This window comes from Caballeronia sp. LZ029, from assembly GCF_031451275.1.
Lineage (GTDB): Bacteria > Pseudomonadota > Gammaproteobacteria > Burkholderiales > Burkholderiaceae > Caballeronia > Caballeronia jiangsuensis.
The window spans coordinates 1228462-1286132 of record NZ_JARUXO010000001.1 but is presented as its reverse complement, the minus strand read 5'-3'; the positions used below and the strand labels follow the sequence as shown (position 1 = coordinate 1286132).

The window sequence follows — 57671 nt, the reverse complement described above, 5'->3', positions numbered from 1 at the left end:
CAGCAGATCCGCAAATTCGCGCTTCACTTCGCCGAGAATCCGCACGCCGAGGCCCGGCCCCGGGAACGGATGGCGATACACCATCGCGTGCGGCAAACCGAGCTTCACGCCGAGCTCGCGCACTTCGTCCTTGAAGAGTTCGCGCAACGGTTCGAGCAGCTTGAGATTAAGCGTCTCCGGCAAGCCGCCGACATTGTGGTGGCTCTTGATGGTGTGCGCGCCCTTCTTGCCCTTGCCCGCCGACTCGATCACGTCCGGATAGATCGTGCCCTGCGCAAGCCACTTGGCATCCGTGAGCTTGTCCGATTCCTTGTGGAACACTTCGACGAACTCCGCGCCGATGATCTTGCGCTTCGCTTCCGGATCGGTCACGCCCGCGAGCTTCTGCAGGAATTCCGCACTCGCGTCGACGTGAATCACTTTCACGCCGAGATGATCCGCGAATGTCGACATCACCTGCTCCGCCTCGTTCTGACGCAGCAAGCCATGATCGACGAACACGCACGTCAACTGGTCGCCGATCGCGCGATGCAAGAGCGCCGCCGCCACCGACGAATCGACGCCGCCCGACAAACCGAGAATCACGTGCTCACTGCCGACCTGCGCGCGGATCTTCTCCACCGCCTCGTCGATGTAATGGCCCATCTCCCAGTCCGCCTGCGCGCCGCACAGTTCCAGCACGAAACGATCGAGCATCGCGCGGCCCTGCACCGTGTGCGTGACTTCCGGATGCCATTGCAGGCCGTAGAAGCGGCGATCGTCGTCGGCCATCGCGGCGATCGGGCACGACGGCGTCGAGGCCATCAGCCTGAAGCCCGCCGGCAAGTCGACCACCTTGTCGCCGTGGCTCATCCACACCTTGAGCATCGACTCGTCCTTGCCGCTCTTGAAGTCCTCGATACCTTCCAGAAAACCCGTGTGATTCAGCGCCTGTACTTCCGCATAGCCGAATTCGCGCACGTTGCCCAGTTCGACCTTGCCGCCGAGCTGATCGGCCATCGTCTGCATGCCGTAACAGATGCCGAGCACCGGCACGCCGAGATCGAAGACGATCTGCGGAGCGCGCGGCGACTTCGCCTCGGTGACGGAGTTCGGGCCGCCCGACAGGATGATGCCCTTCGGAGCGAATTCGCGGATGAAAGTCTCATCGACGTCGTACGGATGGATCTCCGAGTAGACATGCGACTCGCGGATGCGCCGTGCGATCAGCTGGGTGACTTGGGAGCCGAAATCGAGAATCAGGATTTTGTCGTGCATGGCTGCGGCCAAAGGCTAAGTGAACGAATAATGTCTGTGCGGCCGGGATGCGACTTCGCGCGGCCCGCCTGCAAATAAATCGACGGCCGGCGCATTGGCCGACCGTGCTTGTCCCGCGTGTTTCCGATGCAGCGCTCGCGTGGCTTGCGGCATGCGCTTCGCGCCCTCAACGTGGTGCGTGGCTCGCGTCGGGCGCGAGCGGATCGGCTCTTCGGCCCGTCGCCGGATCGATCTCGCCGCTGATCACAGGCTCGATGCGCTTGCCGGTGACCGGATCGATCGCGCGGCCCGTCACCGGATCGAGCGTGCCGCCCGTGACGGGATCGACGGCGCCGTCCGGATGCGCCCGCACTGCGGCGGATGAGATCGGCGAAGCCGGATCGAGCGGACGCCCGGATGAATCGATCGTACGACCCGAAACCGGATCGATGGCCGTCGCTTGCGGCGCGCGCGCCGCCGGACGGACCGCGGTATCGATCGGCTCAACGCGCGCCGAAGGCACGGTGGCGCTCGTGCGAACATCCTCGCGCTTTTGCGCCGCCTTCTTCTCCGCCCGCTGGGCGGACACAGCGCCGGCCAACGCCGCGCGCTCGCGTCGCCGCACCGCCGACGACAGCCTCACGCTGCCCAAACCGAGCACGAGCAGCACGGCGCCGACCACCGCCGCGCTGATCTGCCCGAAGCCATCGACCTGCGGCGCGTGCAGCCCGAGCAACCAGACCAGCACCACGACGCCCGAGAGCCACTGCACGTGACCCGAGACGCGAGCGGCCCGGGCCGTCAACGCGCCGTCGACGGAAGCATGAAACGCGAGCCACGACAGCCCGATAAGCGCGATCCCGAGCAGTTGCCCGGCGAACACCGGCTGCACGCGGATCGAATCCAGTTGCAGCGCGCCGTACAAGCCGGCCCAGGGCGTCAGCAGAAACAGCAGGCCGAACGCCAGAAAAATCAGGGCATTGACGACGAGCACGACCCGCAGCAACGGTTTCATGATCGCTCCGCTCGATTAATCGACGTGGTAGTTGGGTGCTTCCTTCGTGATCTGCACGTCGTGCACATGCGACTCGCGCATGCCGGCCGCCGTGATCTGCACGAATTCCGCCTTCTCGTGCATTTCGTTGATCGTGCGGCAACCGCAATAGCCCATGCTCGCGCGCACACCGCCGACGATCTGGAACAGGATGGCGTTGACCGAGCCCTTGTAGGCCACACGGCCTTCGATGCCTTCCGGCACGAGCTTGTCGATGTTCGCCGAGTTGTCCTGGAAGTAGCGGTCCGCCGCGCCGTCCTTCATCGCGCCGACCGAGCCCATGCCACGGTACGACTTGTATTGACGGCCCTGATACAGGAACACGTCGCCCGGCGATTCTTCCGTGCCCGCGAGCATGCTGCCCATCATGACGACGTTCGCGCCTGCCGCAAGCGCCTTCGAGACGTCGCCCGAGAAGCGCACGCCGCCGTCGGCGACGACCGGCACGCCGGTGCCGCGCAGCGCTTCGGAGACGTTGGCGATCGCCGTGATCTGCGGCACGCCGACACCCGCGACGATCCGCGTCGTGCAGATCGAGCCCGGGCCGATACCGACCTTCACCGCGTCCGCGCCGTATTCGACGAGCGATTTCGCCGCCGCCGCCGTCGCGATATTGCCGCCGATGACCTGCACGTGCGGGTAATTCTGCTTCACCCAGCGCACGCGCTCCAGCACGCCCTGGCTGTGGCCGTGCGCGGTATCGACGACGATCACGTCGACGCCCGCCTGCGCCAGCAGGTCGACGCGCTCTTCATTGTCCGCACCGACGCCCACCGCCGCGCCCACACGCAGCTTGCCGTCTTCGTCCTTGCAGGCGTCCGGATTTTCCGTCTGCTTGGTGATGTCTTTCACGGTCATCAGGCCGCGCAGTTCGAACGCATCGTTGACGACCAGCACGCGTTCCAGGCGATGGCCGTGCATCAGCGCTTTCGCTTCGGCGAGCGAGGTGCCTTCCTTGACCGTCACGAGACGCTCGCGCGGCGTCATGATGTTGCGCACCGGCTCATCGAGACGTTCTTCGAAACGCAGGTCGCGATTCGTGACGATGCCGATGAGCTGCGCGCCCTCGACCACCGGGAAGCCCGAAATGCCGTGCTGCTGCGTCAGCGCGATGACATCGCGCACGCGCATCTGCGGCGGCACCGTGATCGGATCGCGCACGACGCCCGACTCGAAGCGCTTCACTTTCGCGACTTCGCGGGCCTGTTCCTTGGCAGTGAGATTCTTGTGAACGATGCCGATGCCGCCCATCTGCGCCATCGCGATGGCGAGCCGGCCTTCGGTGACCGTGTCCATGGCGGCGGACACGAGAGGCATGTTCAGGGAAATATTGCGGGTCAGCTGTGATTTCAGGCTGGTGTCGCGCGGGAGAACGCTGGAAAACGCGGGCACGAGGAGCACGTCATCGAACGTGAGTGCTTTCTGGATCAGACGCATGGCAAATCCTATGGGCGCAAAAGCAGATTATACCGATAGTTCCCTGCATTTTCACTGCCCGAACAGCAGCTTAGGCCGTTCGGTCGCAAAATCCGGGCCGTCCGCGCCCGCGTGCCGGGCGCTCGCGCATGTGCAGTTTTCGACAAGACGGCCGCCCGCGGCCCAGGCTACCCTTCGTGCCGTCAGATGAAATAACGACAGGGAGTCGGGCAATGCAGCGCGGTGTGATGTACGGAATGGCAGCGGGAGCGATCTGGGGTTTCATCTTTCTCGCACCACGGCTCCTGCCGGATTTTTCACCGCTCGCGCTGAGCGTCGGACGCTATCTGATGTACGGCGCCGTGTCGCTCGCGGTCGCGCTGCCGTTCGCCCGCAGGCTCCTCGCCAAACTCACGCGCGCCGATTTCATCGCGCTCGTGAAGCTGGCGCTGGTCGGAAACCTGCTCTACTACATGCTGCTCGCGAGCGCGGTGCAACTAGTCGGCGTCGCGCCTTCGTCGCTGATCGTCGGGATTCTGCCCGTGACCGTCACGCTCGCCGGACGGCGCGACCACGGCGCAATCGATCTCAGGCGGCTCGTCGGGCCTTTGCTGCTCGTGCTGGCCGGCATCGCGTGCATCAACCTGGACGTGTTCAGCGACGTGGTGTCGTCGTCGGGCGGTAGCGAGCATGCCGCGAGCGTGCTCACGCGCCTGACCGGCCTCGCATGCGCACTCGGCGCGCTCGCGTCGTGGACGTGGTACGCGGTCGTCAACGCGCGCTATCTGCAGGCAAATCGACACTTCGACGGCAACGAGTGGTCCGTGCTGTGGGGCATCGTGACGGGCCTCTTGGGACTCGTGCTCGGCGCCGTCGTCTGGATGCTGCCCGCGGGCACGGTTCAGGCGAGCGTGTCGGCCGCGCGCTGGCACGTATTCTGGGTCGTGTGTTTCGCGCTGGCGACCGGCGGTTCGTGGCTCGGCAACATGCTGTGGAATGCGGCGGCGAAACGCCTGCCGCTCACGCTCGCAGGCCAGATGATCGTCTTCGAAACGCTCTTCGCGTTGCTCTACGCTTTCGTCTACGACGGCCGCTGGCCGCGTACGCCGGAAGTGCTCGCGATCGTGCTGTTGCTCGTGGGCGTGCTATGGTCGGTCAGGCAACACACGCTGGAGCCCTCGCCGGCGGGCGCGAAGGAAGCGCCCGCGCATTGACACGGCTCAGCGCGAATCCTTCGAGTGCCACTTGCGCCCTTCGATCGAACCAGCCTTGCGCGCCTTGTCGACGCGACGCTGGCGCGCGGCCTTCGGATCGACTTTCAGCGGCCGATAAATCTCCACGCGATCGAAGTCGGCGAGCGCCGCGTCGAGCGCCTTCACCTTGCCGAACACGCCGACCTTTTGCGTCGACAGATCGATATCGCGATGAACGAGCAGCACGCCGCTCGCGTCGATTGCATCGCGTACCGTCGCGCCCTCGCGCAGCTCGACGCGCTTCAGGAACGCGCCATCGGGCAAGCCGTAGCAGACGTCGATAAGCATCATCGCTTGCCGTAACGTTGATCCGCGCGCTTCACGAAGGAATCGACGAATGTGTTGGCGATATGGCTGAACACCGGCCCGATGAGTTTCTCCAGAATCACGTTGGAGAATTCGTAGTGCAGCGCGAATTCGATCTTGCACGCGTCCGCGCGCAGCGGCGTGAAGCGCCAGTAACCGGTGAACTTCTTGAAAGGGCCGCTCAGGAACTCCATATCGATGGTGGTCGGACGCTTCTGCGTGTTGCGCGTCGCGAAGTGCTGCTTGATGCCCTTGAAGCTGATGTCGATCTTCGCTTCCATGCCATTCTCGTCCTGGCGGCCGATTTCGACGCCGCCGCACCAGGGCAGGAAATTGGGGTAGTCGGCGACATCGGTGACGAGGTCGAACATTTCTTCCGCCGAATGGCGGATCAATACGGTTTTCTGGACGTCTGCCATATAGGGCGCAGCGGTGGCTGAATTGGGCTGCAACGCGCAAGAGAACACGGCCGGAGTTCGTCTGCCGGACGGCACGCTGCTAAAATCGTGATTTTAAACGAGTTGGGCACTTTCCATTCATGAGCATCATCGACAACAGAAAAGCCTTCTTCGATTACTTCGTCGAAGAGCGCTACGAGGCCGGTCTCGTGCTCGAAGGCTGGGAAGTCAAGGCGCTGCGCGCGGGCCGTGCGCAAATCAAGGAAGGCTATGTCGTGATCAAGCACGGCGAGCTCTTTCTGATCGGCACGCATATCAGCCCGCTGCCCGAGGCATCGAAGTTCGCCAATCTGGATCCGGTGCGCACGCGCAAACTGCTGCTGCATCGCGACCAGATCGACAAGCTCATCGGCAAGGTCGAGCAACGCGGACACACGCTCGTGCCGCTCAACTTCCATTACAAGGACGGCCGCGTGAAGTGCGAGATCGGGCTCGCGAAGGGCAAGAAGCTGCACGACAAGCGCGAGACTGAAAAGAAGCGCGACTGGGAACGCGAGCGCGGGCGCCTGATGCGCACGGCTTCGCGTTAAACGAATCGGGGCGCCTTGAGCGCCCCGTTTGCTTTGCCGCGCGTCAGCCCTTCTTGATGACGCCGCCGCCCTCGCCTCTCACGATGGTCAACGCCGACGCGATCATCGAACTCATATCGGACAGGTTGCCCGGCACGATCAGCGTGTTGCCCGTCTTCGCAATATTGCCGAACGCGCCGACATACTGCTCCGCGATCTTCAGGTTCACCGCTTCCATGCCACCTGTCGTCTGAATCGCCGTGCCGATTTTCTGAATAGCCTGCGCGTTCGCCTCGGCCACCGCGAGAATCGCCGATGCCTCGCCCTGCGCCTGATTGATCGCCGCCTGACGCTCGCCCTCGGACTTCTGGATCGCGGCCTCACGCGCGCCGGCGGCGAGATTGATCTGCTCCTGCTTGCGGCCTTCGGATGCCGCGATCAGCGCGCGCTTTTCGCGCTCTGCGGTGATCTGCGCCTGCATCGCGTGAAGGATTTCCTTCGGCGGCGTCAGGTCCTTGATCTCGTAGCGCAGCACTTTCACGCCCCAGTTCGACGCGGCTTCATCGAGCGCATTCACGATGCTCTGGTTGATGAAGTCGCGCTCCTCGAATGTCTTGTCGAGCTCCAGCTTGCCGATGACCGAACGCAAGGTCGTCTGCGACAACTGCGTGATCGCGAACACGAAGTTGCTCGATCCGTACGACGCCTTCATCGCGTCCGTCACCTGAAAGTACAGCACGCCGTCTACCTGCAACTGCGTGTTGTCGCGCGTGATGCACACCTGGCTCGGCACTTCGAGCGGAATCTCCTTCAGCATGTGCTTGTAGGCGATCCGATCGATGAACGGCAGCACGATGTTGAGACCCGGCGTGAGCGTCGCGTGATAGCGGCCGAATCGTTCCAGCACCCAAGCATGCTGTTGAGGAACGATCTTGACCGTGTTCACCACGATCACGATGGCGATGATGAGCACGATGAGCGCGAAATACATTGTGTGACTCCTTCTTATAGTGAGCGAGCGTGTCTAGCGTTTGGCCGCGACGATCAGCCGGTTCCCGTCCAGCGCCGTGATGCGGTAGTACCGCGCGCCTTCGGTTTCACCCGGCGCGAGTTCGACGTCCCACTGCGCGCCGCGATACATCGCGCGCGCGTGGCCATCGCGCCATTGATCCACTTCCAGCGTCGCACCGATATCGAGATTCACGGCCGCATCCCGCGATGCGTCGCGCCCCTTCCAGCTACCGAAACGCGAGCGCCGCAAAACCACGACGGCAATCAGCGCGATGACGGCCGCCGCGCCCATCTGCACATGCGGCAGCGCGCCGGACACATAAGCGATGCCGCCCGCGATCATGCCCAGCGCGATCATGAGCAGATAGAACGTGCCGGTGAACAGCTCCGCGACGATCAACGCGCCCGCCGCGACCCACCAAATCAGTCCACTCGTTACCATCGCCGGTCTCCAAACGAAAACACCCCGGAGAAGTCCGGGGTGTTTTTATAGCACGCTCGCGCCTTTCCGAAAGCAACCGGAAAGGCGCTGCTGACTTATTTTGACAAGGTCTTCGCCAGTTGCTGCCATGTCTCGATGATCGTGTCCGGATTCAGCGACATCGATTCGATGCCTTCCTTCGCGAGCCACTCCGCGAGATCCGGATGATCGGACGGCCCCTGTCCGCAGATGCCGACGTACTTGTTCAGCCGCAGACACGTTTCGATCGCGCGTTTGAGCATGAACAGCACCGCTTCGTCGCGCTCGTCGAAGTCCGCCGCGAGCAGTTCCATGCCCGAGTCGCGATCGAGGCCGAGCGTGAGCTGCGTCAGGTCGTTCGAGCCGATCGAGAAGCCGTCGAAGCGCTCCAGGAACTGTTCCGCGAGAATCGCGTTGGACGGCACCTCGCACATCATCACGAGCTTCAGATCGTTCTTGCCGCGCTCGAGACCGAACTTCTTCAGCAGTTCGATCACGCGATCCGCCTGGTTCAGCGTGCGCACGAACGGCACCATGATCTGCACGTTGTCCAGACCCATTTCCTCGCGCACCTTCTTCAGCGCGATGCACTCCATGTGGAACGCTTCGGCGAAGTCGTCCGCAATATAGCGCGACGCGCCGCGGAAACCGAGCATCGGGTTTTCTTCATCCGGCTCGTAGCGCGAACCGCCGATCAGCTTCTTGTACTCATTCGACTTGAAGTCCGACAGACGCACGATGACGGGCTTCGGATAGAACGCCGCCGCGATCGTGGCGATGCCTTCCGTCAGCTTGTCGACGTAGAACGCACGCGGCGACGCATGACCGCGCGCAACGCTTTCGACTGCCTTCTTCAGATCGGCATCGACGTTCGGGTACTCCAGAATCGCCTTCGGATGCACGCCGATGTTGTTGTTGATGATGAACTCGAGCCGCGCCAGGCCGACGCCCGCATTCGGCAGTTGCGCGAAGTCGAACGCGAGCTGCGGATTGCCGACGTTCATCATGATCTTGACCGGAATCTTCGGCAGCTCGCCGCGCTGCACTTCCGTGACTTCGGTTTCGAGCAGGCCGTCGTAGATCTTGCCTTCGTCGCCTTCCGCGCACGATACCGTGACGAGCGCGCCTTCCTTCAGCACGTCGGTGGCGTCGCCGCAGCCGACCACGGCCGGCACGCCCAGCTCACGCGCGATGATTGCCGCGTGGCACGTACGTCCGCCGCGGTTCGTCACGATGGCCGATGCGCGCTTCATCACCGGCTCCCAGTTCGGGTCGGTCATGTCGGCGACGAGCACGTCGCCCGGTTGCACGCGTTCCATTTCCGACGGATCGTGAATCACGCGCACGGGGCCCGCGCCGATCTTCTGACCGATCGCGCGGCCCGTCGCCAGCACGTTCGACTGACCCTTCAACTTGAAGCGCATCTCGGCCTTGCCGGACGCCTGGCTCTTCACCGTCTCAGGGCGCGCCTGCAGAATGAAGATCTTGCCGTCGCGGCCGTCCTTGCCCCACTCGATGTCCATCGGACGCTCGTAGTGTTTCTCGATGATCACCGCGTACTTCGCGAGTTCGATCACGTCTTCGTCGGTGATCGAGAAGCGGTTGCGCTGCTCGTGCGGCACGTCGACCGTCTTCACGCGGCCCGGCTCGCCCGGCTTCGTGAACTCCATCTTGATGAGCTTCGAGCCGATCGAGCGGCGGATGATCGGGTACTTGCCCTGTTCGAGCGTGGTCTTGAAGACGTGGAACTCGTCCGGATTCACCGCGCCCTGCACGACCGTCTCGCCGAGGCCGTAGCTCGACGTGATGAACACGGTTTCCTTGAAGCCCGATTCGGTGTCGATGGTGAACATCACGCCCGCCGCGCCGACGTCCGAGCGGACCATGCGCTGCACGCCCGCCGACAACGCGACTTCGGCATGCGTGAAGCCCTTGTGGACGCGATAGGAGATGGCGCGGTCGTTATAGAGCGACGCGAACACGTGCTTCATGCGATCGAGCACGTCCTCGACGCCGACCACGTTCAGATAGCTTTCCTGCTGACCCGCGAACGATGCATCCGGCAAGTCCTCGGCGGTCGCCGACGAGCGCACGGCGAACGAAAGCTCTTCGGGCGAGCTGTTCTGGAGCACTTCGAAACCGCGGCGGATTTCGTCTTCGAGACGCGGCTGCATCGGCGCATCGACGATCCACTGGCGGATTTCCTTGCCGGCTTCGGCAAGGGATTTCACGTCGTCGACGTCGAGCGTTTCGAGACGCTTGGCGATGCGCTCGGTCAGGTCGTTGTGCTGGAGGAAGTCGCGGAATGCGAGCGCAGTTGTGGCAAAGCCCGTCGGCACACGAACGCCGGCTTCGGAAAGCTGGCTGATCATTTCGCCGAGCGACGCATTCTTGCCACCGACGATTTCCACGTCGGTCATTCGCAACTGCTCGAATGGAACTACATACGCCTGATCCTTTGCGACATCTTTCGCAACATTGACTGCGTTAGTCATACAAGCCCCTAAGGTGGATGGAATTCACGATCGCACAAGTGGGCTCATATGCGGCGGCGCTCATCGGAAGCGCGGCCGCATCTCGTACAACCTGTTTGATAAACCATCGGGGGAGCGCGTCACCGGAACCGGCGCACGTTGCAAAAAGAAGCGGGACGTCTGAAATCTGCTCGAAATCGTGGGTTTTTGCTGCCAAAACCGACGAACCTACCGCGATTTGACGAAAATCCGAATCAATTTGTCCGCAATTGCTTATCGAACAGGTTGCCGCTATTCTACCGTGCCGATTCTCAATTTGTTTCGGCAGAGACAGTAATTCCACGGCAAAATCGAAGTCTTTCACGCCGTTCGGTTCGCCGGCGCACACCGCTGGGCAACCAATGTAACACAGGCGCTTTCGTGAGCCGTGCAGGGCGTTCCCGCGGTCTATTTCGCGTGTTACCGTTTGAGCGCGCCCGCCTCAACTCGTTCCCCATTTGGTCTTTTGCCGATGCCGCCTTCCGTATTCATCGTTTCCGACGGGACCGGGATCACTGCCGAAACCTTCGCGCATTCGATCCTCGCCCAGTTCGATCAAAAATTCCGGCTCGTGCGCGTGCCGTTCGTCGATTCGATCGACAAGGCGTACGCGACGGTGGAAAAGATCAACGAGGTCGTGGACCTCGATGGCCGCAGGCCGATCGTCTTTACCACGCTCGTCGACAGCGCGTCGAATGAAGTCGTCAAGGGCTGCAACGCGCTCGTCCTCGACATGTTCCAGACCTTCATCGAGCCGCTCGAACACGAGCTGGAAATGAAGTCGACGCACGCGATGGGCCGCGTCCACCAGAACGCCGACACCGAGGAATACAAGAATCGCATCGAGGCGATCAACTTCTCGCTCGCGCACGACGACGGCCAGTCGAATCGCAATCTGGCCGATGCCGATGTCATTCTGGTCGGCGTATCGCGCAGCGGCAAAACGCCGACGAGCCTCTATCTGGCGATGCAATACGGCGTGAAGGCCGCGAACTATCCGCTGATTCCCGAAGACTTCGAGCGCGGCAAGTTGCCTACGCCTTTGCTCGAACATCGGGCGAAGATGTTCGGTCTTTCGATCGATGCGCAGCGGCTCGCCGAAATCCGCAACGAGCGTCGCCCGGGCAGCAAGTACGCGGCGCTTGAGAACTGCCGCTACGAGATCAACGAAGCGGAAATGATGATGAAGCGCGAGGGCGTGAAGTGGCTTTCGTCGACGCACAAGTCGATCGAGGAAATCGCCACGACGATCCTGCAGGAGATCAAGCCGGAACGGCCGTCGTATTACTGATTTTGCTCAGCGCTGCTGGCGGCACTGCTCGAAAAGACAGATCGCCGCCGCGGCCGCCACGTTGAGCGACTCCATCCCGCCCGGCTGAGGAATGGTCACGCGATGCGTCACGGCATCGCGCCAGATCTGCGACACGCCCGCGCCCTCATTGCCGAACACCCACGCCAGCGCGCCCGACAAATCGCAATCGTAGAGCGCGACCGCGCCGTGCGAATCGGTGATGGTCACGGGCGCATCGAGCCGCGCGATCAGATCCGCAGCTTCCACGTCCTCGAAAATATCCAGCAGGAAGTGCGCGCCCATGCCCGAGCGCAATACTTTCGATGACCACGCGTAAGCAGTGCCCGGCGCGCAGAACACGCGCGTGATGCCCGCCGCCGCCGCGCTGCGCAGAATCGAGCCGACGTTGCCCGCGTCCTGGATGCCGTCGAGGATCACGCAGGTTTCGGCGACGCGCGCAGGCGACTCGGCATCGATTTTCTCGACGAGCAACAGCATGCCCACGCCGTGCACGACGCTCGAAAGCTGTCCGAAGAGCGCATCCGGCAGCACGACGACACGCTTTTCCTCGATACGCGCGACGATGTCGCGGGCTTCCTCATGCGTGAGCGCGCCTTCGGTGACGACGCATGTTTCGGGCTGGCCGGCTGCATCGAGATACGCGGACGCCAGATGCAGGCCTTCGAGCAGCGCATGGCCGCTGCGACGCTGCTGCGCGGTCGAGCCGGCCAGCGCCTTGATGCGCTTATAGAGCGGATTGTCCCGCGAAGTGATGGATTTCACGTTGGATTGAGTGCCGCTCAGAAAGCGAGCGAATCGGGATCGTCTTCGAGCGCCGCGGCGACCTGAAGCACTTCGGGCGCGAGTTCGGGCAGCACCGAGCCGAAGCGGATATGCGCCTCGCGCACCGGCGCGAACGAACGCCGATGATGCTCGCACGGGCCATGCTCGCGCAGCGCCCTGAGATGCTGCGGCGTGCCGTAGCCGGAATGAGCATCGAAGCCGTACACCGGAAAGGTTTCGTGAAGCTCGACCAGCATGCGATCGCGCGTGACCTTCGCGAGAATCGATGCCGCCGAAATCTGCTTGATGAGCGCATCGCCGCCAATCACGGCTTCGGCGCGAATCGACAGCGTCGGGCAGCGATTGCCGTCGATCTTGACGAGCGTCGGCGCGACCGAAAGTCCTTCCACCGCGCGCTTCATCGCGAGCATGCTCGCGTGCAGGATGTTGATCGTGTCGATTTCCTCGACGCTCGCCGACGCGATGCAAAACGCGAGCGCGCGATCGACGATTTTCTCGTAGAGCTCCTCGCGTCGTTTTGCGCTCAGCGCTTTGGAATCGTCGAGCCCGTTGATGCGCGGTTTCGCGGGATCGAAAATCACGGCCGCTGCCACGACCGGACCGGCCAGCGGACCGCGCCCCGCCTCATCGACACCGCAGATGATGTCGAAAGGTGAACTGAAATCGAGTCCTGCCTGAGCCGATGGTTTCGCCGCCATTATCGCGGTCTCCGCGTTTCGAGCACTCGCGCGACCGCCTCGGCCGCCTTCTGCGACGTGTTCTGACGCAGCGCGATGTGCATGTCGGTGAAGATTTCCGTCAGGGTACGGCGGTTGGCGTCGTCGTTCAACTGTTTCAGCGTCGCGTCCGCGAGCGCTTCGGGCGTCGCGAAATGCTGGAGGATTTCCGGCACGACGAAACGGCCCGCCAGAATGTTCGGCAAGCCGACATACGGCAAGTAACCCTGCCGCTTCATGATCTGGCCCGTCAGCCAAGGCACCTTGTACGAGATGACCATCGGCTTCTTGAGCAGCGCCGCTTCCAGCGTCACCGTGCCGCTTTTCACGAGGATCGCGTCAGCGGCGGTCATCGCGGTTTGCGCGCGGCCATCGGTGATCGTCAGCGAAAGATTCGGATGCGCGTCCACGAGCGGCTGCAGCAACTCGCGCAACGCCGGATTCGCCGCGGGCATCAGGAAGCGCACGCCCGGTTCGCGACGCTGCATCAGCTCCATCGCATCGAAGAAGGTCGGACCGATCAGCGAAATTTCCGAGCGGCGGCTGCCCGGCAGCACGGCGATCACCGGCCCGCCCTCTGCGATGCCGAGTTCGCGGCGCGCGCCCATGACATCGGGTTCGAGCGGAATCTCGTCGGCGAGCGGATGACCGACGTAGCTCGCCTCCACGCCCGCCTTCGCCAGCAGCGCGGTCTCGAACGGAAACACGCACAGCATGTGATCGACCGCTTTCGCGATCTTCTTGATGCGGCCGCCGCGCCACGCCCAGATCGACGGACACACGAAATGCACCGTCGGAATGCCTGCTTCGCGCAGCGGCTGTTCGAGGCCGAAATTGAAATCCGGTGCGTCCACGCCGATGAACACCGACGGCGGCTCCGCGAGCAACTGACGCTTGATCTCGTTGCGGATGCCGAGAATTTCGGGGATATGTCTCAGGGCTTCGACATAGCCGCGCACGGTCAGCTTGTCCATCGGCCAGTGCGCTTCGAAGCCTTCGGCTGTCATGCGCGGGCCGCCGATGCCGCTATAGCGCGTGCCTTCCGGCAGGGTTTGCGTGAGGCCCTTGAGCAGCGAGGCCGCGAGCAGGTCGCCAGAGGGCTCGCCCGCGACCATCGCGATGCGTGGCGGGTTGGTGATCAGGGTCATCGGGCGGCGTGTCTAGCGGATGATGCCGCGCTGCGACGCCGCGATGAAATCGGAAAATGCCGTGACGGGTTTGTCGCCCTCGCCGCCTGCCGTGCTCAGTTCCTTCAACTGTACCTTCGCCTCTTCGAGCGACAGACCGCTCTTGTAGACGATGCGATATGCCGAACGCAGCGCCGAGATCGCTTCGGGCGTGAAGCCGCGGCGGCGCAGTCCTTCGACATTGATGCCGTGCGGCTCCGCCTTGTTGCCGGCCGCGATGACGAAGGGCGGCACGTCCTGCACGAGCGCCGAGGCGCCGCCGAGCATCGAATGCGCGCCGATGCGCACGAACTGATGCACGCCCGACATCCCGCCGATGATCGCGTGATCGCCGACGAACACGTGCCCGGCCAGTTGCGCGTTGCTCGACATGATGACGTTGTCGCCGAGCCGGCAGTCGTGGCCGACGTGCACGTACGCCATGATCCAGCAATCGCTGCCGATCGACGTCAGACCCTGATCCTGCGCCGTGCCCGTGTGCAGCGTCGTGAATTCGCGGATGGTGTTGCGGTCGCCGATTTCGAGACGCGTCGGCTCGCCCTTGTACTTCATGTCCTGCGGACGGCCGCCGATCGATGCGTAATGGCCGATGCTGTTGTCGCGGCCGATCGTCGTGTGGCCTTCGATCACGCTGTGCGAGCCGACGGTCGTGCCTGCGCCGATCACGACGTGCGAACCGACGATCGCGTACGGCCCGATCTCGACGGACGCGTCGAGCTGGGCGCCCGGCTCGATGATCGCGGTTGGGTGAATCTTGCTCATGCGCATTTCGCCTATGCTGTTCGTGCTGCTTGTTACGATGAACGCGGAGTGAACGCAGTGGCGCTCAGGCGTCCGTGCTCTTGACGGTACACATGAGCTCGGCTTCCGCCGCGATCGCGCCATCGACCTCGGCGCGCGCCTTGAACTTCCAGATGCCTCGCATGTACCGCTCGAAGTGGACGTTGAGGATCAACTGATCGCCCGGTTCCACCACGCGCTTGAAGCGCGCACCGTCGATGCCGACGAAGTAATAGAGCGTGTTGCTAGGATCGTGCGGCTCTTCCGCGAAGGTCAGGAGCGCCGCGGTCTGCGCGAGCGCTTCGAGAATCAGCACGCCCGGCATCACGGGCCGCGTCGGGAAGTGACCCTGGAAGTACGGCTCGTTGATCGTCACGTTCTTCAACGCTTTGATGCTCTTGTGCGGCTCGAGTTCGAGCACGCGGTCCACGAGCAGGATCGGGTAGCGATGCGGCAGCAGCGTGAGGATCTTGTGGATGTCGAGATTGATTTTTTCTGTGCTCATGGTCGTTCTGCTCACGCGCGCGTCAGGCGCGGAAATTTGGATGGCGGGCCGTATCGGACGCCCGCCCGGAATTGCACTTGGCGCTTCGGCGGCTTGGATGAGCCCGCTTTGCGCGAGGTTCTTGCTTATTCGTCGCCGCTCGTATCGCCACGCTTGGCCGTATCGGCGAGCGCCGTTTCCAGCGACTTGATGCGGTCACGCAGCTTGTCCAGATTGCGCATGATGGCCGCACTCTTGTTCCAGTCGCCATGCGGCACGGCCGGAAACGCGCTCGTGTACATGCCCGGCTTCAGAAGCGATTTCGAGACGCCGGATTGCGCCGTGACGATCACATAGTCCGCGAGCGTCACATGGCCCGCGATACCCACCGCCCCACCGATCATGCAATGCTTGCCGATGTTCGTGCTGCCCGCGATGCCCGCGCAGCCGGCGATCACCGTGTACGCGCCGATGCGGCAGTTGTGACCGATCTGCACGAGGTTATCGATCTTCACGCATTCCTCGATGACGGTATCCGCCATCGCGCCGCGATCGATGGTTGTGTTCGCACCGATTTCCACGTCGTCTGCGATATCCACCGCGCCGACCTGCGGAATCTTCACCCAGCTGCCAGTGCGCGCATCGCCCTCGCCGACGAAATCCGGCGCGAAGCCGAAGCCGTCCGCGCCGATCACCGCGCCCGCGTGCACGATCACGCGCGCGCCGAACTTGCAGCCGTGATAGACGGTGACGTTGGGATACAGATGCACGTCGTCGCCGAGCTTCACGCCCCGGCCGACGACCACGCCCGCATCCAGCTTCACGCGCTCGCCGATGACGGCGCCCGCCTCCACTGTCACGTGCGGTCCGATCACGGCGCTCGCCGCGACCTTCGCGTCCGGATCGACATACGCGCTGGGATGCACGCCCGGCCTGGCCTTGGGCGTCGCCAGATCGATGAACGCCTGCGCCACGCGCGCGAAATAAGCGTAGGGGTTCGGCGTGACGATGAAATTACTGCCCGCGCGATTGGTCACCTTCTCGAGATCGGCCGGGGAAATCAGCACCGCGCCGGCGCGCGTCGTCTCGACCTGCGGCAGATACTTCTGATTCGCCAGAAACGCGAGCTGCGCCGAGCCAGCCTTGTCGAGGGGTGCGAGACTCCCGACCGCGTGCGCGCCGTCACCGACCACCTCGCCGCCGAAGCGCTTCACCAGTTCGTCGAGCGTGATCGCCATGCCTGATGCCATCTCGTCTCAGTCCTCGTCAGTTCGGGTTCGTGAGCGAACCCGTGCCGGTCGCGCCCGCGGCCAGCGCCTTCAGCACCTGATCCGTGATGTCGATGCGCGGACTCACGTACACCGCCTCCTGCACGATCAGATCGTAGTGCTGCTGCTCGGCGATCTGCTTGATCACCTTGTTCGCGCGATCCAGCACCGCCGCGAGTTCTTCGTTGCGGCGCTGGTTCAGGTCTTCGCGGAACTCGCGCTGCTTGCGCTGGAAGTCCGCGTCGAGTTGCGCGAGGTCGCGCTGGCGCGCAGCGCGGTCGGTCGGCGACATCGAGGAACCGTTTTTATCGATGTTGTCCGACATCGCCTTCAGACGCTGCGCCATGTCCTGCAGCGCCTTGTCGCGTTTGGAGAATTCCTGCTCGAGCTTCGACTGAGCGGCTTTCGCCGCAGCAGATTCGCGCAGGATGCGGTCCGAATTGACCGCAGCGATGCGCGCTTCCTGAGCACTGGCGGACATCGCCGTGCCCAGGCCGAGAACCATCGACAACGCAAGCGCCAGCGCCATATGTTTCGAATGCTTACCGGTTCCCAAAGTGTTCCTCACGTTACGTCTGAATGGATGAAGTTCGTGACAGTCGGCATACCGTTTAGAAGGCCGTACCGATCTGGAACTGGAACTTCTGATACTGGTCGCCTTCGTGCTTCTGCAGCGGGAAGCCAAGGCTCAGCTTGAGCGGGCCGATCGGCGAGATCCACGCGAGACCCACACCGTAGCCGTAGCGCAAGCCGTTCGCGCCGCCGCTCGTGCCGCCTTGATTCGGGTCGCCCCAGACGTTACCGGCATCGAGGAAGGTGAAGACGCGCAGCGTGCGGTCGTAGCCCGTGCCCGGAAGCGGGAACGTCAGTTCGATGTTGCCGACCGCCATGCGCGAGCCGCCGATCGGATCGTTCGTCTTCGAGTCGCGCGGACCCAGCGAGCTTGGCGAGTAGCCGCGCACCGAGCCGATACCACCCGCATAGTAGTTCTTGAAGATCGGGTACGTCTGACCTTGCAGGCCCTTGCCGTAACCGCCCTGCAAGTTGAAGCCGAGCACGAAGCCGCGCGCGAACGAGTAGTAATACTGGAACTGCGCGTCGAATTTCGCGTAGGTCGTGTTGCCGAGCGGCGTGCCGTATTCCGCGTTCGACTGGATGTAGTAGCCGCGGCTCGGGACGAGCGCGCTATCGCGATTGTCGCGCGACCAGCCCATCGTCAGCGGATAGTTGTTCACCACGCGGCCGAACTCGTTCACGTAGTTGATGTAGGACTGCGGCGTGTTCGAGTCCACGTCCATCGTGTTCTGTTCGGCGCCGACGCCGAAGAACACCGTGTCCTGCTCGGAGAACGGGATGCCGAACTTGGTGTCCGCACCCATCGTGATGATCTTGAAACTCGAATCGGTCGAGTAGTACAGCGGCTGATACGTGCGGTAGTACGCGTCGGTGATACGTTTGATGCCGTCGATCGTGAAGTACGGATCGACCTGCGTCACGGTTAGCGTGCGGTACGTCTTCGCAGTGTTCACGTTGACCGCGAGACTCGTGCCCGAGCCGAACACGTTGTCCTGCGACACGCCCGCCGACAGCACCACCTTGTCTGTCGACGAGAAACCCGCGCCCAGCGTGATCGCGCCGGTCGGCTTTTCCGCGACCTTCACGTCCACGTCGACCTGGTCGTTCGTGCCTTCCACGGGCGTCGTGGTGACGTCCACGTCGGTGAAGTAGCCGAGACGGTTGACCCGGTCCTTCGACAATGCGAGACGGCTCGAATCGAACCACGAGCTTTCGAGCTGACGCATTTCACGACGGACCACTTCGTCGCGCGTGCGCGTATTGCCGACGATGTTCACGCGCCGCACGTACACGCGGCGGCTCGGGTCGACTTGCAGCGTGAGCGCCACGGTGTGGTTCGACTGATCGATCTGCGGCTGCGCGTTGACCTGCGCGAACGCGTAGCCGTATTCGCCGAGCTTGTCGACGATGGCCTTGGTCGTCGCCTGCAGTTTCTCCGCGGAGAAGCGCTCGCCCGGTTTGATCTTGATGAGCTTGTTGAGCTCGGCTTCGCGGTCGAGCAGATTGCCCGAGAGCTTGATGCTGCTGATCTTGTACGGCTCGCCTTCATGCACGGCGATCGTCAGATACATGTCCTTCTTGTCCGGCGAGATCGACACCTGCGTGGAGTCGATGCTGAACTCGAGGTAGCCGCGGTTCAGGTAGTACGAGCGCACGTTCTCCAGGTCGCCCGTGAGCTTTTCCTTCGCGTAGAGATCGCTCTTCGTGTACCACGAGAACCAGTTCGGCGTGGAGAGCTGCATTTCGCCGAGCAGCGTGCCCGAACTCACCGCCTTGTTGCCGACGAAGTTGATCTGGCGGATCTTCGCGCTCGGACCTTCCGCGACGGAAAACAGAATGGCGACGCGGTTGCGGTCGACAGGCGTCACGGTGGTCGTGACTTCCGCCGCGTAGTAGCCGCGCGTCAGATACTGGCGCTTGAGCTCCTGCTCCGCCTTGTCGACGAGCGCCTTGTCGTAGGAGCGGCCTTGCGACAGACCGACCGAGCGCAGCGCCTTCGTGAGATTGTCCTTGTCGAACTCGTGCAGGCCCGCGAAATCGATGGCCGAGATGGCCGGGCGCTCCTGCACCTGCACGACCACCACATTGCCTTCGGTGGCGATCTGAACGTCGTTGAAGAAGCCCGTCGCGTAGAGTGCGCGAATCGCTTCGGAGGCCTTGTCGTCGGTGAAGGTGTCGCCTTGCTTGATCGGCAGATAAGCGAACACGGAGCCCGGCTCGATGCGTTGGAGACCGTCGATCCGAATATCCTGCACGACGAACGGCGTGGTGGCGTGTGCCGCCATACCCGTTGCGGCGAGCGCCGCGGCCACAGCCGTCTTAGGAACAAAGCGATGAGGTTTGAACAACGTGCTTCCCCAGTATTTAAAGCTGCATTCGTTCCGGCGGTCGCTCGAAACGCGCCGCCAGAAATTGTCAAAGTGGATCAAAAACGAATCAGACGAGCGAGGTCGTTGAACAGCGCGATCATCGACAGTGCGACGATGCAGACCAGGCCCGCCCTTTGCAGAACCAGCTGCCAGCGATCGGATACGGCTTTGCCGGTAACAGCCTCAACCAAATAATATAACAGATGCCCACCGTCCAATACCGGAATCGGTAACAAGTTCAACACTCCGAGACTGATGCTGACGAGGGCGAGAAACGAAACAAAGGCCGCCACGCCGAGCCTTGCGCTCTTGCCCGCATAGTCGGCAATGGTGACCGGTCCCGAGAGATTCTTGAGCGAAGCCTCGCCGACGATCATCCGCCCGAACATGCGCAGCGAGTAGATGCTGATGTCCCACGTCCGGTTCACGCCGAGGCGCAGGCTTTCGAGCGGCCCGTAGCGCACGTCCACGGTTGGCAACTGATTCGCGAGCGCGGCGCCAATGCGGCCGATCTCCTTGCCCGTCGATGCATCGTGCTTCACGTCCGGCACGATCTGCACGGACTCGCGCTTGCCGTTGCGCTCGATCACGAGCGTGACGGGCTTCGCGCCATGTGCTTTCACGTAATCGATGAAGCTTGTCGCGTTGTCGACGCTGCGGCCATCGATCGCGCGCAGCATGTCGCCCGCCTTCAGCCCGCTCTTCTGCGCCGCGCTCCCCGCCTCGACGCCCGCGACGGTCAGCGTGCCGCCGCCCGGTGCGAAGCCGAGCTTGTCCATGAAGTCCTGATCGGCTTGCTCGTCGGTGATGCCCGCGACCGTCACCGGGAAATCGAAGGTGCCGTCGTGCGTCTTCGCCGTCAGCACGATGCGACGATGATCGAACGACGCGTCGAGCAGCTTCCAGCGCAAATCGGACCAGGAGCGGATCGGATGCGTCTCGCCGCCTTGCGCGTCGCGCATCGAGAGAACCGTCTCGCCGCCTTCGAAACCCGCGTGCGCCGCTGCCGTGTCGGGCGCGGGCTGCGAAACGATCGCGGCGGGTTCGGTCACGCCGCCCGCGAACACGGCGGAAAAGAGCGCGATCGCGAGCAGGAAGTTGGCGATGGGCCCCGCCGCCACGATGGCAATGCGCTTGGCGACGCTCTGGCGGTTGAAAGCGCGCGGCAAGTCCTCGGGGGGAATCGTCGTGCCGCTGTCGGGATCGACCTCGCGCTCGTCGAGCATCTTCACGTAGCCGCCGAGCGGCAGCGCGGCGATCGTCCATTGAACGCCCGTCTTCTTGCTGACCCACTGCACGAGCGGCTTGCCGAAGCCGACCGAGAAACGCAGCACTTTCACGCCGCACAGTCGCGCGACACTGTAGTGACCGAATTCGTGGACGACGACGAGTACGCCTATCGCAACGACGAAGGCGACGATTTCGGTCAGAAAGTTCATGACGGCCTCAATGGGCGATGGGTTCGGCGCCCGGCGCGCTCGCGGTGAGCTCAGCGACGAAACGGGATGCGAGACGGCGCGCGGTCGCATCGGCGGCGAGCACGTCCGCCAGCGTCGCGGCGCTCGTATTCGGCAGGTCGTTCAGCACGCGCTCGACCACGCCGCCGATCGCCATGAAGCCGATGCGGCGCTCCAGAAACGCTTCCACGGCGATTTCGTTGGCCGCGTTCAACGCGGCGCTCGCGATGCCGCCCGCTTCGAGCGCCTGGATGGCCAGCGCGAGGCACGGGAAGCGCGCGAAATCGGGCTTTTCAAACGTGAGGGTCGCGATCTGCGCCAGATCCAGCGGCGCCACGCCCGAGTCCACACGGTCAGGATACGCCAGCGCGTGCGCGATGGGCGTGCGCATGTCGGGGTTGCCGAGTTGCGCGAGGACGGAGCCATCGGCGTAGGACACCATCGAATGAATCACGCTCTGCGGATGGATCAGCACCTCGATGCGCGAGCCCGGCAGATTGAAGAGCCAGTGCGCCTCGATCACTTCGAGACCCTTGTTCATCATCGTCGCGGAATCGACGGAGATCTTGCGGCCCATCGCCCAGTTCGGATGCTTGACGGCTTCCTCGGGCGTGACGTTGGTGAGCGTCGCCGGTTCGCGCGTGCGGAACGGGCCGCCCGACGCCGTCAGGATGATCTTCGACACGCCGCCATGCAGTTGCGCTTCCTTGTCCGCGCAAGGCGGCAGGCACTGGAACACGGCGTTGTGCTCGCTGTCGACCGGCAGCAGAATCGCGCCGTTGTCGCGCACCGCGTCCATGAAAATCTGGCCGGACATCACGAGCGCTTCTTTGTTCGCGAGCAGGATGCGCTTGCCGGCGCGCGCGGCGGCAAGCGTGGGCGCGAGGCCAGCAGCGCCTACGATGGCCGCGACGACCGTGTTGCACTGCGTCGCGCGGGCGACCTCGACGAGCGCTTCCGTGCCGTGCGTCACTTCGGTCTTGCAGCCCTGCGCGCGCAACGCCGACGCGACGCGCACGGCCGTTTCGGCGTCGCCGACGACCGCCACTTCGGGCTGGAATTTCAGGCACTGGGCGACGAGTTTGTCGCCGTTGCGGTGAGCGGTGAGCGCGTAGACCGAAAAGCGGTCCGGGTGCCTTGCCACGACATCGAGCGTGCTGTCGCCGATCGAGCCCGTGGAGCCGAGCAATGTGAGACGTTTTTGCATAAATTCTTCTCTAGCCGATTAGCCAAGCATGAGCAATGCGATCGGCAATACAGGCAACAATGCGTCGATGCGGTCGAGGACGCCGCCGTGACCCGGCAAGAGGCCGCTCGAATCCTTGACGCCGGCCTGGCGCTTGAGCAGCGACTCGAACAGGTCGCCGACCACGCTGAACGCGACCAGCACGGAAAGCGCGACGAACGAGCGATCCCAACCGAGATGCCCGACGAAGGCGGTGAATACGGTGGGCGCATAAAAGCCGGTGGCAGCGGCGAGCGCGCCGATGACGATGACGGCGAGCCACCCACCGATGGCGCCCTCCCAGGTCTTGCCCGGGCTGATCGACGGAGCGAGTTTGTGGCGGCCGAGCGCTTTTCCGGCGAAGTATGCGCCTATGTCAGCCAGCCAGACTACTAGAAGAAGCGATAGCACGAATGCCACGCCCCGCGTGCGCGCGTCGACGACGGCGTGCCAGCAGGCCAGAAACACGACAATTCCCGCGAAAAGCAGGAACGCGCGCCACGTGTGGGCGGCCAGCGTGGGCTTGCGCAGCAAGGCGTAGGGACCGGCCAGCACCCAGAAAATCGCGGCCATCTGGTACAACGGCGTGGACTTGATCCCGAGAAACGTGCTGAAAATGAGCGCGAGCCCCGCGACGAGCGCGTAGGCAACCGGGCCCGCTCCGTTCAGCTTGAGGAGACGCCCCCATTCCCAGGCCGCGAACACCACGACGAAACCGATGAGCGCTCCGAACGCACCGATCGGCGCGAACAGCGTGATCGGCACCAGTACCGCGAGCAGGACGATTGCCGTGATGACACGGGTTCTTAGCATGAAAGGGTGTCGGCCTTCTGCGATTGGGAAGCGAGTTGCGCGCTCGTGCGCCCGAAGCGGCGCTCACGGTCACCGTAGGAAGCGATCGCGCGATCGAGCGCGTCGGCGTCGAAGTCGGGCCAGTAGATATCGGTGAAATAAAACTCGGTGTACGCGAGCTGCCACAGCAGGAAATTGCTGATGCGCTGCTCGCCGCCCGTGCGGATGAAGAGATCCGGCTCGGGCGCATAGGCCATCGCGAGATGCGCGGCGAACGATTCGTCGTCCACGCGCGCGGGCGTACCCGTCTCCAGCGACTCGGCGATGAGTTTCTTCGTCGCCTGCATGATGTCCCAGCGCCCGCCGTAGTTGGCGGCGATGGTCAGCGTGAGGCGGGTATTGCGGGCCGTCTTGGTCTCGGCGCGTTGAATCAGCGCGCGGATGCGGTCGTCGAACATGCTGATGTCGCCGACGACGCGCAGGCGGATGCCATTCGCGTGCAGCTTGCCGATTTCGCGCTCGAGCGCGGTGACGAACAGGCGCATCAGGAACGACACTTCGTCGGTCGGACGGCGCCAGTTTTCGGAGCTAAAAGCAAAAAGCGTGACGAATTCGACGCCGCGCCGCGCGCAGCTTTCGACGGTCGCACGAACCGCGTCGACGCCGCGCGTATGACCGGCGACGCGCGGCAGGCGGCGCTCGGTCGCCCATCGGCCATTGCCGTCCATGATGATCGCGACGTGGCGCGGGACAGCCGCGACATCGGGCACGGTAACGGTGGAGCTGGTATAGGTCATGGCCGCTGAATCTGGAAATCTGAAAGAGTGAAAGCCAGCCCGGATATATACACGCCCGGGGCTGGCAGGACCGTTTCTACGGCCTCACACCGTCATGATTTCGGATTCTTTGGTCTGAACGAGCTTGTCGATCTCGGCGACGAACTTGTCGGTGAGTTTCTGCACTTCGTCGCTCGCACGGCGCTCGTCGTCTTCCGAAATCTCCTTGTCCTTCACGGATTTCTTCAGTTGATCGTTCGCGTCGCGGCGCAGGTTGCGCACGGCGACCTTCGCGGTTTCGCCTTCGCTCTTCACGACCTTCGTGAGTTCGCGGCGGCGCTCTTCGGTGAGCGCGGGCATCGGCACGCGGATCAGGTCGCCCTGCGTGGCCGGGTTCAGGCCGAGATCCGATTCGCGGATCGCTTTCTCGATCACCGCGACCATCTTCTTTTCCCACGGCTGCACGCCGATCGTACGCGCATCGACGAGCGTCATGTTCGCGACCTGTGAGATGGGCACGTTCGAACCGTAGTAATCAACCTGGATGTGGTCGAGCAGCCCCGTGTGGGCGCGACCCGTGCGAATCTTGGCGAGATCGGCCTTGAACGCTTCGATCGACCGCTGCATCTTCTGGTCGACGCCTTTTTTGATGTCAGCCACACTCATTTTGAACCTCCAAACCTGGGTTTTACTGGCGAAAAGCGGCGCATCACGCGCGGGGCTCCCCGCCAGCCGCGCAGCGCCTGATACCGCGAGAGTTTACACGTGGACGAGGGTCCCTTCGTCGTCGCCCTGCACGATGCGCTTCAACGCGCCCGGCTTCGTGATCGAGAACACGCGAATCGGCAGCTTCTGGTCGCGGCACAGCGCGAATGCGGTTGCGTCCATCACCTGAAGGTTCTTGCCGATGGCCTCGTCGAAGCTGATCGTGCTGTAGCGCGTCGCGTGCGGATCCTTCTTCGGGTCGGCGGAGTATACGCCATCGACCTTCGTCGCTTTCAGCACCACTTCGGCGCCGATTTCCGAGCCGCGCAGCGCGGCCGCCGTGTCCGTCGTGAAGAACGGATTGCCCGTGCCGGCCGCGAAAATCACGACCTTGCCCTCTTCGAGCTGGCGAATCGCGCGCGGACGGATGTAGGGCTCGACCACCTGATCCATGCGCAGCGCCGACTGCACGCGCGCTTCGATGCCCGCGTGGCGCATGGCGTCCTGGAGCGCGAGCGCGTTCATCATCGTGGCGAGCATGCCCATGTAGTCGGCCGTCGCGCGATCCATGCCGGCCGCGCCGCCCGCTACACCACGGAAGATATTGCCGCCGCCGATGACGACGGCAAGCTGCGTCCCGATCCGCACCACCTCCGCGACATCCGCCACCATCCTTTCGATCGTTGCGCGATTGATGCCGAAAGCATCGTCGCCCATGAGGGCTTCGCCGGAGAGTTTGAGGAGTACGCGTTTGTAGGCTGTGGGCATATGAGGTTCCGATCGCGCCGAGGAGGGTTGCAACAACGTAGAACTGTAGGGGTGAAACATTACTTACCGCAAGCGGGCCGGATCGGGCGGCGGGCGCGGTAGATCAGGGTTATCCCTAGCCTAACGCGCCCGCTGCTTGTGCGATCCGGATCGCTGAATGCGTGCGGCGGAATGTTCCGCCGCGGGTACCGCGAACTCGGCGCGCTATCACAGCACACGCGCCTTAAGCGAGCCTTAGGACTGCTTGGCCGCAGCGACTTGCGCCGCGACTTCGGCTGCGAAGTCGTCCTGGCGCTTTTCGATGCCTTCGCCGACCACGAACAGCGCGAACTTCTGCACCGACGCGTTGCCGGCCTTGAGCATCTGCTCGATCGTCTGCTTGTCGTTCTTCACGAACGGCTGGTTCAGGAGCGATACTTCCTTCAGGTACTTCTGGACCGAGCCGTCGACCATCTTCGCGACGATCTCGGCCGGCTTGCCCGATTCAGCGGCCTTCTGCTCGGCGATGCTGCGCTCCTTGGCGATCAGATCGGCCGGCACTTGGTCCGACGACAGCGAAACCGGCTTCATCGCGGCGACGTGCATCGCGACGTCCTTGCCGATCTGGTCGTCAGCGCCCGTGAACTCGACCAGCACGCCGATACGCGTGCCGTGCAGGTACGACGCGACCTTGTTGGCCGACTCGAAACGCACGAAACGTCGGATCGACAGGTTTTCACCGATCTTGCCGACGAGAGCGAGACGCACGGCGTCGACGGTCGAGCTTTCCAGCGGCAGCGCCGACAGCGCGGCCACGTCAGCCGGGTTGTTCTTGGCGACCAGTTCGGCGATCGTCTTGCCGAAGGCCAGGAAGTCGTCGTTCTTCGCGACGAAGTCGGTTTCGCAGTTCAGTTCGACGAGCGCGCCCACGCCGCCTTCGACGTGCGCCGTCACGATGCCTTCAGCCGTCACGCGCGATGCCGCCTTGCTCGCCTTGTTGCCGAGCTTCACGCGCAGCAGTTCTTCCGCGCGCGCCATGTCGCCGTCGGCTTCCGTCAGCGCCTTCTTGCATTCCATCATCGGCGCGTCGGTCTTTGCGCGCAGTTCTGCCACCATGCTTGCGGTAATTGCCGCCATCATTCGCTCCTTGAGTCTGTTTGATACGTGCCGCCGGCTTTACATCGCGCCCACGGCAGAAAAATAGGCATTTCTATCGCTTCGACTAAAAAAAAGGGGCCTTTCGCAAAGCCCCCTTTTTTGTCGGCCGCAGGGCTCGATTACGCCTCTGCGTTGACCTCGACGAACTCGTCGCCTTCGCCGTTACGGACGGCCTGGACAACGTCGTTCACCGCGTTCGCGCGGCCTTCGAGGATCGCGTCGGCAACGCCCTGAGCGTACAGCGCGACTGCCTTGGAGGCGTCGTCGTTGCCCGGGATCACGTAGTCGATGCCTTCCGGCGAGTGGTTCGTATCGACCACGGCGATGACCGGAATGCCGAGCTTCTTCGCTTCGGTCACGGCGATCTTGTGGTAGCCGACGTCGATCACGAACATTGCATCGGGAATGCCGCCCATGTCCTTCACGCCGCCGATGGACTTTTGCAGCTTGACCATTTCGCGTTCGAACAGAAGCGCTTCCTTCTTGCTCATGCGCTCGGTTTCACCCGATTCCAGCGCCGCTTCCATGTCCTTCAGGCGCTTGATCGAAACCTTCAGCGTCTTGAAGTTGGTCATCATGCCGCCGAGCCAGCGGGCGTTGACGAAAGGCATACCGGCGCGCGCTGCTTCCTGAGCGATGGTGTCGCGCGACTGGCGCTTCGTGCCGACGAAAAGGATGGTGCCGCGGTTCGCTGCCAACTGGCGCACATACTTCAGCGCGTCGTTGTAGAGCGGCAGCGTCTTTTCGAGGTTGATGATGTGAATCTTGTTGCGATGACCGAAAATGTACGGGGCCATCTTGGGGTTCCAGAAGCGCGTTTGGTGACCGAAGTGGACACCGGCTTCCAGCATTTGACGCATCGTGACTGCCATGAAATTCTCCGCGAGGGTTAGGTCTTAAGCCGGCTGCCGCATCCCGCGCCTGGTTGTTTTCGCTGTTTCGCTTGACCAGACGCCGGACACCCTGGGTGCGCCGGCTTGCGTATCGACTTGAAACAAGTTTCCAAGCCGCATTCCGCTATTCCACGCCCGGATTGTCATACGACATCGTGACGGCAATATGGATTACGACTTAGCCTTCGAGTATAGCATGTGAGGATTGGTCGGCTCAAGCCGCACGACCGATCCGGAACCACGCGTGTTTGCGATCGTCCTCAGTGCCCTTGCGCCCTCCGCTCCAAACGATCCGGGTGCGGCGCATTTCTTAAGGTGCGATAATGCCGCTTTCGCGGCTCACTGCCGCACACACGCATTTCGGGCCAAGTCATGTCCATTACGCTGAAAAACGAACACGATATCGCGCAAATGCGCGTCGCCTGCCGGCTCGCCAGCGAAGTGCTCGATTTCATCACGCCGCATATCGCTCCCGGCGTGACGACCGAAGAGCTCGATCGCCTCTGTCACGAATATATGGTGAAGGAACAGGGCACCGTTCCCGCACCGCTCAATTATCAGCCGCCCGGCTATCCGCCGTACCCGAAAGCCACCTGCATCTCCGTGAACGATGTGATCTGCCACGGCATCCCCGGCGAAAAGGTGCTGAAGAACGGCGACGCGCTGAATATCGACGTCACCGTCATCAAGAACGGCTATTTCGGCGACACGAGCCGCATGTTCATCGTCGGCGAAGGGTCGATCCTGGCTAAGCGCCTCGTTCAGACCACGTTCGACTGCATGTGGCTCGGCATCGAGCAGGTGCGCCCGGGCGCGCATCTGGGCGACATCGGCGCGGCGATCCAGAAGCACGCCGAAGCGCAAGGCTACAGCGTCGTGCGGGAATACTGCGGCCACGGCATCGGACAGGTGTTCCACGAAGAGCCGCAGGTGCTGCACTACGGCCGTCCGGGCACGGGCATCGAACTGCAGGCTGGCATGATTTTCACCGTCGAGCCGATGATCAACGCCGGCCGCCGCGAAATCCGCACGATGCCGGACCAGTGGACCGTCAAGACGCGCGACCGCAGCCTCTCGGCGCAATGGGAGCACACCGTGCTCGTCACGCCGACGGGCTATGACGTGCTGACCGTTTCGGCGGGCACGCAGGCGCCCTCGCAACTGATCGCCGCGACCGCCTGATTTCGCTTCTCCCGGCGCCCGCCGTGCATGCACGCGGGCGCATCCCTCCGCCGTCCTCGCCACTTTCCATTCATGAGCGTAATCGCCGCTGTCGCCACGCCCTGTGAAACGTTGCGCGTCGCCTACAAGGCGGCGAAGGCGGCGCTCATCGAACGCTTCGGAGCGGCGTCGAACGTCGAGCCGCTGATGCACGCGCTCGCCCGCGCCACCGACGACGCCCTCAAAGGCGCGTGGTCCGCCTGCGACATGCCCGAGAGCGCCGCGCTCGTCGCGGTCGGCGGTTACGGACGCGGCGAGCTCGCGCCCTATTCCGACGTCGACATCCTCGTGCTCCTTCCGGAAGCATCGCCGCAACACAGCGATGCGGAGTTGAACGGCCGCGTCGAGCGTTTCATCGGGATGGCGTGGGATCTGGGACTCGATATCGGCAGCAGCGTGCGCTCGGTCGAGCAATGCATCGCCGAGGCGGGCAACGACATCACCGTGCAGACATCGCTGCTCGAAGCGCGGCGCATCTGCGGCGACATGGCCCTGTTCCAGCGCTTTTCGGCGCGCTATCGCGAAACGCTCGATCCACGCGCTTTCTTCCAGGCGAAAGTACTGGAAATGCGCCAGCGTCACGCGAAGTTTCAGGACACGCCCTACAGCCTCGAGCCGAACATCAAGGAAAGCCCCGGCGGCTTGCGCGACCTGCAACTGATTCTGTGGATCGCACGCGCGGCCGGTTTTGGCAGCAGCTGGCGCGAACTCGATGCGCGCGAGCTCATCACCGAACGCGAAGCGCGCGAACTGCGCCGCAACGAAGGCTTTCTGAAGGCGCTGCGTGCGCGGCTGCACGTGATCGCGAAGCGCCGTCAGGACATACTCGTCTTCGATCTGCAGACGCCGCTCGCGGAGAGCTTCGGCTTTGAGGCGACCACCGCCAAGCGCGCGAGCGAGCAGCTGATGCGCCGCTACTACTGGGCGGCGAAAGCGGTCACGCAGCTCGCCACCATCCTGATCCAGAACGTCGAGGCGCAGCTTTTCCCGTCGACGAGCGGCATCACGCGGGTCATTTCCGGGCGCTTCGTCGAGAAGCAGGGCATGCTGGAAATCGCCCGCGACGATGTGTTCGAGCGCGAGCCGCACGCGATTCTCGAAGCGTTCCTGCTGTACGAACAGACGCGCGGCATCAAGGGATTTTCCGCGCGCACGCTGCGGGCGATCTATAACGCACGCGATCTGATGGACCGCGACTGGCGGCGCGATCCGGAGAATCGCCGGCTGTTCATGGAGATCCTCAAGCAGCCCGAAGGCATCACGCATGCGTTCCGTTTGATGAACCAGACGAGCGTGCTCGGGCGCTATCTGCTGAACTTCCGGCGCATCGTCGGGCAGATGCAGCACGATCTCTATCACGTCTACACGGTCGATCAGCACATCCTGATGGTGCTGCGCAATCTGCGGCGCTTCGCGATCGCCGAGCATGCGCACGAGTATCCGTTCTGCAGCCAGTTGATGGGCAACTTCGAGCGTCCGTGGGTGCTCTACGTCGCGGCTCTGTTCCACGATATCGCGAAGGGCCGCGGCGGCGATCATTCGACGCTCGGCATGGCCGACGCCCGGCGTTTCTGCCGCGAGCACGACATCGGCGCCGAAGACACCGAGCTCGTCATCTGGCTCGTGCAGCAGCATCTGACGATGAGCCAGGTCGCGCAGAAGCAGGACACGAGCGATCCGGAAGTCATCAAGCAATTCGCGTCGGTGGCGAAGACGGAGCGGCGGCTCACCGCGCTTTATCTTTTGACCGTCGCCGATATCCGCGGCACGAGTCCGAAAGTCTGGAACAACTGGAAAGGCAAGCTGCTCGAAGACCTGTTCCGTGCGACGCAGGCCGTGCTCGGCGGCGCGCAGCCGGATGCGCATTCGGAGCTCAAGTCGCGCCAGGAAGCGGCGCTCGCGCTGCTGCGCCTGGAAACCGTGCCGGAGCACGCGCAAAAGCGCCTGTGGGATCAGCTCGACGTCGGCTATTTCCTGCGCCACGATCCGGCCGACATCGCGTGGCAGACGCGCGTGCTCTACCGTCACGTGGAGAGCGACGAGCCGATCGTGCGCGCGCGGCCCTCGCCCATCGGCGCGGCGTTGCAAGTGCTCGTGTACGTGAAGGATCGGCCCGATCTCTTCGCCGGCATCTGCGCGTATTTCGACAAGAACGGTCTCTCCGTGCTCGATGCGCGCGTGACGACGACCCGTCACGGTTACGCGCTCGATAACTTTCTCGTCGCGCATCCGGATCACGACGGGAGTTATCGCGACATCGCCAACCTCGTCGAGCAGCAACTCGCCGCGCTGCTCGCGGATGAGCGCATACTCCCGGAACCGTCGAAGGGCCGCGTATCGCGGCTCGTGCGCACGTTTCCGATCACACCGCGCGTGGACCTTCGTCCCGACGATCGCGGCCAGTACTACATCCTGTCCGTGTCGGCCAACGACCGGCAGGGCCTTCTTTATTCGATCGCGCGCGTTCTGGCGCAACACCGGATCGGCGTGCAGGCGGCGCGGATCAACACGCTCGGCGAACGTGTCGAGGACGTGTTTCTGCTCGACGGCAAGAGCCTGTCGAACAACCGCACCCAGATCCAGGTGGAAACCGAGCTGCTGCGCGCGATCGCAGCCTGAGACTTTATGCGCGTCAAACTGACAGCCAAACATCCGCGTCCCACTTCGGCGACGCGTTCACCGGTTCGAGCCGGCACGGTCACCGGGCGTAAGCCTGTTCGCGCGCCGTCGCCGGACGAGGCACGTCCCAAGCGCGCGAGCCCGCCCGCGACCGACAAGCGCGAAGCGCGCGCGTCCAAGCCGCGTGGTGACGATTCGCGTCCTGCGTTTGGCGAGCGTGGTCCGCGCAAGTCGTTCGAAGGTCGGCCGCCTGCGCGTGGCGAGCGTCCTGCCGGTGGTGACGAACGTCGCTCGTTCAAGCCGCGTGGTGATGATTCGCGTCCTGCGTTCGGCGATCGCGGTCCGCGCAAATCGTTCGAAGGTCGGCCGCCTGCGCGTGGCGAGCGTCCGGCCGGCCGTGATGAACGTCGTCCGTTCAAGCCGCGTGGCGATGATTCGCGTCCTGCGTTTGGTGATCGTGGTCCGCGCAAATCGTTCGAAGGCCGTCCGCCTGCGCGTGGCGAGCGCCCGGCCGGTGGTGATGAACGTCGTTCGTTCAAGCCGCGTGGCGATGATTCGCGTCCTGCATTTGGCGAGCGTGGTCCGCGCAAGTCGTTCGAAGGCCGTCCGCCTGCGCGTGGCGAGCGTCCGGCCGGCGGTGATGAACGTCGCCCGTTCAAGCCGCGTGGCGATGATTCACGTCCTGCGTTTGGCGAGCGTGGTCGCGAAGGCCGTCCGCCTGCGCGCGGCGAGCGTCCTGCCGGTGGTGATGAACGTCGCCCGTTCAAACCGCGTGGCGATGATTCGCGTCCTGCATTCGGCGATCGCGGCCCGCGCAAATCGTTCGAAGGTCGTCCGCCGGCGCGCGGCGAGCGTCCTGCCGGCGGCGACGAACGCCGCCCGTTCAAGCCGCGTGGCGATGATTCACGTCCCGCATTCGGCGATCGCGGTCCGCGCAAATCGTTCGAAGGCCGTCCGCCTGCGCGCGGCGAGCGCCCTGCTGGTGGCGACGAACGTCGCCCGTTCAAGCCGCGTGGCGATGATTCGCGCCCCGCATTCGGCGATCGCGGTCCGCGCAAATCGTTCGAAGGCCGTCCGCAAGCGAGCGGCGACGAACGTCGCACATTCAAACCACGCGGCGACGATACACGCCCCGCGTTCGGCGATCGCAGCCCGCGCCGATCGACCGAAGATCGCCCGTTCAAATCGCGCGACGACCGCGCGCCGGCAACGCGTCCCGCACGCCGCGACGACGATCGGCCGTTCGCCAAACGCGACGATCGCAGCGAAGCGCACAAGCCGGCCGCACCCGTCGCGGAATCCGTGCCCAAGCACCGCGATCACAACGACGGCCTCGTGCGCCTCTCCAAAGTGATGTCGGAACTCGGCCTCTGCTCGCGCCGCGAAGCCGACGAATGGATCGAGAAAGGCTGGGTGCTGGTCGACGGCGAAGTCATCGACACGCTCGGCACGCGTATCCGTCCGACGCAGAACGTCGAAATCCTGCCCGCGGCGCGTTCGGCGCAGTCGCAACTGGTCACGATCCTGCTGCACAAGCCGGTCGGCTATGTATCGGGTCAGGCGGAAGACGGCTACGAGCCCGCGGTCACGCTCATCAACCCGGGCAATCACTGGAACGAGGATCGCTCGGGCATCCGTTTCGCGCCGGGACATCTGCGCACGCTCGCGCCTGCGGGCCGTCTCGACATCGATTCCACAGGACTTCTCGTGCTGACTCAGGACGGCCGCATCGCGAAGCAATTGATCGGCGGTCACTCGGAAGTCGATAAGGAATACCTCGTGCGCGTGCGCCTCGGCGAGCACACGGTCGATGTCGACCAGCATCTGCCCGCCGAGAAGCTCGCGCTCCTGCGTCACGGCCTCGAACTCGACGGCGTGCCGCTCAAGACCGCGCAGGTGAGCTGGCAGAACGGCGAACAACTCCGCTTCGTGCTGCGTGAAGGCAAGAAGCGGCAGATTCGCCGGATGTGCGAACTGGTCGGGCTGGACGTCGTCGGCCTGAAGCGCATTCGCATGGGCCGCGTGACGCTCGGCGACCTGCCGGCCGGTCAGTGGCGCTATCTCGGCCCGAACGAGATGTTCTAGGCCAACCGGACAGTCCGCACGCACCTTCGTTCGAACGTGCGTGCGCGCGTCTGTTGCGTCGCAAAAAAACGACGTTCCCGCGAAAAAATAGGCACGATGCAGTCCCGATCGTGCCTTTTCGTTTTCAGCCGTTTTTTGACTAAAGAAAATGAATCATCGATCCGTTACACCTGTCAGGCGGATGCGCGCCACGCGGCCCGCTTAGATGGACGGAAACAGGATCAGCAGCATTGAACGGCAATGATGGAGAATCGCCATGTCAGTTGAGATCATCGTTCGTGAGACAGGAACCGGTCTGGAGATCGTGAGCGGCCGACGACGGCTCGAAGCCCTGCTCGCCCTGCGCGACGAAGTCGTCGTGATGAGCCCCGGCATCGGGGAAATGGTCATCGCCCGCCTGCCCGACGGACGCCTCCAGGCATCCGCGAATCCGGAGCACGTCGCCGTATTCCGTCAGCCGGAAATCAGCGGCAGCTCGAAAACACTGGCGTAAAAAAGCCGCCCCTGGCGAAGCGGCCTTTGCACGATTCCGTTACGGTCCGAAGCGCGCGGCGTCAGTCGTCACGCGCCGGGTCGAGCCCCGGAAAGAGCACTTCGGTGAAGCCGAACTTCGAGAAGTCGGTGATGCGCATCGGGTAGAGCTTGCCGATCAGATGGTCGCACTCGTGCTGCACGACGCGCGCGTGAAAGCCCTCGGCCAGCCGCTCGATGGCGTTGCCGTACTGATCGAAGCCCTGGTAGCGGATCATCGAAAAGCGCTGCACCGCGCCGCGCAAGCCCGGCACGGACAGGCACCCTTCCCAGCCTTCCTCCATGTCGTGCCCGTTCGGCGTGATGATCGGATTGATGAGCACCGTCTCCGGCACCGACGGCGCGTCCGGATAACGCTCGTTTTGCCCGAAGCCGAAGATCACCACCTGCAGATCGACGCCGATCTGCGGCGCGGCGAGTCCCGCACCGTTGGCGTCGCGCATCGTGTCGAACATGTCCTGCACGAGCGCGTGCAGTTCGGGGGTGTCGAAATGCTCGACCGGTTGCGCGATACGCAAAAGCCGCGGATCGCCCATCTTCAGGATTTCGCGAATCATGGAGTGACTCCTTCCAAAAGCCTACGCATGCCGTCTTCGTCGAGAACGGGGACACCGAGTTCCTCTGCTTTCGCGAGCTTGCTGCCCGCTTCCGCACCCGCCACGACGTAGTCGGTCTTCTTCGATACCGAGCCGGCCACCTTCGCCCCGGCCGCCTCCAGCATCTCCTTCGCTTCCTCGCGCGCGAGCGTGGGCAGCGTGCCCGTCAGCACGACGGTCTTGCCGGCCAGCACGCCTTGCGGCGCCTTCGGCGCAGGCGGTCCTTCCGGCCACGATACCTTCACGCGCAACTGCTCGATCACATGCTGGTTATGTTCTTCGCTGAAGAAGTTATGAATCGCTTCCGCAACGATCGGGCCGACATCGTTGACTTCGAGCAACTCTTCGACGGATGCCGCCATGATCGGATCCAGCGAGCCGAAGTGCTTGGCGAGATCCTTCGCCGTCGATTCGCCCACATGCCGGATGCCGAGCGCATAGATGAAGCGCGGGAGCGTGGTCTCGCTCGCTTTCTCCAGCGAATCGATCAGGTTCTGCGCGGATTTGTCCGCGAAGCGATCGAGCGCGGCAAGCGTCGAGAAGCCGAGACTGAAGAGATCCGCCGGCGTGCGCACGAGGTTCTGCTCGACCAGTTGATCGATGATCTTCTCGCCCAGCCCGTCGATGTCGAGCGCGCGGCGCTGTGCGAAGTGCCAGAGCGCCTGCTTGCGTTGCGCCGGACAGAAAAGTCCGCCCGTGCAGCGCGCGATCGCCTCGTCCGGCAGGCGCTCGATCTTCGAGCCGCAGACGGGGCATTCCGTCGGCATCACGAATTCGCGCGCATCGTCGGGACGGCGATCGAGAATCGCGCCGACCACTTCGGGAATCACGTCGCCCGCGCGTCGCACCGTGACCGTATCGCCGATGCGGATGTCCTTGCGCCGGACTTCATCCTCGTTGTGCAGCGTCGCGTTGGTGACCGTCGCGCCGCCGACGAACACCGGCGCGAGACGCGCGACCGGCGTGATCGCGCCGGTGCGGCCGACCTGCACGTCGATGGCGAGCAGTTCCGTCAATGCTTCCTGCGCCGGAAACTTGTGCGCGAGCGCGAAGCGCGGTGCACGCGACACGAAGCCGAGCTTGTCCTGCTCGTCGCGGCGATCGACCTTGTAGACGACGCCGTCGATGTCATACGGCAGCTTGTCGCGCTTCTCGCCGATCTTGCCGAAGAAGCCGAGCAAGCCCTCGGCGCCTTCGACCACCGCGCGCTCCGCGTTCACCGGCAAGCCCAGTTCCTTGTACCAGTCGAGCAGCGCCGCGTGCGTGGCCGGCATCTCGGCGCCTTCCAGCACGCCGATGCCGTAAGCGAAGAACGACAGCGAGCGTTGCGCGGTCATCTTCGAGTCGAGCTGGCGCAAGCCGCCCGCCGCCGCGTTGCGTGGATTCGCGAATTCGCGCTGTCCCGCGTCGCGCTGACGCGCATTCAGGCGCTCGAAGTCGCGCTTGAACATCAGCACCTCGCCGCGCACGTCGAGCCGTTTCGGCACGTTCTTGCCTTTCAGCGTCAGCGGAATCGAGCGGATGGTGCGCACGTTGGCAGTGACGTCCTCGCCGGTCGCGCCGTCGCCGCGCGTCGCGGCCTGCACGAAATGGCCGTCTTCGAAACGCAGGGAAATGGCGAGGCCGTCGAACTTCAGCTCGCACGCATATTCGACGGGCGTGTGGCCCAGAGCGTCGGACACGCGCTTGTCGAACGCGACGATGTCCTCGTCCGCGAAACCGTTGTTGAGCGAGAGCATCGGCACGTCGTGGACGACCGGCGTGAAGCCCTCGGCCACTTCGCCGCCCACGCGCTGCGTCGGCGAATCCGGCGTGATGAGATCCTGGTGATCGGCCTCGATGCCCTGAAGCTCCTTGAAGAGCGTGTCGTATTCGGCGTCGGGCAGATCCGGCTGATCCAGCACGTAGTACGCGTAGTTCGCGCGCTCCAGCTCCGAGCGCAGCCACGCCGCGCGCTCGGCCGGACGATCGGCGCTTGGAACGGCGGCTCCCGACGTGGCGGCAGCGGCGGACTCGGCTTTTGTTTTTCGGGACATGCGGCTTCGGGAAAGTGGATAAGTCAGTCAACCGACCGTTCGATTGTCTCAGAAGATCGGTAAATCGTGGCATCGGCCGAATGGCCTAAGTGCGGGCGTCGGTGCGGCGGCGCGCACGCAAAGAAAAGCGCCCCGGCCGGGGCGCGATTCTCTTGCGGCAAGCGCGCGTTGCGAGCCGCGCGCATCGAACGCTTACTGGCTGAAAAGACGTCGCGTTGCGGGCGAGCCGGCCGGCATGCCCGCCTGCTCCAGCTTCGCATAGAGCGTCATCAACTGCTTTTCGATGGCGAGCAGCGCGGATTCGGGCAGCGGCCGCCGCTGATCGTCGACGACGCGTGCGCCGATGCGTTCCGACAGCGACTTCGCGTAATCGCACATCAGGCGGAACGGCAGGATGTCCTCGTCGGCGACGGGCACGTCGAGCACCAGCGTGATCATCTGGCCGCCCTTGTAGGTGAGGTCGTCGCGCAGGAAGTTGGTGTCGCCGAACTGGAGCATGAAGACGGGATTCTGCTTCGCGTCGAGCTTCACGAAACGCGTGCCGTCGCGCGACAGCAGCAGGCCATCCTGCGACGCCACCGCCTGCACGTAGTTCGCGGACCACGGCGCGCCGTCGGAGAGGATGTTGATCGAGAGTTGCGCGTCGCACTGCGCGGCGAACGCGTCGAGCTCACGCGCCATGCCGACGGTCTCCATCATGTCGGGAAACTCGGGCGCACCGTCGATGGCGTCTGCAAGCCGTTGCACGCCCGTCACGAACTCGGAGAATTCGAGCTCGTTGAGCGGGCCGCTGCGGTTCGCCAGTTGCGCGGCCGCGCGCAGCTCTTCGTAGCGCATGCCGTTGCGCGGCAATTCCCAAGCGGCCTCGCCCTCGGCCTTGCCTTCGATCGTGACGGGCTTCGTGCCCGCCCGGCGCAGGCGCTGCGCGAGCGGAATCACGCGATCGCCCGGGACCGGCGCGGCGAGGCGAATCGGCACCACGCAGTCGATGCGCCGATCCACGACCGCCGGCGGCGCCGACGAAATCGTGGTGGCGGCGGGCATCACCGGTTCGGCGCGTTCGTCGTCGCTGTCGATTTCGGTTTCCTGCGCGGCGCCATTGGCGGACGTCGCCTCGGCCTGGAGATCGACGGCCGTATCCGCAGGTGCGACCGGCGGCGGATTCGCGCCGCCGAAGCTCGGCTCCATGCGCGTATCGCGCGGCTGATCGTCGGCGCTATCGACCTCGCCCGCGACCGGCTCGCGCCGCGACTGGCGCACGGGCTCGATGAACGGCTGTTCGTCGTCGGCGTCCTGGCGCGCGAGCGCATCGGCCGCATCATCGGGCATCGGACGCGGCATCTTGCGACGCACCTTCGCGCTCTGCCACGCGTTGTACACGACCACGCCGCCCACCACCACGGCTCCGGCTCCAATCAAACCGAGTGTCAACTCGTCCATGCAGGCTCCATCATCCTTTTAGGTTACGAAGCGCCGCGCGATCTGTCGCACGCATCGCGCCGCGTTCCGGCTCTTCGCCGCCGCCTGGCCGATGCGCGCCACTCCGCGCCTTGACGCACGCCGCCGGATCGCTGTCCGGCCCTTCATTCAATCGAAACTTTTGCGAACCGCGATGCTTCAGCCGTTCTGCGCGAAACCCGCCGCGGCTTCCATGTCCACCGCGACGATGCGCGACACGCCCTGCTCCTGCATCGTCACGCCGATCAGTTGCTGCGCCATTTCCATCGCAATCTTGTTGTGCGAAATGAACAGGAACTGCGTCTTGGCCGCCATCGCGCGCACGAGGTTCGCGAAGCGCTCCGTGTTCGCGTCGTCGAGCGGCGCGTCCACCTCGTCGAGCAGACAGAACGGCGCCGGGTTCAACTGGAACATCGCGAACACGAGCGCGGTCGCGGTGAGCGCCTTCTCGCCGCCCGAGAGCAGGTGAATCGTCGAATTCTTCTTGCCGGGCGGCTGCGCCATCACCTGCACGCCGGCGTCGAGAATTTCGTCGCCGGTCATGATGAGCTTCGCCTGCCCGCCGCCGAAAAGACGCGGGAACAGTTCGCCGAAGTGACGGTTCACCTCGTCGAACGTGCCTTGCAGCAGCGCGCGCGTTTCCTGGTCGATTCGCTGAATCGCGTCTTCCAGCGTGCCGATGGCGTCGTTGAGATCCGCCGATTGCGCGTCGAGGAAGTGCTTGCGCTCGGTCGCGGCCGTGAGCTCTTCGAGCGCGGCCATGTTGACGGGGCCGAGCGCCGTGATCGCGTTGTTCAGGCGCGTGACTTCGCCTTGCAGATACGACGGCTTCATGTCCGGCGTGAGCTTCTCGGCGAGCTCGGCTTCATCGACGCCCGCCGCCTGCAGTTGCTCGACGAACTGCTCGCCGCTGATACGCGCGGCCTGCTCCTTCAACTGCAATTCGTTGATCTTGTCGCGCAGCGGCTGCAACGAGCGTTCGGCCATGAGACGCTGCTCGTCGGCCTGACGCAGACGCGCGGTGAGATCGTCCAGTTCGACGCGCGCCGCATGCAGGGATTCCTCGCGCGCCGCGCGCACTTCGAGTGCGTCGTGCAGGCCGGTTTGCGCGGTCTGCTCGTTGATGGTTTCGAGCTCGGCGCGGGCGTCTTCCAGCATGCCCGCGATGCGCTCGCTCTGATCGTGCGCCGTGTCGATGTTGCGCCTGTATTCGTCGATCTTCGCGGACAGGCCGCGCACGGCGAAACTCGCGTCGCTCGCGGCGCGCTCCAGTTCGCGCAATTCGTGACGCGCGTTCGTGAGTTCTTCGTCGAGCGATTCGAACGCGAGCTGGTTGTCTTCGAAACGCGCCTGCAATTGCGCGATCTCGCCGTCGTGACGCTCGAACGCGGCTTCCGATTCGGCGCGCAACGCACGCTGCTCTTCGACCTGCGCGGCGATCTCTTCCAGTTCCTCGCCGATCTGCGTATTGCGCTGCGTGTAGCGTTCGTGCGCCTGCGCGAGCTTCAGCACGTCGAGCTGCAATGCGTGGACGCGCTGCGTCGCGCGCTCCGCGGCGGCGCGCGCCTCGGCGAGTGTTTGCGAGCCTTGCGTGTGCGCGGCATCGGCGCGCACGGCGTTGGCCTTCGCTTCGTCGGACAAGAGCGCCTGCGCGCGCACCTGCTTCGTGAGATTCTCGATTTCCTGGGCCCGCGCGAGCATGCCCGACTGTTCGGAATCCGGCGCGTAGAGCTGCACGCCCACGCGCGTCACGATGTGCCCCGCCTTCACGACGAACGCGGCGCCCTCCGGCAACTGATTGCGCGAAGCCAGCGCCTGCGCGAGATCGTCGACGATGAAAGTCGTGGCGAGCCATTCGTTGAGCACCGCGCGCAGACCCGGATCGTCGATGCGCACGAGCGACAGCAGCGGGCGCAAGCCATCGGGCGTCTGAACCGGCTTGCCCGCGGCGGGCGGCGAATAGAACGCGAGCTTGGCGGGCGGCGCATCGGTGGCGAACGCCTTGACCCAATCCAGATTCGATACTTCCAGCGCGGCGAGACGCTCGCGCAGCACGGATTCGAGCGCCGCTTCCCAGCCGGTCTCGACGTGCAGCTTTTTCCACAGACGCGGCAGTGCGCCGAGCTCGTGCTTGTCGAGCCACGGCTGGATCTTGCCTTCGGTCTGCACGCTTTCCTGAAGCTGCTTCAACGCGGCGAGGCGCGCTTCGAGCTGATGAATCTGCGCGCTTTCCTTCTGCACGCGCTCTTGCGCCTGGCGGCGTTCGGCGTCCAGACGCGGCGCCGTTTCCTGAGCATCGGCGAGGCGCGCTTGTGCTTCGGCGAGAACCTCTTCGTTCTCGGCGAGCTGCATGCGCAACTCTTCGAGATGCGCTTCATCGGGCGCGTCCAGCCCTTTCGCTTCGCTCTTGAGCCGCTCCTGACGCTGCTGCAATTGCTGAAGCTGCTGATCCGCATTGCGCTGATGCGCCGCTTCGAGCTTGAGCGCCTGTTCCGCGCGCGCGATGCCCGCGCGTTCTTCGTTCAGTTGCGCCTGCGCGTCGCGCCAGCGGGCTTCGAGCGCGGGCAGCGCGTCGTGCTTCGCGGCGGCGGTATCCGCTGCGATCGCGGCTTTTTCCTCGCCTTCGGCGAGCGCTTCGGTGGCGGTGTCGATTTCGTCGTGCGCCTTCTGCGCCTGCACCTGCCATTGTTCGCGCTGCGCGATGAGCGCGGCGATCTGCGCCTGCACGCGATTGCGCGACTCGACGATGAAGCGGATCTCCGCTTCGAGCCGGCTCACTTCGGCATTGGCTTCGTAGAGCGAGCCTTGCGCGCCTTGCATCGTGTCGCTTGCGCTGTAGTGCGCGACACGCAGCGTTTCCAGTTGCGCTTCGACTTCACGCAGGCGCGCGGTCTGCGCTTCGAGCTCGACCTGCGCTTCGCGGATCGCGCGCTGCTGGCGCTCGGCTTCGTTGCCCGCTTCCTTCTTGCGCAAGAGCCACAGCAGGCGTTGCTTCTCTTCGCCCTCGGCCTGCAGCGCCTTGTACTTCGTCGCGACGACCGCCTGCGCTTCGAGCTTCTCGAGATTGTTCGAAAGCTCGCGGACGATGTCCTCTACGCGCGTCAGATTCTCGCGCGTGTCATGCAGACGGTTCTCGGTTTCGCGACGGCGCTCCTTGTACTTCGACACGCCCGCGGCTTCTTCGAGAAACACGCGCAGCTCTTCCGGCTTCGCCTCGATGATGCGCGAGATCATGCCCTGCCCGATGATCGCGTAGGCGCGCGGGCCTAAGCCCGTGCCGAGGAAGATGTCCTGAATGTCGCGGCGGCGCGCGGGCAGATTGTTGATGTAGTAGCTGGACGTGCCGTCGCGCGTCAGCACGCGCTTCACGGCGATTTCGCCGTAGCTGCTCCACTGACCGGCGGCGCGGCCGTCGGCGTTATCGAAAATGAGTTCGACGCTCGCCCGGCTGCCGGGCTTGCGCGCCGTCGATCCGTTGAAGATCACGTCCTGCATCGATTCGCCGCGCAGCTCGGAGGCGCGCGATTCGCCGAGCACCCAGCGCACGGCATCGATGATGTTGGACTTGCCACAGCCATTCGGTCCGACCACGCCGACGAGCTGGCCGGGGACCTGGAAATGCGTGGGATCGACGAAGGACTTGAAGCCAGCGAGTTTTATCGAGGTCAGACGCACGGCGATATCGCTGTTTGGAATTGATGACGGAGGATAGATGGCAGACGAACCGCATTGCGGCGCGTCGATCGCATTCGGTCACGCAGCGCGACAACACATGCGTGTCCCGGCGAAGCGGACACCATCATACCATCGCGCGAGTCGATTTCTTTTTGCTTTCCGGCGCGTCTTTCGCGATCTCCGGCGCTTCGGACACGGCAGACGAGCGCTGCCCGCCCTGCCGATGCACCCATGCCGACAGCACGCACGCCACGACGATGCACGCGCCGCCCGCCCATTCGCGCGGGCCGGGCACTTCGCCAGCGAAGAGCCACGCCGAGAGCGCGGTGACGACGAGTTCGAACAGCATGATGATCGACGCGCGATTGGCCGGCACACGTGCGAGCCCGATCTGCACGATCATGTTGTTGCCCGCGAGCACGACGCCCAGCCCGATCACGATGAGCGTCACGGTGGGCAACAGCGCGGCGGCGGGCGGCGCGGGCATCGGCTCGAAGCACGTGACGAGCGACGCGATCAGCGCCGCGCCGCCGAAGATCACGGCCGTGCGCATCTCGGGCTTCATCGCGGGCAAGGTGCGCGTGACCTTGACGACGAGCACGTTGCTCATCGCGAAGCCCATGCCGCCCATGAGGCCCGCCCATTCCGCGAGATCGGCGGGCAGCGGCATGCCGAGTTCGGGCGACCACAGCATCGTCACGGCGCCCGCCAGCGAGAGCAGCGAGAGCGCCGCATCGGCGCGGGTCAGGCGCTCTTTGAGGATGAAGTGCGCGAAGATCGCGGTCCACGCGGGCGTCAGATAAAAGAGCAGCAGCACGCGCATCACCTGGCCGTGGATCGCGCCCCACACGAAACCGATATTGGTCACGCCCGCCGCCACGCCGAGCGCGATGAGCAGCCAGTGCCAGGAGAGCGTGCTGATCGAGCGGCGTTTCGCGAGCAGCACGAAGACGCACGCGGCGGCGCTCGTGGTCGCGCTGGCGGCGGTGCCGGAGAGGCCCATCGCGGCGAGCATGCGCATCGGATACCAGACGAGGCCCCACACCGACGCGCCCAGCATGATCGCGAGCGTCGGCCATGCATTGCTGAGGCCGCGGGTCATGCCGGCGCCCCATCTGTTTTTGTTACGGTCATTCGTACTGTCGTCCTTCATGTCGCGCGCCGCTGTCCGTCTCCGGGCCAAGGCCGCGCGCTATAATCCCAGGCTTGCTTCACGTCCGTTCGATGTCTTCCGATGCCGCGCTCGCAGGCGCTTTTTGCCTCGCGCGCATCGCTCACTGCTTACCGGTCACGCCGTGAATCCACTTCTCAAGAAACTTCAGCCTTATCCGTTCGAAAAGCTTCGCGCGCTCTTCAAGGGCATCGAGCCGCGCGCGGGATTCACGCCGATCAGCTTCGGCATCGGCGAGCCGAAGCATCCGACGCCCGCGCTGATCCGCGACGCCGTGATCGATTCGCTCGACGGCCTCGCCTCGTACCCGGCGACGCTCGGCAGCGAGCCGCTGCGTGCGGCGATCGCGGCGTGGGTGATGCAGCGCTACGGCCTCGCATCGATCGATGCGGCGACGCAGGTGCTGCCCGTGGCCGGCTCGCGAGAAGCGCTCTTCGCGCTCGCGCAGACCGTGATCGACAGCCGCGCGGACAATCGTACGGCCAGCGCCGCCGAACCGCCCATCGTACTCTGTCCGAACCCGTTCTATCAAATCTACGAAGGCGCGGCCTTGCTCGCGGGCGCCGAGCCGTATTTCGTCAACAGCGATCCGTCGCGCAACTTCGCGTGCGACTATTCCGCGGTGCCCGATCACATCTGGGCGCGCACGCAACTGCTCTACGTGTGTTCGCCGGGCAATCCGACGGGCGCGGTGCTCACGCTCGACAACTGGCGCGAGCTTTTCGCGCTGTCGGACAAACACGGCTTCGTGATCGCGTCGGACGAGTGCTATTCGGAAATCTATTTCGACGAAGGCAATCCGCCGCTCGGCGGCCTCGAAGCGGCGCGGCTGCTCGATCGCGGTTTCGATCGCCTCGTGATGTTGTCGAGCCTGTCGAAGCGTTCGAACGTGCCCGGCATGCGCTCGGGTTTCGTCGCGGGCGATGCGTCGGTCCTGAAGGATTTCCTGCTCTATCGCACGTATCACGGCGCGGCGCTGTCGACGGTGTTTCAGCGCGCGAGCGTCGTCGCATGGCAGGATGAAACGCACGTGCGCGACAACCGCGCCAAGTATCTGAAAAAATTCCAGACAGTCACGCCGATGCTCGCCGACGTGCTCGACGTGCGCCTGCCCGACGCCGCGTTCTACCTCTGGGCGAACGTTTCGGGCACCGGGCTCACGGATACCGAGTTCGCGGCGCGCCTGTACGCCGACTATAATGTTACGGTTCTGCCGGGCTCTTTTCTCGCTCGCTTCGCGCACGGCACGAATCCCGGTGAAGGTTTCGTGCGTATCGCGCTCGTGGCCGAAACCGCGGAATGTGTCGAAGGAGCCCGCCGCATCGTCGAATTCTGCCGCTCGCTCAAATCCTGACTTACGTTGAGCGCAGCCGGTCCAATCCTCCATCCTTGATACCACTATGTCGCAACAACTTCAGAGCATCATCGATACCGCCTGGGAAAACCGCGCCGAGCTGTCGCCCAAGGCCGCGCCCGCCGAAGTCCGCGAAGCCGTCGCGCATGCCATCGAGCAGCTCGATAAAGGCCAGATGCGCGTTGCCGAGAAGCGCGACGGCGACTGGATCGTGAATCAGTGGCTGAAGAAAGCCGTGCTGCTGTCGTTCCGCCTGGAAGACAACGCGCCGATGCCCGCGGGCGGCTACTCCCAGTTCTACGACAAGGTGCCCTCGAAGTTCGCCAGCTACACGGCCGAAGACTTCGCGGCGGGCGGCTTTCGCGTCGTGCCGCCGGCCATCGCGCGCCGCGGCTCGTTCATCGCGAAGAACGTCGTGCTGATGCCGTCGTACACGAACATCGGCGCGTATGTCGATGAAGGCTCGATGGTAGACACGTGGGCCACCGTCGGCTCGTGCGCGCAGATCGGCAAGAACGTGCATCTTTCGGGCGGCGTGGGCATCGGCGGCGTGCTGGAGCCGCTGCAGGCGAACCCGGTCATCATCGAGGACAACTGCTTCATCGGCGCGCGTTCGGAAGTGGTGGAAGGCGTGATCGTCGAAGAAAATTCCGTCATTTCGATGGGCGTGTATCTCGGCCAGTCGACCAAGATCTACGACCGCGAAACCGGCGAAGTCAGCTACGGCCGCATTCCGGCGGGCTCGGTCGTCGTGGCGGGCAATCTGCCTTCGAAGGACGGCTCGCACAGCCTGTACTGCGCGGTGATCGTCAAGAAGGTCGATGCCAAGACGCGCGCGAAGGTCGGCCTGAACGAACTGCTGCGAGGCGACTGATCGTGGCGCGCGGCTCGACCCCAACCACGGTCGTCTACGGCATTCCGAATTGCGACACCGTGAAAAAAGCGCGCGTGTGGCTGGAAGAGCACGGCGTGCCGTTCGAGTTTCACGACTTCAAGAAGGCTGGCGTGTCGAACGCGCTGATCCAGGACTGGCTGAAGGACGTGCCGCTCGACCAGCTCATCAACAAGCGCGGCACGACGTGGCGCGGCTTGTCGGAGGTGCACAAGGCTGAAGCCGATACGACCGGCGGCGCGATCGCGCTGATGATCCACAAGCCGTCGATCATCAAGCGGCCGGTCGTCGTCGTGAACGGGCGCGTGAAGACGCTCGGATTTTCCGCCGAGCAGTACGAAACGCTCTTCGCCTGAAGTGAACGCGATGACTGTGAACTCGACGGTCATCGCAAGATTGCTACGAGTGCCGGCCTGCGCGCCGGCATTTTTTTATCGCATCGATTCAATACGACCATGTCCGGCACCCTCTCCCTCACCGAAGCGCTGATCGAACGCGCATCCGTCACGCCCGACGACCAGGCTTGTCAGGCGCTCATGATCGAGCGGCTTGCGGCGATCGGCTTCGAATGTGAAACGATCGAATCGGGCGGCGTCACCAACCTGTGGGCCGTGAAGCGCGGCACGGACGCGTCGGCCAAACTGCTCGCGTTCGCCGGCCACACCGATGTCGTGCCGACCGGCCCGCTCGAACAATGGACTTCGCCGCCCTTCAAGGCCACTCACCGCGACGGCAAGCTCTTCGGCCGCGGCGCGGCGGACATGAAGGCGTCGCTCGCGGCGTTCGTCGTGTCGAGCGAAGAGTTCGTCGCAAAGCATCCGGAGCATCGCGGCACGCTCGCGTTTCTCATCACCAGCGATGAAGAAGGCCCCGCCACCGACGGCACGATCAAGGTCGTCGAAGCGTTGCAGGCGCGGGGCATTCGGCTCGACTACTGCATCGTCGGCGAGCCGACTTCGAACGCCACGCTCGGCGACATGGTCAAGAACGGCCGGCGCGGCTCGATGACGGGCAAGCTCGTCGTCAAGGGCGTGCAGGGGCACATTGCGTATCCGCATCTCGCGAAGAATCCGGTGCATCTGCTCGCGCCCGCGCTTGCAGAACTCGTCGCCGAGCGCTGGGACGACGGCAACGAATACTTCCCGCCGACCACCTGGCAAGTGTCGAACCTGCATTCCGGCACCGGCGCGACCAACATCATTCCCGGCCACGCCGATCTGATGTTCAACTTCCGCTTCTCGACGGCGAGCACGGTCGAGAGCCTGCAAAGCCGCGTGCACGCGATTCTCGACCGGCACGGCCTCGACTACGATCTGACATGGATCGTGAGCGGCCTGCCCTTTCTCACGCCGCGTGGCGCGCTGTCGGAGGCGCTCGAACAAGCCATCGCCGATGAAACCGGCGTGCGCACCGAACTGTCTACCACGGGCGGCACCTCCGATGGACGCTTCATCGCCCGCATCTGCGATCAGGTCGTGGAGTTCGGCCCGCCCAACGGCACGATCCACAAGATCGACGAGCATGTCGAGGTGCGCTTCATCGAGCCGTTGAAAAACGTGTACCGGCGCGTGCTCGAACAACTGATCGCCTGAATTCAATCTCACAATAAAAAGGAGCCTTCGATGGCGCTGCCCTTCACCACCGTGCGCGACCTGCTGCGCTTCGGCGTCTCGCGCTTCACCGAAGCAGGCCTGTCGTTCGGCCACGGCTCGGCCAATGCCTACGACGAAGCCGCGTATCTGATCCTGCATACGCTGCATCTGCCGCTCGACACGCTCGACCCGTTTCTCGACGCGCGTCTGCTCGACGAAGAAATCGACGCCGTCATGAAAGTGATCGAGCGCCGCGCGAAGGAACGCATTCCCGCCGCGTACATCACGCAGGAAGCCTGGATGCACGGACGCCGCTTCTATGTCGACGAGCGCGTGATCGTGCCGCGCTCGTTCATCGGCGAATTGCTGCAGGACGGCTTGCAGCCGTACGTCGCCGATCCGGATCAGGTCACGCGCGTGCTCGAACTGTGCACCGGCTCGGGCTGTCTCGCGATTCTCGCGGCGCAGGCCTTCGAGAACGCCGATGTCGATGCCGTCGATATCTCCGCCGATGCGATCGCGGTCGCGCGCCGCAACGTCGACGAATACGCACTCGGCGAGCGCGTGAGTCTCTACGAAGGCGACCTGTACGCGCCGCTTCCGTCCGCGCGCTACGAGGTGATCATCACCAATCCGCCGTACGTCAACGCACAGGCGATGCAGGCGCTGCCGGAAGAGTACCGGCACGAGCCCGAACTCGCGCTCGCGGGCGGCGCGGACGGCATGGACGTCGTGCGGCGCATCGTGCGCGACGCGCGCAACTGGCTGACCGAGGACGGCGTGCTCGTCGTCGAAATCGGCAACGAGCGGCCGAACGTGGAAGCCGCGCTCGGCGGTCTCGATCTCGTCTGGCTCTCGACCAGCGCCGGCGACGACAACGTGTTCCTGATCCAGGCCGCCGATCTCCCGGCGTAAACCCTCTGCCTGACAGAACGTTGCGGCGACGCACGCTGCAACGTTCGCCAACACTTCGCGCGGAAGGGTTGGGTAAGATGGCAAATCGCCATTAGCGAAGCACTTCGCTCCCTCTCGCGCCTATGCAAGCATCCGACTGGCTACACCTCGGCACGCTCGTGATGGCCGCGCATGTCCTCGGCGTGATCGCCGCGATCCATGCCGTCATCAACACTCGCACGTCGCAAGGCGCGGTGGCGTGGGCGGTGTCGCTCGTCGCGATGCCTTACTTCACGCTGATTCCCTACCTCTTTCTCGGCCGCAGCAAGTTCGCGGGCTATATCGACGAGCGGCGGCTGGAGATCGAAATCCTGCGCAGCCGCTCGAAGCCCGCCGAATGGGACTCGGGCGCACGCAGCGATGCGCCCGAAGCCACGGCGCTCGTCGATGCCGCCGGCGTGCGCGGCGAGATCGCACCGGGACCGGCGGCCTATCTCGGCAATCCGACCATCCGCACGTTGCAGCGTCTCTCCGGCATGCCGTTCCTGCGCGGCAACTCGGCGCGCGTGCTCATCAATGGCGACGCCACCTTTAACGCGATCCTCGACGCGATCGCGGCGGCCGAACGCTATGTCGTCGTGCAGTTCTTCATCGTGCGCGCCGACGAACTCGGCGACAAACTCAAGGACGCGCTCATCAAAAAGGCCCAGGCGGGCGTGCGCGTGTACTTCCTTTACGACAGCATCGGCAGCTTCGACCTGCCGCATCGCTACGTGAACGCGCTGCGCGCGGGCGGCGTCGAGGCGCATCCGTTCGCGGCCACGCGCAAGTTCGTGCATCGCTTTCAGATCAACTTCCGCAATCATCGGAAGATCGTCGTGGTGGACGGCAAGTGCGCGTTCGTCGGCGGGCATAACGTGGGCGTCGAGTATCTCGGCGGCAATCCGCGACTCTCGCCGTGGCGGGACACGCACGTGGAAGTGCGCGGTCCGGCGGTCGCGAGCATCCAGTTCGTGTTCACCGAAGACTGGTACTGGGCGACACAGCGTCTGCCCGAACTCGGCCCCGCGCCGCATTCGGACGGAAACATGCACTGCATGGTGCTGTCGAGCGGCCCCGCCGACAAGCAGGAAACCTGCTCGCTCTTTTTCGTCGAGGCGATCAACGCGGCGCGCGAACGTATCTGGATCACATCGCCCTATCTGATTCCCGACGAAGCCGTGTTCTCGGCGTTGAGGCTCGCGGTGATGCGCGGCGTGGACGTGCGCATCCTGATTCCGAGCCGGCGCGATCATCGCGTGGTGTTCGCCGCGTCACGGCTCTATGCGTACGATCTCGTCCAGGCGGGCGTGCGCATCTTCCGCTACCAGCCGGGCTTTCTGCATCAGAAGGTCGTGCTCGTCGACGACATCGCCGCTTCGATCGGCAGCGCGAATCTCGACAACCGGTCGTTTCGCCTGAACTTCGAGATCACGGTGCTGACGGTCGATCGCGCGTTCGCAAGCCAGGTCGAATCGATGCTGCTCGCGGACTTCGCGGAGTCCTTCGAGATCGACAGCGACGACTATCGCGGCAAGGCCTTCTGGCGGCGCATGGCGATGCACGTCGCGCGCCTTTTCTCGCCGATCCTGTGAGCGCGCCCGACGCTCAGAGCAGCTTCTCGATGTCCTCGGTGATCGACTCCGGTTTCGTCTGCGGCGCATAACGCTTGATGACGCTTCCCTTGCGATCGACGAGAAACTTCGTGAAGTTCCATTTGATCGCTTCGATGCCGAGCAGGCCCGGCTCCTTGTCCTTCAGATATTTGTAGAGCGGATGCGCGTTCGCGCCGTTCACCTCGATCTTGGCGAACATCGGAAACGTGACGCCGTAGTTCTTCTCGCAGAAAGCGCCGATCTGCCCGGCGTCGCCCGGCTCCTGCTTGCCGAACTGGTTGCACGGGAACCCGAGCACCTCGAAACCGCGCGCCGAGAATTGCTGGTAGATCTCCTGCAAACCCTTGTACTGCGGCGTGAAACCGCATTCGCTCGCCGTATTCACGATGAGCAGCACCTTGTCGCGGTAGGTGTCGAGACCGACGGTCGCGCCGTCGAGTGTTTCGGCCGTGAAGCCGTAGATGCCTTCGTTGGCTGCCCTCATGGCGTGCTCCGCGAAATGAAGTCGATGAAAGATAGGCGATGCTAACCCGGCGCGCGTTCGTCTGCCATCGGCCGAACGGCCGACCCCTGCCTCGCAGGCGGTCCGGTCTAAAATAGCGCTTTCCCTCAAAAGCCGCGCCCCTTCGCCGCCCCTCCGACGTGATCCGTTTCAATCAGTTCAGCCTGTCCCGCGGCACCAAGCCGCTCTTCGAAGACACGAGCTTCACGCTCAACCCGGGCGAGAAAGCCGGTCTCGTCGGCGCGAACGGCGCGGGCAAGTCCACGCTCTTTTCCGTGCTGCGCGGCGAGCTGCACGCGGACGGCGGCGACTTTTCGATGCCGCCGTCGTGGCGCATCGCGCATGTCGCGCAGGAAACGCCCGCCGTGGACCGCAGCGCGCTCGATTACACGCTCGACGGCGACACGCATCTGCGCGACATCGAGGCGCGTATCGCGGCGGCCTCAGCCGCGCATGAAGGCGCCGCCGAAGCGGAAGCCCACGCAGCCTTCGCCGACGCCGACGGCTACACCGCGCCCGCGCGCGCCGAAACGCTTCTGCTTGGTCTGGGCTTCACACTGGAGCAGACGCGCGAGCCGGTATCGAGCTTTTCGGGCGGCTGGCGCATGCGGCTGAATCTCGCGCAGGCGCTGATGTGCCCGTCCGACCTGCTGCTTCTCGACGAACCGACCAACCACCTCGACCTGGACGCCATCGTCTGGCTGGAAGACTGGCTCGGGCGCTATCCGGGCACGCTCGTCGTCATTTCGCACGACCGCGAGTTTCTCGATTCGGTCTGCAATGTCACGCTGCATCTGGAAAATCGTCAGGTGAAGCGTTACGGCGGCAACTACAGCCAGTTCGAAGTGCTGCGCGCGCAGCAGATCGCGCTGCAGCAAAGCGCGTATGAAAAGCAGCAGAAGACCGTCGAGCATCTGCAGAGCTTCATCAACCGCTTCAAGGCCAAGGCAACCAAGGCGAAGCAGGCGCAAAGCCGCGTGAAGGCGCTGGAGAAGATGGAGCTCATCGCGCCCGCTCATGCGAGTTCGCCCTTCACGTTCGAATTCCGCGAGCCCGATGCCGCGCCCAATCCGATGATGGTCATGGAGAGCGTGCGCTGCGGCTATCACAACGACGCGGGCGGCGAGATTCCGATCGTCGAGGGCGTGACGCTGTCGATTCAGAACGGCCAGCGCATCGGCTTGCTCGGCGCGAACGGCCAGGGCAAGTCGACGCTCATCAAGACGCTCGCGCACACGCTCGAACCGCTTTCCGGCGACGTGCGACAGGGCAAAGGCCTGCAAATCGGCTATTTCGCGCAGCATCAGCTCGAAACCCTGCGCCCCGACGATTCGGCGATCCAGCACCTCGCGCGCCTCGCGCCCGACACGCGCGAGCAGGAACTGCGCGATTTCCTCGGCAGCTTCAACTTCTCCGGCGAGATGGCGACGGCGAAAATCGCGCCCTTCTCGGGCGGCGAGAAGGCGCGGCTCGCGCTGGCGCTCATCATCTGGCAGAAGCCGAATCTGCTGCTGCTCGACGAGCCGACCAACCACCTCGACCTCGAAACGCGCCACGCGCTGACCATGGCGCTCGCGCAGTTCGAGGGCACGCTGATTCTCGTGTCGCACGACCGGCATCTGCTGCGCGCGACCACCGATACCTTCATGCTCGTCGCGAAGCATCGTCTGAATCCTTTCGACGGCGATCTCGACGATTACCGCGACTGGCTCCTGCAACACGCCGCCGAAACGCGCGCGGCGGCGAAGGAAGCCGGCGGCGCGGCGTCGGGCGACGCGCAGGACAGCGCGCTCAATCGCAAGGAACAGCGCCGGCAGGAAGCGCAGGAGCGGCAAAAGTTCGCGCATCTGAGGAAGCCGCTGCAATCGCGCATCGCGAAAATCGAGAAGGAGATGGAAAAGCTCAACGCGGAGAAGACGCAGCTCGATGCGTTCGTCGCCGAGCCCGCGAGTTACGAAGCCGCGATGAAGACGAAACTCACCGAGACGATCCGCCGCCAAGGCGAAGTCAATGCGCGCCTCGAAACGCTCGAAATGGAGTGGCTCGAAACGCACGAGGAACTGGAGCAGATCGGCTCATAACCGGAGATCGACGACTTGACGCCTTCTCTTACCGGCCTGCGCGTGCTCGATCTGACGCGGCTTCTTCCGGGTCCCGTCGCCACCTTGCGGCTCGCCGAACTCGGCGCCGACGTGCTGAAGATCGAGCCGCCCGGCGAAGGCGACTACGCGCGCACGATGCTGCAAAACGAAGCCGACCGGCAAAGCGGCACGCCGAGCGCGTTCTATCGCATCGTCAATCGCGGCAAGCGGCAACTCACGCTCGATCTCAAGACGGACAAAGGCCGCGCGAAGCTGATCGAGCTCGCGCGCGACGCGGATGTTCTGGTCGAAAGCTTCCGCCCTTCGGTGATGGCGCGGCTGGGCGTCGGCTATGACGTGTTGCGCGAGGCCAATCCGAAGCTCGTCTATTGCGCGATCACGGGTTTCGGCGGCGACGGCCCGTTCGCGCACAAGGCCGGTCACGATCTGAACTACATCGCGTATGCGGGCGTGCTCGATCAGCTCGCGACGCGTGACGGCACGCCTGTCGCGCCGAATTTTCAACTGGCGGATCTGCTCGGCGGCGCGCTTTCGGCCGTCATGGAAATACTCGCGGCGGCGTGGCATGTCGCGCGCGGCGGCGAAGGCCGCTGCCTGAATGTCTCGATGACGCACGCGACGCACGCGCACAACGTGATGGCGCATATCGCGCTCGCCAATGCCAACGAAGCGGGGACGCGGGCCGGAGCGGGCCTGCTGAACGGCGGCGTGCCCTGTTACGACGTGTATCGCACGCGCGACGACCGTTTCGTCGCGGTCGGCGCGCTGGAACTGAAGTTCTGGCAGACCTTGTGCGAGGCGCTCGGCCGTCCCGACTGGGCGACGCGGCACTGGAGTCTCGGACAGGCGATCGGCGGAGCGGACGCGGCGGAATTGTCGGCGCAGCTTACCGCGCGCTTTCGTGAGCGCACACGCGACGAGTGGATGACGCTGCTCGAGCCGCTCGATTGCTGCGTTGCGCCCGTGCTTACGCCCGCCGAAGCGGCGGCGCATCCGCTCTTTCGGGAAGCCTAACGTCGGGGCAGAACCTGGCGCGGCTGATGTTCGTCGTCGACGAGCACGTGCTTGCGGCCCGTCACATGCTGGCGAATGGTCGCGACGACCTGATCCTCGGTGATATCGGCCGCGACGACGCGGCGCGAGATCTGCCCTTGCTCGTCGATCCATTCGACGATCCGGCAACCGCTTCCCCAAGGCTGCTGAAGCGGCGCCGAGACGCGGCATCCGCGCAGATGAAACGCGGGCTTCGGCCGGGTTGATTTTGAGTGTTTCAATGCGTGGTCCTCTCGATCCTTCCAGCCACTTCGCCTTTTGAACTGCGTCGAGCAAAGTTGGCCAGGTCCGTAGCCCCGTTAGGATAGAAAAACCGCGCGTTGCTTGGGTTACATAGAGCAACCGGATTCTTACGCCCCGTTACGAAGGGCCCGATCACCGGGTCATTCGAGATCGCGGACCCGGTCGATTGCTTCCTCGATGCGGTCCACCGCGATCACCTTCAGGCCGTCGATCGCCTGTTTCGGCGCGTTCGCCTTCGGAATCAGCGCCATCGAGAAACCGAGCTTGGCGGCTTCCTTCAGACGATCCTGACCGCGCGGCGAAGGCCGGATTTCGCCGGCCAGCCCCACTTCGCCGAACGTGATGAGGCCCTTGGGCAGCGGCTTGTTGCGCATCGACGAGTGAATGGCGAGCAGCACGGCCAGATCGGCGGCGGGCTCGGTGATCTTCACGCCGCCGACCGCGTTCAGGAACACGTCCTGATCGAAGCACGCGATGCCCGCGTGCCTGTGCAACACGGCCAGCAACAGCGCGAGCCGGTTCTGCTCCAGACCGACCGCGAGCCGGCGCGGATTGGGCACGTGCGCCGTATCCACGAGCGCCTGCACCTCGACCAAGAGCGGCCGCGAGCCTTCCTGCGTCACGAGCACGCACGAACCCGGCACGCTCTGCTCGTGTTGCGACAGGAACAGCGCCGACGGATTCGCGACGCCGCGCAAGCCCTTTTCGGTCATCGCGAAGACGCCGAGTTCGTTGACCGCGCCGAAGCGATTCTTGAACGCGCGCACGAGCCTGAACGACGAATGCGTGTCGCCCTCGAAGTACAGCACGGTATCGACGATATGTTCGAGCACGCGCGGCCCCGCGAGACTGCCCTCCTTCGTCACGTGGCCAACCATGATGATCGACGTGCCCGTCTGCTTGGCGATGCGCGTCAGTTGCGCCGCGCACTCGCGCACCTGTGCGACCGAGCCGGGCGCGGATGTCAGCGCTTCCGAGTAGATGGTCTGAATGGAGTCGATCACCGCGACTTCGGGCCGTTGCTCGTCGATGGTCGCCTGGATTTTTTCGAGCTGGATTTCCGCCAGCAGTCCGAGATCGCCGACCGCGCTCGCTTCGCCGATCAACCCGAGCCGCTGCGCGCGCAACGCGATCTGCGCGCCGGATTCCTCGCCGCTCACGTAGAGCGCGGGCCGCTCGCGCGCAATTTCCGCGAGCGATTGCAACAGCAGCGTCGATTTGCCGATGCCCGGATCGCCGCCGATCAGCACCACGCCGCCCGGCACCAGACCGCCGCCCAGAACGCGGTCGAACTCGCCGACGCCGGTCGTGAAGCGCGGCACGTCCGACGCCTCGATTTCAGCGAGCTTGCGCACCGGCGAACTCTTCGCGAGCGCCTGAAAGCGATGCGCCGACGCCGCCTGCTCCACCGATTCCACCAGCGTGTTCCACGCCCCGCACGCGGCGCACTGGCCCGTCCATTTCGGCGACTGTCCGCCGCATTCGCTACACGTATAGAGCGTTTTTGCTTTTGCTGCTTTCGCCACACAGAGCCTTGCTTCGAATTGCGTCATCGACGCTGAAAGAGTTATTCCGCGCGCACCGGCACGCGCTGCGCGATCGCGCACATGAGTTCATAGCCGATGGTGCCCGCCGCGCTGGCGACGTCGTCGATCGGCAGATTCGTGCCCCACAGTTCGACGCGCGAGCCGATGCCCGCGCCCGGGCACGGCGTGAGGTCGACGGTCAGCATGTCCATCGATACGCGGCCGACGAGCTTCGTCCTCACGCCATCGACGATCACCGGCGTGCCTTCCGGCGCCACGCGCGGATAGCCGTCCGCGTAGCCGCACGCGACCACGCCGACGCGCATCGATGTGCCCGCCGTATACGTCGAGCCATAGCCGATGCTGCTTCCCGCATCGACCGTCTGCACGGCGATCAGCTCGGACTGGAATGTCATCGCGGGCTTGAGACCCGTGCCGGCGATATCGGCGGTCACGCCCGACGGCGACGCGCCGTACAGCATGATGCCCGGCCGCACCCAGTCGACATGCGCGTCCGGGTGCCACAGCACCGCCGCCGAATTGGCGAGGCTGCGCGCGCCCGCGATGCCTTCCGCGCCGCGCTCGAACGCCTCCAGTTGATGCGCGATGCCGCGCGGGCCGTCGGCATCGGAAAAATGGGTCATGAGCGTGATCTGACCGATGCCCTGCACGGCGCGCGCCCGCTCCCACGCGGTACGGAACTTTTCCGGCGTGTAACCGAGGCGGTTCATGCCACTGTTCATCTTCAACTGGATGTTGATGGGCTTCGAGAGGCGCGCCATTTCCAGCATGCGCAACTGCTCGTCGCAGTGAACGGCCGTGGTCAGGCTGTAGCGGTCGATCACGTCGATGTCGGTCGGCCGGAAAAAGCCCTCCAGCAAAAGAATCGGCCCCGCCCAGCCCAATTCACGCAACTTCGCGGCTTCTTCGAGGTCGAGAAGGCCAAAGCCGTCCGTTGCGCGCAAGCCGGGGAACGCTCGCGCGAGTCCGTGGCCATACGCATTGGCCTTGACGACGGCCCAGATCTTGGATTTCGGCGCGTACTTGCGTGCAATGGCGAGGTTGTTGGCGAGTGCGGCGGTGTGGATCGTTGCAGAAAGGGGGCGAGGCATGAGCGTTTGGTGGAATTGCAGTGAGTGCGGTCCAAAAGGTGAGCATACGACAGCGGGACGCGTCGCGCTGCTCCGACCGGGACACCTTGCGAATCAGTATCTTATGAGGAATCTCAGGCACGAACGTGTCATTTCTCGCGCGATCGAGATTACTGCTAGTCAGAATGCGCCTATTTTCGTGTTATAAAGCCGTGCGCACAACCCATTTCGAAAGGCATAAGCCCGAGCGCATGACAGGCGCCCGGGGCGGATCACCCGCAGTGAGGAAAGCTTCGGATCAGATGAAAAAAGGTTTTTACACCATCATGGCCGCGCAGTTTTTCTCTTCGCTGGCCGACAACGCTCTACTGATCGCTGCCATTGCACTGCTGAAAGACCTTCACGCGCCGAACTGGATGACGCCGCTGCTCAAGCTGTTCTTCGTCCTGTCGTATGTGATTCTCGCGGCTTTCGTCGGTGCTTTCGCGGATTCCCGGCCCAAGGGCCACGTGATGTTCGTGACCAACACGATCAAGGTCGTCGGTTGCCTGACGATGCTCTTCGGCGCGCATCCGCTGCTCGCGTACGGCATCGTCGGCTTCGGCGCCGCCGCGTATTCGCCGGCGAAGTACGGCATTCTCACCGAACTCCTGCCAGCCGACCGGCTCGTCGCCGCGAACGGCTGGATCGAAGGCACGACCGTCGGCTCGATCATTCTCGGCACCGTGATGGGCGGCGCGCTCATCAGCCCGCATATCGCGAGTCACCTGTTGTCGCTGAACATTCCGCGCATCCACACGCCCGCCGAAGCCGCGATGCTCGTCATCGTGCTGATGTACATCGTCGCCGCGATGTTCAACCTGCGCATTCCCGACACCGGCGCGCGCTATCCGAAGCAGGAGACGCGGCCGCTCAAGCTCATCACCGATTTCGCCGACTGCTTTCTCGTGCTGTGGCGCGACAAGCTCGGCCAGATCTCGCTCGCCGTCACGACGCTCTTCTGGGGCGCGGGCGCGACGCTGCAGTTCATCGTGCTGAAATGGGCCGAAGTGTCGCTCGGCATGACGCTTTCCCAGGCGGCGATCCTGCAGGCGGTGATCGCGGTCGGCGTCGCGGTGGGCGCGGTGCTCGCGGCCGCGCGCGTGCCCCTCAAGCGCTCGTTGAGCGTGCTGCCGGTCGGCATCATCATGGGCCTCGCCGTCATGCTGATGGCCTTCTACACGCGCCATCTCTTTCCCGCGCACTGGGGCATCTATTTCGGCAAGATGCACTTCCCCGGCTATCTGCTCGTCGCGTATCTGTTCCTGATGATCGTCGGCGGTCTGTCGGGCTTTTTCGTCGTGCCGATGAACGCGCTGCTCCAGCATCGCGGACACGTCCTGCTGTCCGCCGGACATTCCATCGCCGTGCAGAATTTCAACGAGAACCTCTCGGTGCTCGTCATGCTGTGCCTCTACGCGGTGCTCGTGTGGCTCGACATGCCGATCCAGTTCGTCATCGTGCTGTTCGGCTCGTTCGTCTGCCTGATGATGTACTTCGTGATGCGGCGGCATCAGGCCAATCAGCGCGCGTTCGATTCGGTCGCGCTGATCGGCGAAGCGCGGCACTGACACGTCGCGCGCTTTCATTTCGATCGACTCCATCATGCTCGCCGCCGACCTCTTCTCGTTCGTCAACCGCGTGCGCGAACGCGCGCCGCTCGTGCACTGCCTGACGAACCTCGTCGTCACGAACTTCACCGCGAACGTGCTGCTCGCGATCGGCGCCGCACCGGCGATGGTCGTCGCGCGCGAGGAAGTCGGCGAGTTCGCGCCCATAGCCCATGCGCTGTCGGTCAATCTCGGCACGCTCGACGTGCCGCAGAGCCGCGCGATCCGCGCCGCCGTCGAGGCCGCCAACGGCGCGGGCAAGCCGTGGGTGCTCGATCCGGT

51 protein-coding genes (2 of these 51 only partly in view) are annotated in these 57671 nt (G+C 64.2%); 17 read left to right on the top strand and 34 right to left on the bottom strand.

What is annotated here, in order from left to right:
• The 3 genes from guaA to guaB all read right to left on the bottom strand — a co-directional run.
• Nucleotides 1–1257 carry the 5' portion of a glutamine-hydrolyzing GMP synthase gene (gene guaA / locus QCE73_RS06100; protein ID WP_309880237.1) on the bottom strand. It extends 327 nt beyond the left edge of the window, so the window shows 1257 of its 1584 coding nt (coding positions 1–1257); its start codon is at nucleotides 1255–1257; its stop codon lies off the left edge, out of view.
• 166 nt (nucleotides 1258–1423) lie between these two features.
• Complete coding sequence (locus tag QCE73_RS06095; protein WP_309880236.1) at nucleotides 1424–2251, bottom strand: hypothetical protein; 828 nt, start codon at nucleotides 2249–2251, stop codon at nucleotides 1424–1426.
• A gap of 15 nt (nucleotides 2252–2266) precedes the next feature.
• Nucleotides 2267–3727 (bottom strand): IMP dehydrogenase, encoded by a 1461-nt coding sequence (gene guaB, locus QCE73_RS06090; protein ID WP_309880235.1) that lies wholly within the window; start codon nucleotides 3725–3727, stop codon nucleotides 2267–2269.
• Between the two features lie 212 nt (nucleotides 3728–3939).
• Here guaB and QCE73_RS06085 point away from each other — a divergent pair, with 212 nt between their 5' ends.
• Nucleotides 3940–4920, top strand: a complete 981-nt coding sequence (locus tag QCE73_RS06085) for a DMT family transporter (RefSeq protein ID WP_309880233.1) — start codon at nucleotides 3940–3942, stop codon at nucleotides 4918–4920.
• Between the two features lie 6 nt (nucleotides 4921–4926).
• Here the strand turns inward: QCE73_RS06085 and QCE73_RS06080 are convergent, their stop codons facing one another.
• On the bottom strand, nucleotides 4927–5250 hold the full coding sequence (locus QCE73_RS06080; protein ID WP_309880231.1) for an RnfH family protein: 324 nt from the start codon (nucleotides 5248–5250) through the stop codon (nucleotides 4927–4929).
• Nucleotides 5247–5684, bottom strand: a complete 438-nt coding sequence (locus QCE73_RS06075; RefSeq protein WP_035498879.1) for a type II toxin-antitoxin system RatA family toxin — start codon at nucleotides 5682–5684, stop codon at nucleotides 5247–5249. Before QCE73_RS06075 ends, QCE73_RS06080 begins: the two co-directional genes overlap by 4 nt.
• A gap of 119 nt (nucleotides 5685–5803) precedes the next feature.
• On the opposite strand from QCE73_RS06075, the gene smpB reads away from it, so the two are divergent.
• Nucleotides 5804–6253, top strand: coding sequence for an SsrA-binding protein SmpB (smpB, locus tag QCE73_RS06070; protein ID WP_035498881.1), 450 nt, complete (start codon nucleotides 5804–5806; stop codon nucleotides 6251–6253).
• A 43-nt stretch (nucleotides 6254–6296) separates the two neighbouring features.
• Here smpB and QCE73_RS06065 read toward each other — a convergent pair whose 3' ends face one another.
• The 4 genes from QCE73_RS06065 to QCE73_RS06050 all read right to left on the bottom strand — a co-directional run bounded on the left by QCE73_RS06065 (nucleotide 6297) and on the right by QCE73_RS06050 (nucleotide 10541).
• Nucleotides 6297–7223: a stomatin-like protein gene (locus tag QCE73_RS06065; RefSeq protein ID WP_309880230.1), complete on the bottom strand. Its 927-nt coding sequence runs from the start codon at nucleotides 7221–7223 to the stop codon at nucleotides 6297–6299.
• Between the two features lie 33 nt (nucleotides 7224–7256).
• Nucleotides 7257–7685 (bottom strand): NfeD family protein, encoded by a 429-nt coding sequence (locus QCE73_RS06060; RefSeq protein WP_309880229.1) that lies wholly within the window; start codon nucleotides 7683–7685, stop codon nucleotides 7257–7259.
• A 95-nt stretch (nucleotides 7686–7780) separates the two neighbouring features.
• A complete protein-coding gene (gene ppsA, locus QCE73_RS06055; RefSeq protein WP_035498885.1) occupies nucleotides 7781–10198 on the bottom strand; it encodes a phosphoenolpyruvate synthase in 2418 nt (805 codons plus the stop codon).
• Nucleotides 10191–10541, bottom strand: coding sequence for a hypothetical protein (locus QCE73_RS06050; RefSeq protein WP_309880228.1), 351 nt, complete (start codon nucleotides 10539–10541; stop codon nucleotides 10191–10193). The genes ppsA and QCE73_RS06050 overlap by 8 nt, the downstream gene beginning before the upstream one ends.
• A gap of 147 nt (nucleotides 10542–10688) precedes the next feature.
• Here QCE73_RS06050 and QCE73_RS06045 point away from each other — a divergent pair, with 147 nt between their 5' ends.
• Entirely contained in the window at nucleotides 10689–11507 is an 819-nt protein-coding gene (locus QCE73_RS06045) for a pyruvate, water dikinase regulatory protein (protein ID WP_035498887.1), read from the top strand.
• A 6-nt stretch (nucleotides 11508–11513) separates the two neighbouring features.
• On the opposite strand, the gene QCE73_RS06040 is transcribed toward QCE73_RS06045, so the two are convergent.
• The 16 genes from QCE73_RS06040 to rpsB form a co-directional block, all read right to left on the bottom strand.
• Nucleotides 11514–12290, bottom strand: a complete 777-nt coding sequence (locus QCE73_RS06040; RefSeq protein ID WP_309880227.1) for an RNA methyltransferase — start codon at nucleotides 12288–12290, stop codon at nucleotides 11514–11516.
• Nucleotides 12291–12307: 17 nt separating this feature from the next.
• Nucleotides 12308–13009, bottom strand: a complete 702-nt coding sequence (gene rnhB / locus QCE73_RS06035) for a ribonuclease HII (RefSeq protein WP_238287925.1) — start codon at nucleotides 13007–13009, stop codon at nucleotides 12308–12310.
• On the bottom strand, nucleotides 13009–14175 hold the full coding sequence (gene lpxB / locus QCE73_RS06030; protein WP_035498892.1) for a lipid-A-disaccharide synthase: 1167 nt from the start codon (nucleotides 14173–14175) through the stop codon (nucleotides 13009–13011). Before lpxB ends, rnhB begins: the two co-directional genes overlap by 1 nt.
• A 12-nt stretch (nucleotides 14176–14187) precedes the next feature.
• Nucleotides 14188–14976, bottom strand: a complete 789-nt coding sequence (gene lpxA / locus QCE73_RS06025) for an acyl-ACP--UDP-N-acetylglucosamine O-acyltransferase (RefSeq protein ID WP_309880225.1) — start codon at nucleotides 14974–14976, stop codon at nucleotides 14188–14190.
• A gap of 64 nt (nucleotides 14977–15040) precedes the next feature.
• Complete coding sequence (fabZ, locus tag QCE73_RS06020; protein WP_035498894.1) at nucleotides 15041–15499, bottom strand: 3-hydroxyacyl-ACP dehydratase FabZ; 459 nt, start codon at nucleotides 15497–15499, stop codon at nucleotides 15041–15043.
• A 125-nt stretch (nucleotides 15500–15624) separates the two neighbouring features.
• Nucleotides 15625–16716, bottom strand: coding sequence for a UDP-3-O-(3-hydroxymyristoyl)glucosamine N-acyltransferase (lpxD, locus tag QCE73_RS06015; protein ID WP_309881917.1), 1092 nt, complete (start codon nucleotides 16714–16716; stop codon nucleotides 15625–15627).
• Between the two features lie 28 nt (nucleotides 16717–16744).
• Nucleotides 16745–17275, bottom strand: coding sequence for an OmpH family outer membrane protein (locus tag QCE73_RS06010; RefSeq protein ID WP_035498896.1), 531 nt, complete (start codon nucleotides 17273–17275; stop codon nucleotides 16745–16747).
• 82 nt (nucleotides 17276–17357) lie between these two features.
• The gene (gene bamA, locus QCE73_RS06005) at nucleotides 17358–19670 is read right to left on the bottom strand and encodes an outer membrane protein assembly factor BamA (RefSeq protein ID WP_035498897.1); all 2313 of its coding nucleotides are present in this window, start codon (nucleotides 19668–19670) and stop codon (nucleotides 17358–17360) included.
• Nucleotides 19671–19747: 77 nt separating this feature from the next.
• On the bottom strand, nucleotides 19748–21130 hold the full coding sequence (gene rseP, locus QCE73_RS06000; protein ID WP_035498898.1) for an RIP metalloprotease RseP: 1383 nt from the start codon (nucleotides 21128–21130) through the stop codon (nucleotides 19748–19750).
• 7 nt (nucleotides 21131–21137) lie between these two features.
• A complete protein-coding gene (locus QCE73_RS05995) occupies nucleotides 21138–22355 on the bottom strand; it encodes a 1-deoxy-D-xylulose-5-phosphate reductoisomerase (protein WP_309880223.1) in 1218 nt (405 codons plus the stop codon).
• Nucleotides 22356–22373: 18 nt separating this feature from the next.
• Entirely contained in the window at nucleotides 22374–23186 is an 813-nt protein-coding gene (locus QCE73_RS05990) for a phosphatidate cytidylyltransferase (protein ID WP_309880222.1), read from the bottom strand.
• On the bottom strand, nucleotides 23180–23962 hold the full coding sequence (gene uppS / locus QCE73_RS05985) for a polyprenyl diphosphate synthase (RefSeq protein ID WP_035498901.1): 783 nt from the start codon (nucleotides 23960–23962) through the stop codon (nucleotides 23180–23182). Before uppS ends, QCE73_RS05990 begins: the two co-directional genes overlap by 7 nt.
• Before the next feature lie 84 nt (nucleotides 23963–24046).
• Nucleotides 24047–24607 (bottom strand): ribosome recycling factor, encoded by a 561-nt coding sequence (frr, locus tag QCE73_RS05980; protein ID WP_035498903.1) that lies wholly within the window; start codon nucleotides 24605–24607, stop codon nucleotides 24047–24049.
• 93 nt (nucleotides 24608–24700) lie between these two features.
• Nucleotides 24701–25414 (bottom strand): UMP kinase, encoded by a 714-nt coding sequence (gene pyrH, locus QCE73_RS05975; protein WP_008350086.1) that lies wholly within the window; start codon nucleotides 25412–25414, stop codon nucleotides 24701–24703.
• 234 nt (nucleotides 25415–25648) lie between these two features.
• Nucleotides 25649–26530 carry a translation elongation factor Ts gene (gene tsf / locus QCE73_RS05970; protein ID WP_035498904.1) on the bottom strand — a complete coding sequence of 294 codons (882 nt, stop codon included), beginning with the start codon at nucleotides 26528–26530 and terminating at the stop codon, nucleotides 25649–25651.
• 140 nt (nucleotides 26531–26670) lie between these two features.
• On the bottom strand, nucleotides 26671–27423 hold the full coding sequence (gene rpsB, locus QCE73_RS05965; protein ID WP_008350088.1) for a 30S ribosomal protein S2: 753 nt from the start codon (nucleotides 27421–27423) through the stop codon (nucleotides 26671–26673).
• A 393-nt stretch (nucleotides 27424–27816) separates the two neighbouring features.
• On the opposite strand from rpsB, the gene map reads away from it, so the two are divergent.
• The 4 genes from map to QCE73_RS05940 all read left to right on the top strand — a co-directional run bounded on the left by map (nucleotide 27817) and on the right by QCE73_RS05940 (nucleotide 33862).
• Complete coding sequence (gene map / locus QCE73_RS05960) at nucleotides 27817–28626, top strand: type I methionyl aminopeptidase (RefSeq protein WP_035498905.1); 810 nt, start codon at nucleotides 27817–27819, stop codon at nucleotides 28624–28626.
• Nucleotides 28627–28698: 72 nt separating this feature from the next.
• Nucleotides 28699–31284, top strand: a complete 2586-nt coding sequence (locus tag QCE73_RS05955) for a [protein-PII] uridylyltransferase (protein WP_309880220.1) — start codon at nucleotides 28699–28701, stop codon at nucleotides 31282–31284.
• Nucleotides 31285–31290: 6 nt separating this feature from the next.
• Nucleotides 31291–33369 carry a pseudouridine synthase gene (locus QCE73_RS39375; protein ID WP_404989733.1) on the top strand — a complete coding sequence of 693 codons (2079 nt, stop codon included), beginning with the start codon at nucleotides 31291–31293 and terminating at the stop codon, nucleotides 33367–33369.
• A gap of 256 nt (nucleotides 33370–33625) precedes the next feature.
• A complete protein-coding gene (locus QCE73_RS05940) occupies nucleotides 33626–33862 on the top strand; it encodes a hypothetical protein (RefSeq protein WP_035503535.1) in 237 nt (78 codons plus the stop codon).
• Between the two features lie 61 nt (nucleotides 33863–33923).
• On the opposite strand, the gene def is transcribed toward QCE73_RS05940, so the two are convergent.
• From def to QCE73_RS05915, 5 genes are all read right to left on the bottom strand, one after another.
• Nucleotides 33924–34457, bottom strand: coding sequence for a peptide deformylase (gene def, locus QCE73_RS05935; protein ID WP_035503534.1), 534 nt, complete (start codon nucleotides 34455–34457; stop codon nucleotides 33924–33926).
• Nucleotides 34454–36532: an NAD-dependent DNA ligase LigA gene (gene ligA / locus QCE73_RS05930; protein WP_309880216.1), complete on the bottom strand. Its 2079-nt coding sequence runs from the start codon at nucleotides 36530–36532 to the stop codon at nucleotides 34454–34456. The genes def and ligA overlap by 4 nt, the downstream gene beginning before the upstream one ends.
• Before the next feature lie 192 nt (nucleotides 36533–36724).
• A complete protein-coding gene (locus QCE73_RS05925; protein ID WP_309880214.1) occupies nucleotides 36725–37972 on the bottom strand; it encodes a cell division protein ZipA C-terminal FtsZ-binding domain-containing protein in 1248 nt (415 codons plus the stop codon).
• A 177-nt stretch (nucleotides 37973–38149) separates the two neighbouring features.
• Entirely contained in the window at nucleotides 38150–41665 is a 3516-nt protein-coding gene (smc, locus tag QCE73_RS05920) for a chromosome segregation protein SMC (protein ID WP_309880213.1), read from the bottom strand.
• A 124-nt stretch (nucleotides 41666–41789) separates the two neighbouring features.
• Nucleotides 41790–42767, bottom strand: a complete 978-nt coding sequence (locus QCE73_RS05915; protein WP_309880212.1) for a DMT family transporter — start codon at nucleotides 42765–42767, stop codon at nucleotides 41790–41792.
• A gap of 193 nt (nucleotides 42768–42960) precedes the next feature.
• Between QCE73_RS05915 and dapC the strand changes: the two genes are divergently transcribed.
• The 6 genes from dapC to cls all read left to right on the top strand — a co-directional run bounded on the left by dapC (nucleotide 42961) and on the right by cls (nucleotide 49202).
• Entirely contained in the window at nucleotides 42961–44190 is a 1230-nt protein-coding gene (dapC, locus tag QCE73_RS05910; RefSeq protein WP_309880211.1) for a succinyldiaminopimelate transaminase, read from the top strand.
• Between the two features lie 46 nt (nucleotides 44191–44236).
• Nucleotides 44237–45064, top strand: coding sequence for a 2,3,4,5-tetrahydropyridine-2,6-dicarboxylate N-succinyltransferase (gene dapD / locus QCE73_RS05905; protein ID WP_309880210.1), 828 nt, complete (start codon nucleotides 44237–44239; stop codon nucleotides 45062–45064).
• A 2-nt stretch (nucleotides 45065–45066) separates the two neighbouring features.
• Entirely contained in the window at nucleotides 45067–45438 is a 372-nt protein-coding gene (locus QCE73_RS05900; protein WP_035503522.1) for an ArsC family reductase, read from the top strand.
• A 99-nt stretch (nucleotides 45439–45537) separates the two neighbouring features.
• Nucleotides 45538–46674, top strand: a complete 1137-nt coding sequence (dapE, locus tag QCE73_RS05895) for a succinyl-diaminopimelate desuccinylase (protein ID WP_309880208.1) — start codon at nucleotides 45538–45540, stop codon at nucleotides 46672–46674.
• A gap of 30 nt (nucleotides 46675–46704) precedes the next feature.
• Nucleotides 46705–47589 carry a 50S ribosomal protein L3 N(5)-glutamine methyltransferase gene (gene prmB, locus QCE73_RS05890; protein ID WP_309880207.1) on the top strand — a complete coding sequence of 295 codons (885 nt, stop codon included), beginning with the start codon at nucleotides 46705–46707 and terminating at the stop codon, nucleotides 47587–47589.
• A gap of 122 nt (nucleotides 47590–47711) precedes the next feature.
• On the top strand, nucleotides 47712–49202 hold the full coding sequence (gene cls, locus QCE73_RS05885; protein ID WP_309880205.1) for a cardiolipin synthase: 1491 nt from the start codon (nucleotides 47712–47714) through the stop codon (nucleotides 49200–49202).
• A gap of 13 nt (nucleotides 49203–49215) precedes the next feature.
• Here cls and QCE73_RS05880 read toward each other — a convergent pair whose 3' ends face one another.
• Nucleotides 49216–49707, bottom strand: a complete 492-nt coding sequence (locus tag QCE73_RS05880; RefSeq protein ID WP_309880203.1) for a glutathione peroxidase — start codon at nucleotides 49705–49707, stop codon at nucleotides 49216–49218.
• Between the two features lie 158 nt (nucleotides 49708–49865).
• Here QCE73_RS05880 and QCE73_RS05875 point away from each other — a divergent pair, with 158 nt between their 5' ends.
• Together QCE73_RS05875 and QCE73_RS05870 are read left to right on the top strand one after the other, a co-directional pair.
• Nucleotides 49866–51806, top strand: coding sequence for an ATP-binding cassette domain-containing protein (locus QCE73_RS05875; protein ID WP_309880201.1), 1941 nt, complete (start codon nucleotides 49866–49868; stop codon nucleotides 51804–51806).
• 15 nt (nucleotides 51807–51821) lie between these two features.
• A complete protein-coding gene (locus QCE73_RS05870; protein ID WP_309880200.1) occupies nucleotides 51822–52841 on the top strand; it encodes a CaiB/BaiF CoA-transferase family protein in 1020 nt (339 codons plus the stop codon).
• Here the strand turns inward: QCE73_RS05870 and QCE73_RS05865 are convergent.
• The 3 genes from QCE73_RS05865 to alr all read right to left on the bottom strand — a co-directional run bounded on the left by QCE73_RS05865 (nucleotide 52838) and on the right by alr (nucleotide 55761).
• Nucleotides 52838–53101, bottom strand: a complete 264-nt coding sequence (locus QCE73_RS05865) for a DUF2866 domain-containing protein (RefSeq protein ID WP_035503507.1) — start codon at nucleotides 53099–53101, stop codon at nucleotides 52838–52840. The genes QCE73_RS05870 and QCE73_RS05865 overlap by 4 nt on opposite strands.
• 162 nt (nucleotides 53102–53263) lie before the next feature.
• Entirely contained in the window at nucleotides 53264–54649 is a 1386-nt protein-coding gene (radA, locus tag QCE73_RS05860) for a DNA repair protein RadA (protein ID WP_035503504.1), read from the bottom strand.
• Nucleotides 54650–54690: 41 nt separating this feature from the next.
• A complete protein-coding gene (gene alr, locus QCE73_RS05855; protein WP_309880199.1) occupies nucleotides 54691–55761 on the bottom strand; it encodes an alanine racemase in 1071 nt (356 codons plus the stop codon).
• Between the two features lie 281 nt (nucleotides 55762–56042).
• On the opposite strand from alr, the gene lplT reads away from it, so the two are divergent.
• On the top strand, nucleotides 56043–57350 hold the full coding sequence (gene lplT, locus QCE73_RS05850; RefSeq protein WP_035503501.1) for a lysophospholipid transporter LplT: 1308 nt from the start codon (nucleotides 56043–56045) through the stop codon (nucleotides 57348–57350).
• A 34-nt stretch (nucleotides 57351–57384) separates the two neighbouring features.
• Nucleotides 57385–57671, top strand: partial view of a hydroxyethylthiazole kinase gene (gene thiM, locus QCE73_RS05845; protein WP_309880197.1) — the 5' portion only. 529 nt of this gene lie beyond the right edge of the window; 287 of the gene's 816 nt are visible here — the first part of the coding sequence; the start codon lies at nucleotides 57385–57387; its stop codon lies off the right edge, out of view.

Bases quoted from the DNA above. Each gene is read 5' to 3' on its own strand.
- QCE73_RS05880 (WP_309880203.1), bottom strand. From the start codon at position 49,707: ATGAGGGCAGCCAACGAAGGCATCTACGGCTTCACGGCCGAAACACTC.
- ppsA (WP_035498885.1), bottom strand. From the start codon at position 10,198: ATGACTAACGCAGTCAATGTTGCGAAAGATGTCGCAAAGGATCAGGCG.
- QCE73_RS05955 (WP_309880220.1), top strand. From the start codon at position 28,699: ATGAGCGTAATCGCCGCTGTCGCCACGCCCTGTGAAACGTTGCGCGTC.
- QCE73_RS06075 (WP_035498879.1), bottom strand. From the start codon at position 5,684: ATGGCAGACGTCCAGAAAACCGTATTGATCCGCCATTCGGCGGAAGAA.
- ligA (WP_309880216.1), bottom strand. From the start codon at position 36,532: ATGTCCCGAAAAACAAAAGCCGAGTCCGCCGCTGCCGCCACGTCGGGA.
- QCE73_RS06095 (WP_309880236.1), bottom strand. From the start codon at position 2,251: ATGAAACCGTTGCTGCGGGTCGTGCTCGTCGTCAATGCCCTGATTTTT.
- uppS (WP_035498901.1), bottom strand. From the start codon at position 23,962: ATGACCTATACCAGCTCCACCGTTACCGTGCCCGATGTCGCGGCTGTC.
- QCE73_RS06060 (WP_309880229.1), bottom strand. From the start codon at position 7,685: ATGGTAACGAGTGGACTGATTTGGTGGGTCGCGGCGGGCGCGTTGATC.
- fabZ (WP_035498894.1), bottom strand. From the start codon at position 15,499: ATGAGCACAGAAAAAATCAATCTCGACATCCACAAGATCCTCACGCTG.
- smpB (WP_035498881.1), top strand. From the start codon at position 5,804: ATGAGCATCATCGACAACAGAAAAGCCTTCTTCGATTACTTCGTCGAA.
- cls (WP_309880205.1), top strand. From the start codon at position 47,712: ATGCAAGCATCCGACTGGCTACACCTCGGCACGCTCGTGATGGCCGCG.
- QCE73_RS05995 (WP_309880223.1), bottom strand. From the start codon at position 22,355: ATGCAAAAACGTCTCACATTGCTCGGCTCCACGGGCTCGATCGGCGAC.
- guaB (WP_309880235.1), bottom strand. From the start codon at position 3,727: ATGCGTCTGATCCAGAAAGCACTCACGTTCGATGACGTGCTCCTCGTG.
- def (WP_035503534.1), bottom strand. From the start codon at position 34,457: ATGATTCGCGAAATCCTGAAGATGGGCGATCCGCGGCTTTTGCGTATC.
- dapD (WP_309880210.1), top strand. From the start codon at position 44,237: ATGTCGCAACAACTTCAGAGCATCATCGATACCGCCTGGGAAAACCGC.
- map (WP_035498905.1), top strand. From the start codon at position 27,817: ATGTCCATTACGCTGAAAAACGAACACGATATCGCGCAAATGCGCGTC.
- QCE73_RS06085 (WP_309880233.1), top strand. From the start codon at position 3,940: ATGCAGCGCGGTGTGATGTACGGAATGGCAGCGGGAGCGATCTGGGGT.
- frr (WP_035498903.1), bottom strand. From the start codon at position 24,607: ATGAGTGTGGCTGACATCAAAAAAGGCGTCGACCAGAAGATGCAGCGG.
- pyrH (WP_008350086.1), bottom strand. From the start codon at position 25,414: ATGCCCACAGCCTACAAACGCGTACTCCTCAAACTCTCCGGCGAAGCC.
- alr (WP_309880199.1), bottom strand. From the start codon at position 55,761: ATGCCTCGCCCCCTTTCTGCAACGATCCACACCGCCGCACTCGCCAAC.
- QCE73_RS06065 (WP_309880230.1), bottom strand. From the start codon at position 7,223: ATGTATTTCGCGCTCATCGTGCTCATCATCGCCATCGTGATCGTGGTG.
- prmB (WP_309880207.1), top strand. From the start codon at position 46,705: ATGGCGCTGCCCTTCACCACCGTGCGCGACCTGCTGCGCTTCGGCGTC.
- tsf (WP_035498904.1), bottom strand. From the start codon at position 26,530: ATGGCGGCAATTACCGCAAGCATGGTGGCAGAACTGCGCGCAAAGACC.
- dapE (WP_309880208.1), top strand. From the start codon at position 45,538: ATGTCCGGCACCCTCTCCCTCACCGAAGCGCTGATCGAACGCGCATCC.
- QCE73_RS05940 (WP_035503535.1), top strand. From the start codon at position 33,626: ATGTCAGTTGAGATCATCGTTCGTGAGACAGGAACCGGTCTGGAGATC.
- lpxB (WP_035498892.1), bottom strand. From the start codon at position 14,175: ATGACCCTGATCACCAACCCGCCACGCATCGCGATGGTCGCGGGCGAG.
- lplT (WP_035503501.1), top strand. From the start codon at position 56,043: ATGAAAAAAGGTTTTTACACCATCATGGCCGCGCAGTTTTTCTCTTCG.
- QCE73_RS06045 (WP_035498887.1), top strand. From the start codon at position 10,689: ATGCCGCCTTCCGTATTCATCGTTTCCGACGGGACCGGGATCACTGCC.
- lpxD (WP_309881917.1), bottom strand. From the start codon at position 16,716: ATGGCGATCACGCTCGACGAACTGGTGAAGCGCTTCGGCGGCGAGGTG.
- QCE73_RS06080 (WP_309880231.1), bottom strand. From the start codon at position 5,250: ATGATGCTTATCGACGTCTGCTACGGCTTGCCCGATGGCGCGTTCCTG.
- QCE73_RS05925 (WP_309880214.1), bottom strand. From the start codon at position 37,972: ATGGACGAGTTGACACTCGGTTTGATTGGAGCCGGAGCCGTGGTGGTG.
- QCE73_RS39375 (WP_404989733.1), top strand. From the start codon at position 31,291: ATGCGCGTCAAACTGACAGCCAAACATCCGCGTCCCACTTCGGCGACG.
- QCE73_RS06010 (WP_035498896.1), bottom strand. From the start codon at position 17,275: ATGGCGCTGGCGCTTGCGTTGTCGATGGTTCTCGGCCTGGGCACGGCG.
- rnhB (WP_238287925.1), bottom strand. From the start codon at position 13,009: ATGGCGGCGAAACCATCGGCTCAGGCAGGACTCGATTTCAGTTCACCT.
- QCE73_RS05915 (WP_309880212.1), bottom strand. From the start codon at position 42,767: ATGACCCGCGGCCTCAGCAATGCATGGCCGACGCTCGCGATCATGCTG.
- lpxA (WP_309880225.1), bottom strand. From the start codon at position 14,976: ATGAGCAAGATTCACCCAACCGCGATCATCGAGCCGGGCGCCCAGCTC.
- QCE73_RS05990 (WP_309880222.1), bottom strand. From the start codon at position 23,186: ATGCTAAGAACCCGTGTCATCACGGCAATCGTCCTGCTCGCGGTACTG.
- rseP (WP_035498898.1), bottom strand. From the start codon at position 21,130: ATGAACTTTCTGACCGAAATCGTCGCCTTCGTCGTTGCGATAGGCGTA.
- rpsB (WP_008350088.1), bottom strand. From the start codon at position 27,423: ATGGCAGTCACGATGCGTCAAATGCTGGAAGCCGGTGTCCACTTCGGT.